General features: G+C 60.2%; 52 protein-coding genes, 1 tRNA gene and 2 pseudogenes (1 of these 55 running past the window's edge). 24 read left to right on the top strand and 31 right to left on the bottom strand.

Features of this window, described 5'->3' with window-relative positions; translation table 11 throughout:
* Positions 1–7, bottom strand: the 5' portion of a protein-coding gene (locus BLP23_RS11485) for a hypothetical protein (protein ID WP_092585022.1). Its footprint begins 197 nt before the window's first position; the window shows 7 of its 204 coding nt (coding positions 1–7); its start codon is at positions 5–7; the stop codon falls past the left edge of the window.
* Between the two features lie 81 nt (positions 8–88).
* On the opposite strand from BLP23_RS11485, the gene BLP23_RS11480 reads away from it, so the two are divergent.
* Positions 89–1,018, top strand: a complete 930-nt coding sequence (locus BLP23_RS11480) for a LysR substrate-binding domain-containing protein (protein ID WP_092585021.1) — start codon at positions 89–91, stop codon at positions 1,016–1,018.
* Here BLP23_RS11480 and BLP23_RS11475 read toward each other — a convergent pair.
* Positions 1,012–1,344 carry a hypothetical protein gene (locus BLP23_RS11475; RefSeq protein WP_022714113.1) on the bottom strand — a complete coding sequence of 111 codons (333 nt, stop codon included), beginning with the start codon at positions 1,342–1,344 and terminating at the stop codon, positions 1,012–1,014. The genes BLP23_RS11480 and BLP23_RS11475 overlap by 7 nt on opposite strands.
* A 355-nt stretch (positions 1,345–1,699) precedes the next feature.
* On the opposite strand from BLP23_RS11475, the gene BLP23_RS11470 reads away from it, so the two are divergent.
* Positions 1,700–2,938: a urate hydroxylase PuuD gene (locus tag BLP23_RS11470; RefSeq protein WP_092585020.1), complete on the top strand. Its 1,239-nt coding sequence runs from the start codon at positions 1,700–1,702 to the stop codon at positions 2,936–2,938.
* A complete protein-coding gene (gene guaD / locus BLP23_RS11465; protein WP_092585019.1) occupies positions 2,935–4,248 on the top strand; it encodes a guanine deaminase in 1,314 nt (437 codons plus the stop codon). The genes BLP23_RS11470 and guaD overlap by 4 nt, the downstream gene beginning before the upstream one ends.
* A gap of 284 nt (positions 4,249–4,532) precedes the next feature.
* On the opposite strand, the gene BLP23_RS11460 is transcribed toward guaD, so the two are convergent.
* The gene (locus BLP23_RS11460; protein WP_092585018.1) at positions 4,533–5,381 is read right to left on the bottom strand and encodes a LysR family transcriptional regulator; all 849 of its coding nucleotides are present in this window, start codon (positions 5,379–5,381) and stop codon (positions 4,533–4,535) included.
* A 96-nt stretch (positions 5,382–5,477) separates the two neighbouring features.
* On the opposite strand from BLP23_RS11460, the gene BLP23_RS11455 reads away from it, so the two are divergent.
* Both BLP23_RS11455 and BLP23_RS11450 read left to right on the top strand, forming a co-directional pair.
* Positions 5,478–6,443, top strand: coding sequence for a quinone oxidoreductase family protein (locus tag BLP23_RS11455; RefSeq protein WP_092585017.1), 966 nt, complete (start codon positions 5,478–5,480; stop codon positions 6,441–6,443).
* Positions 6,444–6,518: 75 nt separating this feature from the next.
* Entirely contained in the window at positions 6,519–7,661 is a 1,143-nt protein-coding gene (locus BLP23_RS11450; protein ID WP_092585016.1) for an alpha-hydroxy acid oxidase, read from the top strand.
* 88 nt (positions 7,662–7,749) lie between these two features.
* On the opposite strand, the gene BLP23_RS11445 is transcribed toward BLP23_RS11450, so the two are convergent.
* The 14 genes from BLP23_RS11445 to BLP23_RS11380 form a co-directional block, all read right to left on the bottom strand.
* On the bottom strand, positions 7,750–9,438 hold the full coding sequence (locus tag BLP23_RS11445) for an ABC transporter ATP-binding protein/permease (protein WP_092585015.1): 1,689 nt from the start codon (positions 9,436–9,438) through the stop codon (positions 7,750–7,752).
* A 518-nt stretch (positions 9,439–9,956) separates the two neighbouring features.
* A complete protein-coding gene (locus BLP23_RS11440; protein WP_092585014.1) occupies positions 9,957–10,697 on the bottom strand; it encodes a metallophosphoesterase family protein in 741 nt (246 codons plus the stop codon).
* A 3-nt stretch (positions 10,698–10,700) separates the two neighbouring features.
* Positions 10,701–11,057 carry a hydroxyisourate hydrolase gene (gene uraH, locus BLP23_RS11435; protein ID WP_022717068.1) on the bottom strand — a complete coding sequence of 119 codons (357 nt, stop codon included), beginning with the start codon at positions 11,055–11,057 and terminating at the stop codon, positions 10,701–10,703.
* The gene (locus tag BLP23_RS11430) at positions 11,054–11,554 is read right to left on the bottom strand and encodes an ureidoglycolate lyase (protein ID WP_074069131.1); all 501 of its coding nucleotides are present in this window, start codon (positions 11,552–11,554) and stop codon (positions 11,054–11,056) included. Before BLP23_RS11430 ends, uraH begins: the two co-directional genes overlap by 4 nt.
* Positions 11,555–11,557: 3 nt before the next feature.
* Positions 11,558–11,920, bottom strand: coding sequence for a HepT-like ribonuclease domain-containing protein (locus BLP23_RS11425; protein WP_092585013.1), 363 nt, complete (start codon positions 11,918–11,920; stop codon positions 11,558–11,560).
* On the bottom strand, positions 11,917–12,210 hold the full coding sequence (locus BLP23_RS11420; RefSeq protein ID WP_092585012.1) for a nucleotidyltransferase family protein: 294 nt from the start codon (positions 12,208–12,210) through the stop codon (positions 11,917–11,919). The genes BLP23_RS11425 and BLP23_RS11420 overlap by 4 nt, the downstream gene beginning before the upstream one ends.
* 57 nt (positions 12,211–12,267) lie before the next feature.
* The gene (gene alc, locus BLP23_RS11415; protein ID WP_092585011.1) at positions 12,268–13,290 is read right to left on the bottom strand and encodes an allantoicase; all 1,023 of its coding nucleotides are present in this window, start codon (positions 13,288–13,290) and stop codon (positions 12,268–12,270) included.
* Entirely contained in the window at positions 13,291–13,788 is a 498-nt protein-coding gene (gene uraD, locus BLP23_RS11410; RefSeq protein WP_092585010.1) for a 2-oxo-4-hydroxy-4-carboxy-5-ureidoimidazoline decarboxylase, read from the bottom strand.
* Positions 13,788–14,711: an allantoinase PuuE gene (gene puuE, locus BLP23_RS11405; protein WP_092585009.1), complete on the bottom strand. Its 924-nt coding sequence runs from the start codon at positions 14,709–14,711 to the stop codon at positions 13,788–13,790. The genes uraD and puuE overlap by 1 nt, the downstream gene beginning before the upstream one ends.
* Before the next feature lie 115 nt (positions 14,712–14,826).
* Entirely contained in the window at positions 14,827–15,129 is a 303-nt protein-coding gene (locus tag BLP23_RS11400; protein WP_092585008.1) for an AzlD family protein, read from the bottom strand.
* The gene (locus BLP23_RS11395) at positions 15,126–15,791 is read right to left on the bottom strand and encodes an AzlC family ABC transporter permease (RefSeq protein WP_092585552.1); all 666 of its coding nucleotides are present in this window, start codon (positions 15,789–15,791) and stop codon (positions 15,126–15,128) included. Before BLP23_RS11395 ends, BLP23_RS11400 begins: the two co-directional genes overlap by 4 nt.
* A gap of 106 nt (positions 15,792–15,897) precedes the next feature.
* On the bottom strand, positions 15,898–16,755 hold the full coding sequence (locus tag BLP23_RS11390) for an AraC family transcriptional regulator (RefSeq protein ID WP_092585007.1): 858 nt from the start codon (positions 16,753–16,755) through the stop codon (positions 15,898–15,900).
* 47 nt (positions 16,756–16,802) lie between these two features.
* On the bottom strand, positions 16,803–17,510 hold the full coding sequence (locus BLP23_RS11385; RefSeq protein ID WP_092585006.1) for a DUF1045 domain-containing protein: 708 nt from the start codon (positions 17,508–17,510) through the stop codon (positions 16,803–16,805).
* Between the two features lie 114 nt (positions 17,511–17,624).
* The gene (locus BLP23_RS11380) at positions 17,625–18,803 is read right to left on the bottom strand and encodes an NAD(P)/FAD-dependent oxidoreductase (protein WP_092585005.1); all 1,179 of its coding nucleotides are present in this window, start codon (positions 18,801–18,803) and stop codon (positions 17,625–17,627) included.
* Here BLP23_RS11380 and mnmD point away from each other — a divergent pair.
* Complete coding sequence (mnmD, locus tag BLP23_RS11375) at positions 18,802–19,518, top strand: tRNA (5-methylaminomethyl-2-thiouridine)(34)-methyltransferase MnmC2 (RefSeq protein ID WP_092585004.1); 717 nt, start codon at positions 18,802–18,804, stop codon at positions 19,516–19,518. The two genes, BLP23_RS11380 and mnmD, sit on opposite strands and share 2 nt — an antisense overlap.
* Here mnmD and BLP23_RS11370 read toward each other — a convergent pair.
* Positions 19,515–22,895, bottom strand: a complete 3,381-nt coding sequence (locus BLP23_RS11370) for a response regulator (RefSeq protein ID WP_092585003.1) — start codon at positions 22,893–22,895, stop codon at positions 19,515–19,517. The genes mnmD and BLP23_RS11370 overlap by 4 nt on opposite strands.
* Positions 22,896–23,144: 249 nt before the next feature.
* Here BLP23_RS11370 and BLP23_RS11365 point away from each other — a divergent pair, with 249 nt between their 5' ends.
* The 3 genes from BLP23_RS11365 to BLP23_RS11355 all read left to right on the top strand — a co-directional run bounded on the left by BLP23_RS11365 (position 23,145) and on the right by BLP23_RS11355 (position 27,611).
* On the top strand, positions 23,145–23,594 hold the full coding sequence (locus BLP23_RS11365) for a hypothetical protein (protein WP_092585002.1): 450 nt from the start codon (positions 23,145–23,147) through the stop codon (positions 23,592–23,594).
* Between the two features lie 333 nt (positions 23,595–23,927).
* Positions 23,928–25,583, top strand: a complete 1,656-nt coding sequence (locus BLP23_RS11360) for a DEAD/DEAH box helicase (RefSeq protein ID WP_092585001.1) — start codon at positions 23,928–23,930, stop codon at positions 25,581–25,583.
* Between the two features lie 252 nt (positions 25,584–25,835).
* A complete protein-coding gene (locus tag BLP23_RS11355; protein WP_092585000.1) occupies positions 25,836–27,611 on the top strand; it encodes a B12-binding domain-containing radical SAM protein in 1,776 nt (591 codons plus the stop codon).
* A 6-nt stretch (positions 27,612–27,617) separates the two neighbouring features.
* Here BLP23_RS11355 and BLP23_RS11350 read toward each other — a convergent pair whose 3' ends face one another.
* Entirely contained in the window at positions 27,618–28,508 is an 891-nt protein-coding gene (locus tag BLP23_RS11350; protein WP_092584999.1) for a DMT family transporter, read from the bottom strand.
* A 170-nt stretch (positions 28,509–28,678) separates the two neighbouring features.
* A complete protein-coding gene (gene iolG, locus BLP23_RS11345; protein ID WP_092584998.1) occupies positions 28,679–29,671 on the bottom strand; it encodes an inositol 2-dehydrogenase in 993 nt (330 codons plus the stop codon).
* A 153-nt stretch (positions 29,672–29,824) separates the two neighbouring features.
* Here iolG and BLP23_RS11340 point away from each other — a divergent pair, with 153 nt between their 5' ends.
* Positions 29,825–30,061, top strand: coding sequence for a hypothetical protein (locus tag BLP23_RS11340; protein ID WP_092584997.1), 237 nt, complete (start codon positions 29,825–29,827; stop codon positions 30,059–30,061).
* Here the strand turns inward: BLP23_RS11340 and BLP23_RS11335 are convergent, their stop codons facing one another.
* On the bottom strand, positions 30,062–30,547 hold the full coding sequence (locus BLP23_RS11335) for a hypothetical protein (RefSeq protein ID WP_092584996.1): 486 nt from the start codon (positions 30,545–30,547) through the stop codon (positions 30,062–30,064).
* A gap of 57 nt (positions 30,548–30,604) precedes the next feature.
* Positions 30,605–31,609, bottom strand: coding sequence for a LysR family transcriptional regulator (locus BLP23_RS11330; RefSeq protein ID WP_092584995.1), 1,005 nt, complete (start codon positions 31,607–31,609; stop codon positions 30,605–30,607).
* Positions 31,610–31,881: 272 nt separating this feature from the next.
* Here BLP23_RS11330 and chvE point away from each other — a divergent pair, with 272 nt between their 5' ends.
* The 9 genes from chvE (at position 31,882) to BLP23_RS11285 (ending at position 42,736) form a co-directional block, all read left to right on the top strand.
* Positions 31,882–32,946: a multiple monosaccharide ABC transporter substrate-binding protein gene (gene chvE / locus BLP23_RS11325; protein WP_092584994.1), complete on the top strand. Its 1,065-nt coding sequence runs from the start codon at positions 31,882–31,884 to the stop codon at positions 32,944–32,946.
* A 98-nt stretch (positions 32,947–33,044) separates the two neighbouring features.
* On the top strand, positions 33,045–34,583 hold the full coding sequence (mmsA, locus tag BLP23_RS11320; protein ID WP_092584993.1) for a multiple monosaccharide ABC transporter ATP-binding protein: 1,539 nt from the start codon (positions 33,045–33,047) through the stop codon (positions 34,581–34,583).
* Positions 34,580–35,788, top strand: a complete 1,209-nt coding sequence (mmsB, locus tag BLP23_RS11315; protein ID WP_022717091.1) for a multiple monosaccharide ABC transporter permease — start codon at positions 34,580–34,582, stop codon at positions 35,786–35,788. Before mmsA ends, mmsB begins: the two co-directional genes overlap by 4 nt.
* A 112-nt stretch (positions 35,789–35,900) precedes the next feature.
* Positions 35,901–36,896, top strand: coding sequence for an AraD1 family protein (araD1, locus tag BLP23_RS11310; RefSeq protein ID WP_167363877.1), 996 nt, complete (start codon positions 35,901–35,903; stop codon positions 36,894–36,896).
* A 71-nt stretch (positions 36,897–36,967) separates the two neighbouring features.
* Complete coding sequence (locus tag BLP23_RS11305) at positions 36,968–38,401, top strand: aldehyde dehydrogenase family protein (RefSeq protein ID WP_092584991.1); 1,434 nt, start codon at positions 36,968–36,970, stop codon at positions 38,399–38,401.
* Between the two features lie 59 nt (positions 38,402–38,460).
* Positions 38,461–40,200 carry an L-arabinonate dehydratase gene (gene araD, locus BLP23_RS11300; RefSeq protein ID WP_092584990.1) on the top strand — a complete coding sequence of 580 codons (1,740 nt, stop codon included), beginning with the start codon at positions 38,461–38,463 and terminating at the stop codon, positions 40,198–40,200.
* Positions 40,201–40,655: 455 nt separating this feature from the next.
* On the top strand, positions 40,656–40,898 hold the full coding sequence (locus tag BLP23_RS11295) for a hypothetical protein (protein WP_092584989.1): 243 nt from the start codon (positions 40,656–40,658) through the stop codon (positions 40,896–40,898).
* A gap of 45 nt (positions 40,899–40,943) precedes the next feature.
* Complete coding sequence (locus tag BLP23_RS11290; RefSeq protein ID WP_092584988.1) at positions 40,944–41,819, top strand: transglutaminase family protein; 876 nt, start codon at positions 40,944–40,946, stop codon at positions 41,817–41,819.
* An 89-nt stretch (positions 41,820–41,908) separates the two neighbouring features.
* A complete protein-coding gene (locus BLP23_RS11285; RefSeq protein WP_092584987.1) occupies positions 41,909–42,736 on the top strand; it encodes a transglutaminase-like domain-containing protein in 828 nt (275 codons plus the stop codon).
* Positions 42,737–42,748: 12 nt separating this feature from the next.
* Here the strand turns inward: BLP23_RS11285 and BLP23_RS11280 are convergent, their stop codons facing one another.
* The 5 genes from BLP23_RS11280 to BLP23_RS11255 all read right to left on the bottom strand — a co-directional run bounded on the left by BLP23_RS11280 (position 42,749) and on the right by BLP23_RS11255 (position 48,026).
* A complete protein-coding gene (locus BLP23_RS11280) occupies positions 42,749–43,012 on the bottom strand; it encodes a DUF1488 family protein (RefSeq protein ID WP_074069159.1) in 264 nt (87 codons plus the stop codon).
* 332 nt (positions 43,013–43,344) lie between these two features.
* Positions 43,345–44,163 carry a transglutaminase family protein gene (locus BLP23_RS11270; protein WP_092584985.1) on the bottom strand — a complete coding sequence of 273 codons (819 nt, stop codon included), beginning with the start codon at positions 44,161–44,163 and terminating at the stop codon, positions 43,345–43,347.
* A 12-nt stretch (positions 44,164–44,175) separates the two neighbouring features.
* Positions 44,176–45,120, bottom strand: coding sequence for an alpha-E domain-containing protein (locus tag BLP23_RS11265; protein WP_092584984.1), 945 nt, complete (start codon positions 45,118–45,120; stop codon positions 44,176–44,178).
* A complete protein-coding gene (locus tag BLP23_RS11260; RefSeq protein WP_092584983.1) occupies positions 45,120–46,529 on the bottom strand; it encodes a circularly permuted type 2 ATP-grasp protein in 1,410 nt (469 codons plus the stop codon). Before BLP23_RS11260 ends, BLP23_RS11265 begins: the two co-directional genes overlap by 1 nt.
* 273 nt (positions 46,530–46,802) lie before the next feature.
* Entirely contained in the window at positions 46,803–48,026 is a 1,224-nt protein-coding gene (locus BLP23_RS11255; RefSeq protein WP_092584982.1) for an ROK family transcriptional regulator, read from the bottom strand.
* 225 nt (positions 48,027–48,251) lie between these two features.
* Here BLP23_RS11255 and xylF point away from each other — a divergent pair, with 225 nt between their 5' ends.
* From xylF to BLP23_RS11235, 4 genes are all read left to right on the top strand, one after another.
* On the top strand, positions 48,252–49,292 hold the full coding sequence (xylF, locus tag BLP23_RS11250) for a D-xylose ABC transporter substrate-binding protein (RefSeq protein ID WP_092584981.1): 1,041 nt from the start codon (positions 48,252–48,254) through the stop codon (positions 49,290–49,292).
* Positions 49,293–49,555: 263 nt separating this feature from the next.
* Positions 49,556–50,869 carry a sugar ABC transporter permease gene (locus BLP23_RS11245; protein WP_022717107.1) on the top strand — a complete coding sequence of 438 codons (1,314 nt, stop codon included), beginning with the start codon at positions 49,556–49,558 and terminating at the stop codon, positions 50,867–50,869.
* A gap of 14 nt (positions 50,870–50,883) precedes the next feature.
* Complete coding sequence (locus BLP23_RS11240; RefSeq protein WP_092584980.1) at positions 50,884–51,666, top strand: ATP-binding cassette domain-containing protein; 783 nt, start codon at positions 50,884–50,886, stop codon at positions 51,664–51,666.
* A 133-nt stretch (positions 51,667–51,799) separates the two neighbouring features.
* Positions 51,800–51,876 (top strand) — tRNA-Arg (locus tag BLP23_RS11235).
* A 141-nt stretch (positions 51,877–52,017) separates the two neighbouring features.
* Here BLP23_RS11235 and BLP23_RS11230 read toward each other — a convergent pair.
* Positions 52,018–52,313 (bottom strand): annotated as a pseudogene (locus BLP23_RS11230) (helix-turn-helix domain-containing protein); the annotation flags it as partial.
* A 1,036-nt stretch (positions 52,314–53,349) separates the two neighbouring features.
* Between BLP23_RS11230 and BLP23_RS11225 the strand changes: the two are divergent.
* Positions 53,350–55,263, top strand: coding sequence for an adenylate/guanylate cyclase domain-containing protein (locus tag BLP23_RS11225; RefSeq protein WP_092584979.1), 1,914 nt, complete (start codon positions 53,350–53,352; stop codon positions 55,261–55,263).
* Here BLP23_RS11225 and BLP23_RS11220 read toward each other — a convergent pair.
* The 3 genes and pseudogenes from BLP23_RS11220 to BLP23_RS11210 all read right to left on the bottom strand — a co-directional run bounded on the left by BLP23_RS11220 (position 55,260) and on the right by BLP23_RS11210 (position 57,212).
* Positions 55,260–55,718, bottom strand: coding sequence for a YHS domain-containing (seleno)protein (locus BLP23_RS11220; RefSeq protein ID WP_092585551.1), 459 nt, complete (start codon positions 55,716–55,718; stop codon positions 55,260–55,262). The two genes, BLP23_RS11225 and BLP23_RS11220, sit on opposite strands and share 4 nt — an antisense overlap.
* A 346-nt stretch (positions 55,719–56,064) precedes the next feature.
* A pseudogene (locus tag BLP23_RS11215) lies at positions 56,065–56,406 on the bottom strand (IS481 family transposase); the annotation flags it as partial.
* Positions 56,407–56,768: 362 nt separating this feature from the next.
* On the bottom strand, positions 56,769–57,212 hold the full coding sequence (locus BLP23_RS11210) for a YybH family protein (protein ID WP_092584977.1): 444 nt from the start codon (positions 57,210–57,212) through the stop codon (positions 56,769–56,771).
* Positions 57,213–57,251 lie beyond the last annotated feature (39 nt).

Below are 57,251 nucleotides of genomic sequence, written 5' to 3'. Positions count from 1 at the left end.
ACTCCATAACGTCACCCTTGTTCAACTGATGGTATGGCTTGCAGATTGCCGCTAAAAATGCTGCAATTCCAATCGAACAACCGTCTATATGCATAAAGAGAACTTATCCATGAAGCTGTCGAAACAGTTCCCGCTGAATGCGCTGCGCGTCTTTGAAGCCGTGGCGCGGCTCGGCAGCTTTACGAAGGCGGGCGAAGAGCTCGGCATGACGCAGACGGCTGTGAGTTATCAGGTGAAACTGCTGGAGGAGAATATTGGCGAACCCCTGTTCCTGCGCCGCCCGCGCCAGATTAGCCTGACGGATACTGGCGAACGGCTGGCGCCGAGGGTGACGGAAGGATTTGCCATCCTGAGCGAAGCAGTCGCCTCCGTCAGCGCCGCAGCAGAAGAAATGCTGCTTATCCACTCGACTCCGACCTTTGCGGCGCAGTGGCTGGCGAGACATATAGGATCGTTTCACCTGAAATATCCGAGCACTGCGGTAAGATTGAAAACCTCAGACACGCTGATCGATTTTTCGCGCGAGCCCGCCGATCTCGCACTCCGCAGCGGCAAGGGCAACTGGCCGGGCCTGCGTTCCCATATGCTGATGAAGGTGACGTTTACGCCGATGCTGGCGCCCGCATTGGCCGAGTCGATCGGCGGCATCCATTCACCGGCCGACCTTTTGAAGCTGCGGCTGATCGATGCCGGAGACCCTTGGTGGCTACAGTGGTTCACCGAGGCCGGCGTACCAAACCCCGATCTTGCCGGTCGACCCCGCTCAAGGCTCGGCGCGCAGTCCTTTGAAGCAAGTGCCGCAATTGCCGGCCAAGGCGTTGCAATCCTGACGCCGGAATTTTATTCGGACGACCTCGCCGCCGGCCGGCTCTGCCAGCCCTTCGACCTCGTCTGCTACGACGGCGCCGACTACTGGCTCGCCTATCCGGAAAGCCGAAGAAATGTGCCGAAGATCCGGGCCTTCCGGAACTGGATCATCGGCGAGATGGACGCGCACTCTCTGAGCGGCGCTCAATAGCCCATTTCGGGCGCGTAGAAGCAGCGCGGCGTGTCCTCGTTCGGGAACAGGCAGAGGTGATATTCGCCATCGCCGGATTGCATCGCCTTCGTCATCGGCAGCATGAAGACATGTGCCCGCGTCACCAGCCGGTGGTCGCCGGGCAATAGCGTCACCCGATACCCTCTGGGCGTCACCTTGACGCTTTTCGAAGGGATCATCTGGCAATCGCCAGTATGGTTGTCGCCATTGCAACAGAAGGGTTCGTACGACCAACCCGCTGGCGCGTCGTGTGCACTCACACTCGACGCGAACGCAATCATCACACCTGCCAGAATGCTGCGCATGGGCATCTTCTCCGTCGATGAATGCGCCGCCTCAATGCGGTTTCCACCTCATCCTGGCGGCCCATAATGGTAATTGTAACCGAGTCGTGACATTTCAAGGATCACTAAATATTGCAGTGCAACATACTCAAAACCAGACGTGCTAACTTAAACCGTCCGCAACTTTCAATGACCTCGCGGTCACATAATCCATGCTGACGGAGACCGAATTGAGGCTTATCGTGCGGAAATACGTCGCGTCGGAAACAGTCGCCGGTACGTGCTCCTCGGCAAAGCAGACGGCTGACGTCTTTCCCCTTCCCTCCCGCAGCAACTTTCTGCAATGTGGCGAGTCGGAGGAAGACAGGGGAACTGAATGTATGAATATGCCATAGCGTGGGAATGGCTGGCTTTTGCGACACGCTGGTTTCACGTCATTACCGCGATCGCGTGGATCGGCTCGTCCTTCTATTTCATTGCGCTTGATCTCGGGCTGGTGAAGCGTCCGCATCTTCCACCGGGCGCCCATGGCGAGGAGTGGCAGGTGCATGGCGGCGGCTTCTATCACATCCAGAAGTATCTGGTGGCACCGGCGCAGATGCCGGAGCATCTGACCTGGTTCAAATACGAAAGCTACTTCACTTGGCTCTCCGGCTTTCTGATGCTCTGCATCGTCTATTATGGCGGAGCCGACCTCTTCCTCATCGACCGCCATGTGCTGGACATCAGCGCGCCTGTCGCGATCCTGATCTCGCTCGCCTCGCTGGCCGTCGGCTGGGTCGTCTACGACCTGCTCTGCAAGTCGCCGCTCGGCAAAAACACCTGGGGCCTGATGGCGGTGCTCTATGGCGTGATCGTCTTCATGGCCTGGGGCTACACGCAGCTCTTCACCGGCCGCGCCGCCTTCCTGCATCTCGGCGCCTTCACGGCAACGATCATGTCGGCCAACGTCTTTATGATCATCATCCCGAACCAGAAGATCGTCGTCGCCGACCTTATCGCTGGACGCACGCCTGATCCGAAATACGGCGCTGTCGCCAAGCAGCGCTCACTGCACAACAACTACCTGACGCTGCCAGTCATCTTCTTCATGCTGTCGAACCACTATCCGCTGGCCTTCGGCACCGCCTTCAACTGGGTGATTGCAGCGCTCGTCTTCCTGATGGGCGTCACCATCCGCCACTGGTTCAACACGACGCACGCACGCAAGGGGCGCCCGACCTGGACCTGGATCGCGACCGTCATCCTCTTCATCCTCATCATGTGGCTTTCGACGGTGCCTAAGGTGCTGACCGGTGGAAGCGAAACGGCTGCCGTCGCGCCGGCCTTCCGCCAGTTTGCGGGCGATCCCCACTTCCCTGCCGTCAAGGAGGTGATCGGCACGCGCTGTTCGATGTGCCATGCCGCCGAGCCAGTCTACGAGGGTCTCGCCCGGCCGCCGAACGGCGTCATCTTCGAAACCGACGCCGAAATCGCCGCCCATGCGCGTGAAATCTATATACAGGCGGGCCGCAGCCATGCCATGCCGCCCGGCAACGTGACGGAGATCACGTCGGACGAGCGGAAGCTGCTCGTTACCTGGTTCGAAAGCGCAGTCGAAGGCAAACAGCAATGATGACGAAACTCCTGCGCGGGCGCCTGCTCTCGTTCAAACGCGCGCCCCTCAGCGTCACTGATAAGGACAGCTACCGCTATGAGAGCGACGGCGGCCTGCTGATCGAGGCAGGCAAGATCGCGGCGATCGGCGCTTACTCCGACATCAGGAAGAAGGCTCCGGCAGATGCGGTGGAGATCGACCACCGCCCATACCTCATTATGCCGGGCTTCATCGACACGCATCTGCATTTTCCGCAGATGCAGGTGATCGCCTCCTACGCAGCCAACCTGCTCGAATGGCTGAACACATACACTTTCCCGGAAGAATGCCGCTTCGTCGAAACCGCGCATGCCGAAAAGATCGCGACGCATTTCTACGACGAACTGGCCCGCCACGGCACGACGACGGCTGCCGCCTATTGCTCCGTCCATAAGACCTCCGCCGATGCCTACTTCTCGGAGGCCATACGCCGCAACATGTGCATGGTCGGCGGCAAGGTAATGATGGACCGCAATGCCCCGCAGGGCCTGCTCGACACGCCTGAGATGGGCTATGACGAAACGCGGCAGGTGATTGCCGACTGGCACGGCAAGGGCCGAAACCACGTCGCCATCACCCCGCGCTTCGCCATCACTTCGACGCCGCAGCAGCTGGCGGCGGCCCAGGCTCTCACCCAGGAATTTCCGGACCTGCACATTCAGACGCATCTTTCGGAAAACCACGATGAGATCAGGTTCACCTGCGAACTGTACCCGGATGCGATCGACTACACCGATATCTACGCCCGCTACGGCCTGCTAGGCCCGAAGAGCCTCTTCGGCCACTGCATTCACCTCTCCGAGCGCGAGGCGGATGCCATGAGCGAAGCCGGTTCGGTTGCAGTCCATTGCCCGACCTCGAACCTCTTCCTCGGCTCCGGCCTCTTCCCCCTGAAGGCACTGGCGCGCCGCGAAAAATCCGTCAGGATCGGCGTTGCCACCGACATTGGCGGCGGCTCCAGCTATTCGATGCTGCGCACCATGGACGAAGCCTACAAGATACAGCAGCTCCTCGGCGAGCGCCTCAACCCGCTCGAAAGCTATTACTACATGACGCTCGGCAATGCCGAGGCGCTTTCGCTCGCCGATAGCATCGGCACCCTGGATGAAGGCACGGACGCCGATCTCGTCGTCCTGAACGGAGCGGCAACGCCAGCCATGGCGTTGAAGATGGACGTGGTGAAGACGCTGCCGGAAGAACTCTTCCTGCTGCTGACGATGGGCGACGACCGGGCGGTCGTGGAGACATACGTGGCGGGCGAGGCAGCAAAGAGCAACCTCACTCTCTGAAGCAGACGAACTGGAATTCTCGCGACGCTGATCGATTCTTATGAGGCGTTACACTATCCAATCCATCTGCCCGACCCATCGCCGCCATTCTATTCCGCACGCAACAACAGGGCTTTAGCCGCATGGACCTTGAACCGATGCTCGGCAGCCCAGGACGCGTGGCGGAAATTCTCAACCGCAGGCGATTCCTCTCGCTTGAACTGACCTGCCCGCTGCATGCGCATCTTGAGATCGGACCGGCACATTGATCCAGCCGATCCGTACCAACAACGCGGCATAGGATATCAATAAGACCAGCTTTTCTTCAAAGCTTCCATCACCGCGCGGATGATCGGGACATTCCTGATGTCGGAGTGAACGACGAGCCAGACTTCGCGTGTCAGCGGCTTGGGCTCCCGAATGGCCTTCACGAGTCCGTCCAAGCCGGCAAGGAGGAAATTCGGCAGGAGGGCGACACCGCCGCCGGCTCGCGCGGCGGAAAGCTGGAACTCGAGGGTCGTGGCCTTGATGAAGAGTTTTCGCCCGTTCGCCACCTCGAGCAGGCGAGTTGACTGCGGCGAGCTCGACATGGTTTCGTCATAGGCGATGAAGTTCCAGTCCTCCTCCGGCACAGAAGCCAGATAAGTTGGCGCCGCATAGAAGCCAAAAGCCACGTCGCCAAGCTTGGTGATGGTAAAGTCTCCCTGTTCCGGCTTCGTCATGCGGACCGCGATGTCCGCCTCCCGCCGGTCGAGCGAGGCGTATCGCGTCTCGCCGACAATGGTGATGCCGATGTCTGGATGGTTGCGCCGGAGCTCGACGAGCGGCCCGGCGAGCACCGCGGCCGCAAACGTCGGCGGTGCGCTCACCTTGACATCGCCGGCAAGCCTGCCGCCGGCAGCAAGGCTCACACGTTCAATCGCCCGCGCCTCCTCGTCCATGCGCTCGGCCATCGCCGCGACTCGTTGCCCCTCTGCCGTTAGCGATATGCGACGCCCGCGCCGATCGACGAGCTTCACGCCCATTTGCGCCTCCAGGCCGGCGACGCGGCGGGCGACCGTCGCATGCTCCACGGCGAGCGAGCGGGCAGCGCCGAGCAAAGTTCCAGTCTGCGCCAGGGCCGCGAAATAGCGAAGATTTTCCCAATCGAACATTGATCATTTTTTCCCATCAGTTGGCAGACAATAGGGAATTTCCGATCAACAAGCCATCGGCCATGATTGCTGCGACAGCAAATCGGAGCACAGACATTGGACAAGATCGTTACACTTCAGGCGCCGGGCGGCATCGAACAACTGCAGGTCCTGGAGCACACGCCGCAGCAGCCTGGCCCCAATGAGATCCGCATACGGCATGAAGCGATCGGCATGAATTTCGTCGACATCTACCATCGGAAAGGGATCTATCCCTTGCCAGCCTATCCCGCAGTCCTTGGCGTCGAGGGCGCGGGCATCGTAGAGGCTGTCGGTACCGGCACCGTCGACCTGAAACCGGGTGACCGCGTTGCCTATGCCGGAACGGTCGGCGCCTATGCCGCAACGCGCCTGCTCCCCGCCCAGCGCGCCATCCGCCTTCCGGACGATATTCCATCACGCCTCGCCGCAGCCTCGATGCTGAAGGGCATGACTGCCTACATGCTGCTGACGCAGACCTACAAAGTCGCCCCCGGCACGATCGTCCTCGTGCATGCGGCAGCCGGCGGGCTCGGCGCCATTTTGGTTCAATGGGCAAAGCATCTCGGCGCAACAGTGATCGGGACCGTCAGTTCTGCGCAAAAGGCAGTGCTTGCCCGCAAGCATGGCGCCGACCACCTGATCGTCGGGCGCGATGCGGATGTCGTGGGCGAAGTGAAGCGGCTGACTGGCGGCCGCGGCGTTGACGCAGCCTATGACGGCATCGGCGGCAGCATGCTGTCGAAGACCATCCAATGCCTGCGGCCATTCGGCGTCGCCGCAACGATCGGTCAGGCCGCCGGCCCGATACCGCCGGTCGCAGTCGAGGAACTGCGCCCCGGAAAATCTCTCGCCCATCCAAGCATCATCGCCTATGTCGCCGACCTCGATAGTTACAAAGCGGCGGCCAGAGCCGTGGTCGAGATTCTGCGTTCCGGCATCACAGCAACGATTGCCGGAGAATACACTTTGCCCGACGCCGCCAAGGCGCAGCAACTCCTCGAAGAAGGACGTGTTGCGGGCAGTCTTATTCTTGTTCCATAGGCTGCGAAAGAGATACCCAACAGTTTGGAAATCATGTTAAGGGCCACGGCACTATCCAGATGCGAAAGTCCGTCCATGGCCACTCCTCTCACCATCGCTGACCTCAAGCAACTCGCCCAGCGCCGCGTGCCGAAAATGTTCTTCGACTATGCGGATTCCGGCGCCTGGACGGAGTCGACCTATCAGGCGAATGAGAGCGATTACGCCAAGATCAAGCTGCGCCAGCGCGTACTCGTCGACATGACGAACCGCACGCTGGAAACGACGATGATCGGCCAGAAAGTCTCGATGCCGGTGGCGCTCGCGCCAACCGGCTTGACGGGCATGCAGCATGCCGACGGCGAGATGCTGGCTGCCCGCGCGGCCGAGGAATTCGGCGTCCCCTTCACTCTCTCGACCATGAGCATCTGCTCGATCGAGGATGTCGCCTCGGTGACGACGCGGCCGTTCTGGTTCCAGCTCTATGTGATGAAGGACAAGGACTTCGTCATGGACCTCATCAACCGCGCCAAGGCGGCCAAGTGCTCGGCGCTGGTGCTGACGGCCGACCTGCAGATCCTCGGCCAGCGGCATAAGGACCTGCGCAACGGCCTCTCCGCTCCGCCGAAATTCACGCCGAAGCATATCTGGCAAATGGCGACGCGCCCCTTCTGGTGCCTCGACATGCTGAAGACGAAGCACCGCACCTTCGGCAACATCGTGGGCCACGCCAAGAATGTTTCCGACCTCTCCTCGCTGTCTTCCTGGACGGCCGAGCAGTTCGATCCGCAGCTCTCCTGGGCCGACGTCGCCTGGATCAAGGAAAAGTGGGGCGGCCCGTTGATCATCAAGGGCATTCTCGACGTCGAGGACGCGAAGGCCGCAGCCGAGACGGGCGCCGACGCAATCGTCGTCTCCAACCATGGCGGCCGTCAGCTCGACGGCGCCCCTTCCTCGATCAGCATGCTCCCGCCGATCGTCGATGCCGTCGGACATAGAATCGAGATCCATCTCGACGGCGGCATCCGCTCCGGCCAGGACGTGCTGAAGGCGGTGGCGCTCGGCGCCAAGGGCACTTATATCGGCCGTCCCTTCCTCTACGGCCTCGGCGCCATGGGCAAAGAAGGCGTGACACTGGCGCTCGGCATCCTCCGCAAGGAGATGGACATCACCATGGCGCTCTGCGGCAAACGCGACATCAACGACGTCAACTCCTCCATCATCGCCGGGCGGCAGTAGCGCTTCTGACACATCAAGCGGGCTTTGGAAGGCATCGGTTCAATGCGGGATCTCGCAAGGAGTTGAACGGCCCAAATCCGCGCGAGCCCTAGGCGCGTTTTCGTTGGTCAATCCACGTCCAGGATCCGTCCGCATGACATTCAAGAACGGCATCATAAGCGGTGCGCGGAGCGTCCGCTTCCGCGAAGTTGATGCATGCGATTTTTTGTTCCGCGAGAAGCCTGAGAATCTCCGCCAAATGCTCCTGACCGAAGATGGTATCGGCTTTCTCCAGAAGGACATAGGACGGGGCCGCGACGAGGACGCCAGCGATTGCGACAAGCTGTTGTTCGCGCGGTGACAGTATAGCAGACCAGTCTTGCTCCTTATCAAGATCGCTGGGGGTCAGAGCGCGCGCCAGACCAAGCTTTCCGAGCAAAGCGACGATCCGGTCATCCGATTCCTCCGTCGCAAGTTCCGATGGCACCAGGAACCGGCGCAAAGTACCGGGAGCGGGATATGGGCGCTGCGCGAGGAACCGCATGCGCTCGCGTGGTGGCCGAATGATGCGTCCTTTCCCAGAGGTGCCAATTCCCACGGTGGCCCGGAACAATGCCGTGCCCGCGGCTTCGCCGTCTCCGGCAACGATCAATCGCGTGTCGGTCGGGACCACCATCGAAAGATTCTTCAGCAGAACCTCCTGCGTCGGCGACGTCAGCGTAACGCGTTCATAAGCAAGACGTCCTTCGGTCTCGACGATTTCAAGCTCGGTGACTGTCGGTTCACGAGCTTCCTCGATTGCTTCCAACAGGGAGCTGATGCGCGCCACGACGGTCGCAAAATTCGAGATCGACTTGAACTGTCTCACAATGAAGGAGAACGCGCCTACGAGCATCGCAAATGCCGCGGCCGATTGGGTGATCACGCCGAACTCCATATCGCCACGGATAAATGCTGGCGCGATGATGACGACCGGTATGATTTGTATCATCCAGTTGAAGCCGGTGGTGAAGAAGCCCACGTTGCGATTGACGGCGATTATGCGTTTGAAGTTCGCGGTGAGTTCGTCGAACTGCCTCAATAACGCATTTGCGTAGTGTTGCTCTCCCCCCTCGATAACAATCGATTCCGAGTTCTCCCGCACACGGATGAGACCGGACCGGAAGGCAGCTTCGCTGTCGAGCTGGTTATAGTTGAGATTGATCAAGGGGCGACCCAACACGACCGTCATGTACGATCCAATTGCCGAATAAAGTACAGCCGCGATGAAAAGGAGCGGGCTAATCAACCACAGCACGCTCGAAAAGGTCAAGATCGTCAACATACTGTTTAGGAGCAGTAGCACGAAGGAAAGCGTGGTATTCGTGAACGCCTTGATATCCTCGGCAATCCGCTGGTCAGGGTGCGAGAGCTTGCCTCGAATTCCGACCCGGTAGAATGTGCCGCCTGTCATGTAGAGACCGATCGCGCGACGCGTTAGGAATTCCCGCCAGAGCAAAGCCAGTCGTTCTTCCGCGAACCGCGCAACCACCGAGACAATCGTCGAAGCGGCGAATGCGCCAGTATAGAGGATTGCCTGGCGAATGAATTCAGCGGTTTGCCTTTCCGCGATCGCCGTCATAAAGTATCGGCCGACGAAACTGTTGACCACGTTCAGAGCGCTGATGCCACCAAAGAGAGTGAACAGTGCGAAGAGAAGGAACCTGGCTCGTCCGCCCACATCCGATGTCATAAAGATTTTGACCGCGTGGACGAACCTGGTCGCCGTCAACTTGAGCGGAATATGCTGCTGGCTCATGCTCGCCCCCCGCCGGTTTGTGCTTGAAGGAGTATAGCTTGAAAAGCGTTTCGCGGGGACGACGCGTGAAGGTCGGCAGTCTGTCGGCGAAGTCCTCTGCTGTTAAAGGTCACCGCTTTGGGCGCGCTTAAGATGTTGATCCTCTACAGCCCAAGAGGCGAGCTAAAACGCCGCGTATGATACTGTAAAATACGTTGGTGCGTCGAAGCGCTGCACCTATGCTGCGAGCGCGAAGAGAACATATGCAACATGTGCCTAAAGCCGAGGGCTTGCACTCGTCTTTCAACATGGAGCATGTGCAGATGGCGGGTTTGGAGAACGTTGGGAAAGCCGGCGACACGAGAAATATGAGCGGCTGATAGCCAAGGCCAAGCAGGCTCCCCTTATGACGACGGTCGTCGCGCATCCTTGCGACGAGACATCGCGCGCGGGGCGGAGCTTCGATCCCCACACCCACGTCCGGACTATGAGGTCGTGAAACAGGAGTCCTTCGGCGCTTCACAAAGACGACTAAACAACTATCGAATCCAGCCCGTTGCCAGCGCGGCCGCCCAGTCGGGGCGGCCGTTTGCTTTTGCAAGTCTCGACATCGCCATGTGATCGTAGGCGACGTTGCGGAAATAAGGTGTCCAGCCGGACGCGGATTTCTCCAGGATGGCGTAGCTTGCCATCGGATGGCCAGTCTCCACCTTGTGCGGATAGGGTTTGTCATCGTCATAAGCCGGGCCGCCGACGCTGCCGGGATTGACGATTAGGCGGCCGTCGCGAAGCTGGACAAGGCGCGAAATATGGCTATGGCCGCACAGGATCAGCGGCAAATCGATCCCCTCCGCTAGCGCCTCGATCTCTTCCAAGGGCTTCAGAAGCACATGGCCTTCCGGCGCGACTGATTCCAGCCAGTAGAGATTGTCATCCTTGGGCGTCGCGTGGCAGAGATAGGCTTCACCTTTGTAGATGAGGTTGCTCGGCAGAGATCGCAGCCAATCGAGGTGATGCGGTAGAAGCTGCTGATAAGCAGCTTTGTCGGAAGCATGCATGGATTCTGGCTTCTGCTCGATCAGGTAGCGGTCGTGGTTGCCGCGGACTGTCGGAAGGGCGAGCGAGAGAAGCAGATCGGCGGTCTTTCCTGCTTCCAGCGGACTACTGAAGCAATCGCCAAGATCGACGATATCCGAAATGCCCTGCGCGCGGATATCAGCAAGCACGGCCTCCAGAGCCAGATGATTGCCGTGGATATCGGCGATAGCTGCAAACCGCATCGGCTAGCTCCCGCGATAGGTGGAATAGCCGTAAGGCGAGATCAAAAGCGGCACGTGATAATGCGCGCCGGTGTCGGCGATGCCGAAGCGGATCGGTACCAGATCGAGAAAGGCCGGATGCGGCAGCGGCATGCCTAACGCGCGCAGATAATCGCCGGCATGGAACAGCAGTTCGTAGGTTCCTGCCTGGAAATTCTCGCCGGAGAGGATCGCGCCGCCGTCGACACGGCCGTCCGAATTGGTCTCGACCGTCTTGATGTGGTGGCGGATATCCCCGTCCAGGCGAAAAAGGTCGATCCTCAGCCTTTCAGCAGGCTTACCGGAGGCGGTGTCGAGAACATGGGTCGTCAGTCCGGTCATAGAGCTGGCTCGCTGATCGTGTATGAGGTTTCGAAGAAATGCTCTTGCAGATTGTCGCCTGGACCGTCCCTGTCAACAACGAGAAAGTCGCTTGATTGGCCGAGCACGAGCAGCGGGTGATGCCAGACGTTGCGCCGATAGTTCACGCCCTGGTCGCCGTGTGCGAGAAACACCTGCGGCCTGCCGGGCTTTCCGTCCTGATCTTCCGAAACCACGACCAGAAATGGCCGCCCGGACAGCGGCGAGAAACTCTGGCTGCCGAAAGGATGCCGCTCCATCATGCCGATCTCATAGGGAAAGGCGCGCGGCTGGCCGCGGAAGAGATTGATGATGACGCGTGCGCCCTCGCCTGCCGCCTCGGCCGTCGCCAGCGCATGGAAACGTTCCGTCGTGCCGCCGTTGATATACCGCATTGTTGCCGGATCGGCCTCGATAACGTCGCCGAACGGCGCGAAAGCAGTTTTGGTGAGAGGCTGAATGTCGAGAAGGTCTGTCAAAAGTCATTCACCCTGGGCGTGCCAGTGACGCAATCCATGCAGTTGATCGAGAAGATCGGGGATGGCTGTTTGCGCAGTATCCCAAACGGTGTCTAGGTTCATGCTCATATAGCCGTGCGCGATCCGGTTTCTCATTTCGCGCATCTTTTGCCAGGGCACGTTGGAAAATTCCGCCGCAAACTCGGGATAATCCTCCATGATTCGCGATGTTGCCGCGCCGATCATCAGGAGGTTCATTCCAACCGCGCGCTGTCTCACAAGATCCTTCAGAAATTCATCCTTGCTCATGTCCTTGACGAAATCGACGGTTTCGAATGCGACCTGCTGCATCTCGTCGAGATAGGTTCGAAGCCGATCGATACTCATACAGGCTTGGCTTCCTGCAGGACCCGGCTGCGGACACGTTCGGGAAAATCGCCTGGCGTCAAAACGTGGATTTCCGTCCCGGACATCAGCGCCTGCAACTCCTCCAGCAACCCGTCGAGATCGAATAGCGTCGCCCCCGGCAACGCATCGACGAGAATATCGAGATCGCTGTCTGGCCTGTCCTCGCCGCGGGCGACGGAACCGAAGATGCGCGGGTTCGCCGCGTTGAAACGCGTCGTGGCATCGCGCATCGCCTGCCTGTTCTTTTCCAGTACTTCCGATGGCTTCATCGAGGCATCACTCCTGATGCCTCGAATATAGGCGAGCGGCGATAAAGAAGAAAGAACTCACCCCTTCACCCCGAAGAGCCGCAGCCGCATGATGCCGCCATCCGGATGCATCGCGATGCGGACATGCGTCACCGGCCCGATATTGGCGATGGCATCCGCGCCATATTCGTGGATGTGGTCCATCTGCAGCTTGGTGCGCGTCAGGATCGGCTTCCAGTTTTCCGAAGCCGCAGTATCTGCTTCGCTCAGCGTATCGCCAAGCTCGGGCAGAAAAGCGCCGAGAAGCTCGCAGGTGTCGGGGAAATTGCCCTTGAAGAAAGCGGTATCGACAATGACGCGATTGATCGTGCCTGGGTGGCCGAGTCGGATCACAGCCCAGTCGTGACCCGGGCCGCGGCGGCGCTTGGTTTCCCAGCCGTCGCCCATATTGATACCGCGGCCGGGGCCGAGCATCTTGTCCGGGTGGCCATAATGGGCGTCCGACCAGGCAAGCGACTTCGCGCCATTGAAGATATAGCCGAGGTCAACCTCCTCGCTCGCACCGACCTTCGACCAGTCGAAATAAGCCGAGCCGTAGACGCGCAGGCGCGCGACGCCGCCATCGGGATAGATATGCAGGCGCAGATGCGTCCAGATCTTTTCCTTGCCAGCATTCTCGAAGAAATGATGCGCACTTGGCCCCAGAGGCGACTTCGCGAGGATTTCGGTCCACACCGTTGCATCGGTCGGGTCGCCGTCTTCGACGAAAGCGGCCTCGATCGAGCAATGCGGCGGATAGTTGCCGGTAAAATAGCTGGTGTCGACGTCGAACCCGAAAATACGGCCGGGCATGGCAAGCTTGACGATCGCCCAGTCATGGCCGGGGACGCGCTTGCGGCGGCTTTCCCAGCCGTCCATGTACTTGCCGTTGTCATCGTAAAGGTCCGGATCGAAGCTCGCCGGCACATCCTGCAGCATGCGCTCCAGTGGCGCAAAGAACTCGTCCGTCGCATAGAGACCCCTGGCGCCGAGGCGCGCGGAAGCAAGATTGATCGTGCCGTTCGCGAAGGACGGCAGGCTGGCATTGGTATTCTCGGTCATTCACTTCTCCGGAAGCATGGATGTCAGGCGCAAAAGCGCAATCTTTTCGACCTCAGCGCAGGCGGTCGCAAGTTCCTCGTCGCGGCCGTTGCCGATGCGTTTTTCGAAAGCCGCAAGAATATCGTCCTTGTTCAATCCCTTCACGGCAATGATGAAGGGAAAGCCAAATTTCTGGACATAGGCGGCGTTGAGTTCGGTGAAGCGGGCATGCTCTTCGCCGCTCAGCCGGTCAAGACCGGCACTTGCCTGCTCCTTCTTGCTGTCTTCCGTCAGTTCGCCGGCGACTGCCAGGCGTCCGGCAAGATCGGGATGGGCGCGAAGCACGCCAAGACGCTCCTCCTCGCTTGCCGCGCGAAAGATCGCGACGAGCGGAATGTGCACCTTATCCACAGTCAACTCATCACCAATGAAACCGTCGTCATAGGCGCGCTCGGCGATGAAGGGCGAATGTTCGAAGACACCGCCGAAACGCGACACGAATTCATCCCGCCGGATCATCAGGTCATGTCCTGTTTGTGGTGCTTGTGCCAATGCTCGGCAATCTCGATCCGGCGAGGGACCCACACGTTGTCGTGCTTCAGCACATACTCGATGAAACGCTTCAGGGCTGCAGCGCGGGCGGGCCGACCGACCAGGCGGCAATGCAGGCCGACCGACATCATCTTCGGGTTGCCAGCCTTGCCTTCTTCGTAGAGCGTATCGAAGGCATCCTTGAGATAGGTGAAGAATTGATCGCCGGAATTGAAGCCCTGCGGCGTCGCAAAGCGCATGTCGTTCGTTTCAAGCGTATACGGAATGATGAGGAACGGTTTGTCATCAACCCCCTTCACCCAGTAGGGCAGGTCATCGGCATAAGAGTCTGACGAATAAAGGAACCCGCCTTCCTCCTGAACCAGCCGGAGCGTATTGTCGGAGGGCTTTCCCTGATACATGCCGTAGGGGCGTTCGCCCGTGAGCTCGGTGTGGAGACGCACCGCTTCGAGAATGTGCTTGCGCTCGAGGTCTTCTGGAAAATCCTTGTACTCCAGCCAGCGGTAGCCATGGCTGGCTATCTCCCAGCCGGCTTCCTTCATCGCCGCGACGGCCTCCGGATTGCGGGCCATCGCAAGCGTCACCCCGTAGACGGTCGCCTGAACCTTGAGCTCGGTGAACATGCGCCAGAGCCGCCAGAATCCGGCGCGTGAACCATATTCGTAGATCGATTCCATGTTCAGGTTGCGCTGGCCCGGCCAGGGCGCCGCTCCCACGATTTCCGACAGTAGGTTCTCAGACGCCGGATCGCCATCGAGGATCGAGCTCTCGCCGCCCTCTTCGTAATTGATGACGAACTGCACGGCGAGGCGGGCCCCGTCCGGCCATTTCGGATCGGGGGTGTTGCGACCATAGCCGACGAGATTGCGCGGATAGGTATCGGAAGCCATCAAATCACCTTTTGAAAGTCAGGCGAAACGGTAGCACCCGGAGACGGAATGTCGAGACGGAAATGCGAAACTGACTTTCGCCGCTACGGCACAAGTCGCCGCCTCTGCAAGAGGATCAAATGCCTGTGGCCCGCAATAGCGCGACGCAGAAGACGCCGAGCGCCACGGAAACGAGCATCGGTAGACGGAGTGCCGCAATGGCGGTGACCGCGCATGCGATCGTTTCCGCAATACCGGTGGCAAAGGCGGTCGGGGCGACGACCGCCATCAGAACGGCAGGCGGAATGGATTCGATCGCCTTTCGGCGGCTTCCCTCCAAGGACACATGCCACATGAGCACAAGACCGCTCAGGCGGGTGAGCACCGTCACGGCTGCCATAGCGGCGATCGCAAGAAGGGTGGAGAGGTCGACTGTCATGGCGTCACCTCAACGCGCCGGCTGCCACTGGCGACTGCCGCAAGCAGACCGGCGACGGCGCCGGCTGCGATGTACCAGACGCCTGGCACGAAATATTGGGTCGCTACCGCGGCCGCACCGCTTGCGATAAGCACAGTGCCGGTTTCCGGTCCCTTCCAGAAGCCCATGACGAGCACTATGAAGACGGCCGGAAAGGCGAAATCCAGTCCGAGCGTCACGGGATCACCGAGGAATGCGCCGAGCGTCGCGCCCGCAAGGCTCGAAAGCACCCAGGCGAGATAGAAAGGCGCGGCAAGCCCAGCGAACCAAGCGGGCGTGAGCCGCGCGAGACCGGCGCGAAATTCCGCCATCGCCCAGATCTCGTCCGCAAGAAACAGGCTTGCGAAATAGCGCCCGCGTCCGCCAAAGGCCTGCATCTTGGTGCCGATCGAAGCACTCATCAGCACATGGCGGATATTGACGAGCAGGGCCGCAAAACCGACGCTCGTCCACGAGGCCGGGTGCGTCCAGATATCCATTGCCACGAACTGCGAGCCGCCGGCAAAGACCAGCGCGCTCATCAGCGCCGCCTCGACCGGGGAAAGCCCTTTCGTGACTGCGACCGCGCCGAAGACGAGGCCGATCGGTATGACGGCAGCGATGAGCGGCGAAATGGCTCGCATGCCGCCTACGAACTCCGCCCATTTTCCATTCTCGTTCACCACAGGATCTCCGATTTGACGCGGAGGTTTTAGAATGGAGATGAATGGTCGTCTTGAACGAAAGTGACTACCGCGCGCGGTATTGGCCGGGCGTCACGCCGGTGCGCGCCTTGAAATGCCGGCTGAAATGCGCCTGGTCGGCGAAACCGCATTCGAGCGCAATCTCCGCCGGCTGTCCGCCAGCCTGCAGCTTGCGCCGGGCAACGCGAATGCGGATGTCGGTGAGGAAGGCGTGCGGCGTGATATGGAATTCTTTTCGGAAGGCGCGTATCAGATGCGCACGGCTGAGGCCCGCCACGGCGGCGAGTTCTTCAAGTCCGACATCAAAGGCGTAGTTTTCCATCAGGTAGTCACGGGCGCGCTGCACGGCCGACCGCTCCTGCGTGTCGATCGGCACGATGATTGAACTGCCGTGATGCCGAAACATGGCCTCGAGCACAAGGAACATGCCCTGACTGGTCTCCAGCGCTCCAGCCCCCGATTCCAGCGCGCGGTGCGCATCATAAAAAGCCTCGGCAAGCCGGGGATCGTGAAGGATCTGCTTGCCGAAGGCCGGCATGCCGCTGAAGGTACGGCCGGTAACATCTTCCAGGATTTCCCGGAAGAGTGACGTATCCGGGTAGATCATCCGGTAGCGATAGCCGCCCTCGACAGGCACGCCGTCATGGATTTCGCCCGGATTGATCAGATAGAGATCGCCCGGTCCCGAGCTTTCGCGCGTGCCCCGGATCGTCGCGATCTGGCTGCCGCTTTCGATAGCGCCGATGCTGAAGGTCTCGTGGGCATGCGGCGCGAATTCATGCGTCAGGAACGTCGCGCTCAGGCATTCCATGCCGCCGAAACGGCTGTCACGCCAGAATCGCGTCGTCTCCGCTCCAGACAGCGGCATGGCCTCGGTTGCCTGTTCCTGGGAGATGTTGTCCATCGGCCGGATATAGCATCTTTGGGCAGCCCATTCTTGAACAAAAGTGATCAGGCGATCTTGCGCGCGCTGACCTTGCCCATCGGATGCAGCGAATGGACGCGGAACGGCCCGCCTGTGCCTTCCTCGATCATCAGTGCGATATTGGCGACGGTGACCGGCTCAGCGAGAACAGGCTCGAAGACGTTGCGCAGCGCCTGTTCGATGCGCGGCATGTCGACAAGATTGACAGGACCCGTCACAGGCATGTGGAAGCGGAACTCGTCCATCACATAGGGATTGCCCCAGCGATGCAGGTTGGCAAACTGCGCGGCCGAAAGCCCGTCCGGATCACTGCGCTCGATCTCGGCTTCGGAAAGCGGTGCACGGAAGCGGTCGAAATGCTGCACGACCGCCGAAGCGAGATAGTGCATGTGTTGGCAGGGGACCGACGGCAGGAGGCTGAAGTAATTGTGCAGGCGCGCAACCTCGATCCTTGGAATCCGGAACGGCTGGAAGCTGCCGGAAAAGCGCATCATATCGCGCAAAAGTTGTGTTTCCGAAACATCGGGGACAAGATGGAACGGCGCCTTCAGCACGCCATGAAAACCGTAGCGGCGCGGCACGGCAGTATGGAACGCGATCTCGTGGATGCCGATGCCGCGAATGGCTGGAGGTTCGACCATCTCGCCGGAAAAGACGTTGCGGCCGAGCCAATTGGCCGCCACCTGGCTGAGCGGATCGCTCGGCGTAGGCGTGAAGCAAATGGCATAGCGCATGCAATCTCCTCCATCAATGGAAGGGCGCGCGGACGATTCCGGCGCCGTCGATGTGCAAGCAGATAGGTGATTTGCATGACAGAATAACGAAAAGCACCAGCTTCTAATTCACGTTTAACGTGAAGCAGCCGTGATATGGCTCGAAAACGCGAAACTTTCCGGCAGGGCGAAAGGTGCGGAACGGCCGTCAGCCATATGTACGGCAGCTTCGGAAAGACGGTGGGCAAGGCCAAAGCTGACCTTGAAGCCACCGGTCAAGGCGACGAGCTTCGGATATACCGGATGCGGACCGATCATCGGATCGCGGCCGATCGCCTTTGGACGAAGGCCGGCCCAGCGCTCGACGACCGGCGCATCCCCAAGTACGGGGGCCATCTCGCGCGCAGTTTCGATCAGAGCGTCGAGTTGAGCGTCGGTCGTGTTGGGATTGTCAAAATGGTCCTCGCTGGTGCTGCCGATCGCAGCATGGCCGCCCTCATGAGCAATGATATAAAGGCCGTCGCGGAAGATGGTGGGAAAGGCGGGATCGATCTCGGCCCTCAACAGCGCCGCCTGCCCCTTGACTGGTTGGCCAAGCGGCCTTTCCAATCCGGGCGTGAACGGCTGTAGTAGCGGAAATGACTGGTGACCTGCCGCGACGATGCAGCGGCCAAAGGCAATTGTTGTCCCACCGACGTCGGCGATCCCGCGTTCCGGTTCGAGCCCGCCAACTGCAGTGTTCTCGACAATGCTCACACGCTTTGCCTGCCTCACAAAGGCGACAAGAGCGGCGACCAGCGTGCGGGGTGCGACGCGGGCAGCGAGCGTGTCGTGCACGAAGCCGCTCGCACCGGCGGCAGGGTCGATCCAGCCTGCAACCGGCGGAGCATCTGCGACATGCCAATGGAAGCTGCGGCCGTGCCGATGCCAGTGCGTTTCGGCATCGGCGGAATGAGTAAGCGCGATCTTGCGCAGATGCGGCTTCGGCAGCGGGATGATGCGGCCGGATCGGCGGTAGCCGGTGGAAAGGCCGGTGGCAGCTTCGATCGCAGAGATCTCCGTTTCGAGGGAAACCAGCGCATCGAACTGGAACTGCTTCTTGGCATTCCATTTGTCCGGCAAATGCGGCATCAGCGCCCCGAGTAGCCCACCGCTCGCACCCTGCCCCAATTCGCCTGCATCGACGAGGAGCGTGTCGATGCCAAGTCGCTCGGCATGAACCGCCGCCCACAGCCCCATGATGCCGCCGCCGGCAATCAGCAGGCTGACGGACGATTGACCGGAGGAGATGACCGCACTATCGGCTTTAGGCATGACAGAGATTGATCCCGATCAGATTGGCAGCACGAGCCAACCGCTCGAATGGCGCGACGGCGATATGCCCTATTCGCGGGCCTTTGGCGACCATTTTTATTGCCAGACGGACGGGCGGCTCGAATGCGGTCACGTCTTTCTGGCGGGCAACGGCCTGCCGAAACGGTGGACCGGCAAGGACAATTTCCGCATTGGAGAGTTGGGGTTCGGCACCGGGCTGAACTTCGCGGAAACATGGCGGCAATGGAAAGCGCATCGCCAAAGCGGCCAGCATCTGAACTTCATTTCCTTCGAGCTTTACCCGATGCGTCCGCAGGAGATCGGTCGCGCACTTTCGCACTGGCCGCAAATCGATGCCGAGCGGCAGGCGCTGACGGTGCTGTGGCCCGGCCAGCCGCAAGGCACCGTGACGCTTGCGTTAGACGAGCAGACGACCTTGAGCGTTGTCTGCAGCGCGGCAATCGATGGCGTTGCGGCCGCCGAACCCGGCTTTGATGCCTGGTATCTCGATGGTTTCGCGCCGTCGCGCAACGCCGATATGTGGTCGCAAGAGCTGATGCGGCTCATCTGCGAGAAGACCCTCTCTGGAGGAAGCTTCGCAACCTATGCCGCGGCAGGATTCGTCAGGCGCAATCTGATGGCCGCGGGATTTGCGGTCGAGCGGCGCAAGGGTTTCGCCGGCAAGCGCGAGATGCTCTGCGGCGTAAAAGCCTAGAGGCCTGAGCGGGCGGGCAACTGCGCGCTCCTGCCGAGCCAGAGCTGGATTTTCTCTTCCAGCAGTTCAGGGCTGATCGGCTTCGACATATAATCGTCCATGCCGGCGTCGAGACAGAGCTCGCGGTCGCTTTCGAGCGCATGCGCCGTCACGCCGATGATCGGCACGCGGTGGCCCTGCCCACGCTCTCGGACGCGGATCGCGCGGGTCGCGTCGTGGCCGTTCATCACCGGCATCGAGACGTCCATCATGATGATCCGCGGCGCATGGCTTTCCCAGGCGTTGACCGCCTCCTGGCCGTTGTTGACGACGAGGAAACTCAGGCCGGTGCCCTGCAGGATCTGCGTGAAGACGATCTGGTTCACCTCGTTGTCCTCGGCGACAAGCACATCGATGAAGGCAGTCTTGCGTTGTTCGGAGGGCGGCGCCGTAGAAGGCTCCGGTTCCCTCGTCTCGGTTTCTGCCTGCAGGCGGGCGATTTCGGCTGCAGACGCCTGCTTCACGCGGCTTGCGCGCACGACCTCGACGATGGTGTTGCGGAGAAGGTTGGCGCGGGCCGGTTTCATCAGATGCGCATGGCCGTTGAGGGCTGCAAACTCCTTCTCGGTGCCGGAGATGTCCATTGAGGTCAGAAATATGATCGGCATGCTCTCGAAGCGGGCGTCGGCCCTGAGCCTGCGGGCGACTTCCGCACCGTTTATTTCCGGCATGTGATAGTCGAGCACCAGGGCGTCGACCTGGACGCCGACCTGGTCTGCAGCCTCAAGGATGGCAATGCCGGTCCTGCCGTCTTCCGCAGCCACGCCGTCAAAACCCCAAAGCGACAGCTGCTCGGAAAGAATGCGGCGGTTCACCTCGTTGTCGTCGATGACGAGCACGCGTGCGCCACGTACATTAACGGGCAGCGGCTTGGGATCGAGGCGGGCGGCAGCGATGGCAAAGGGCAGATTGACGGTGAAGATCGAGCCCTTGCCCGGTTCGCTCTCGGCGTTGACGTAGCCACCAAAGAGATCGACCAGACCGGCAGTGATGGCAAGACCAAGGCCGGTACCCTCGTGGCGCCGCGTCGAAGAGGAATCGACCTGGGAGAATTTGTCGAAGACCGATTGCAATTTGTCTGGCGGGATGCCGATGCCGGTATCCTCGATCCTGATCTCGACCATGACCTCGCCGTCCGAGCCGGGCCTAAAACCGATATCGACGAAGACATGCCCCTTTTCGGTGAACTTGACGGCGTTGCCGACGAGGTTTGTGACGATCTGGCGAAACCGACCGGCATCGCCGATGATGGCGGCAGGCAGGTTCGGATCGGCGCGTACGAGAAGCTCGAGATCCTTTTCCGCCGCGGGCGAAGAAAGCAGCGTCGCGACATCCTCGACCGCCTCCACCGGATCGAAGGCCGCCTGGCGCAGCGTCATCTGTCCGGCATCGATCTTCGAGAAGTCCAGAATGTCGTTGATGATCGTCAAAAGCGCGTTGCCGGACTTGACGATGATGTCGATGAAAGTCTTTTGCCGGGCGTCAAGATCGGTCTTCGCCATGAGCTCGGCCATGCCGAGCACGCCGTTCATCGGGGTGCGGATTTCATGGCTCATATTGGCGAGAAATTCCGACTTGGCGCGATCGGCAGCTTCAGCTCGTGCCAGCAGCCTCTCAAGCTCTTCCTCGCGCTCTTTCATTTCGGTGACGTCGGTGAAGAGCGCAACCCAGTGGCCGCGCTCGCTGATCGTCGCCTCCATGTTCACCCATCGCTGTCCGGCTACATGGAAGACAGTGGCGATCGGCTGCTTCGCAGCGATGTTCGTACGCCAATAGTGCAACACCTCGGCGGCGGTGCCCTTGAAGTCGCCGCGATCGGCGCAGAAATTGAAGAGGTCGATCCAGCCGCGGCCCGCAACGAGGTATTCCGGCGGAATACGCAGGACTTGCGAAAGCGCATCGTTGGAGAGCTTGATGATACCGTCTTGTACGATCGTCAGGCCTTGCGGCATGGCCCGCGTCGCATCCCGCATCAATTCGCCGAGATGCTCCAGGGCAGCGCGCGTCTCATGGATTTCCTTCTCGCTCGCGCGAATGGCGCTCATATCGGAATAGGAAAGCAGAATGCGGTCGTTCGAGATGCGGCGGCTGTCGAAGACGATCGATTTGCCGCCCGACCAGTTGAGTTCGATCGGCTCCTGCTCCCCATCCGAACCGAAATGGCGCTGGCGCTCCGCCAGTATCTCTTCCGGGCTGTGCTCGTAGCCATAGCGCCCGAGTTCACAATTGCGGCGGATGACATCAATGAACGGCCGGCCGTCAAAACGATCGTCGGGCGGCAGATCACAGATCGTGTAGAATTCGTCGTTTATGTAGAGGATGTCGAGATTGTTATCGAGGATCAGCACGCCGACCGGCAGCGAACGCAGGATGTTTTCAATGTCGCGATGCAGGATTTCGGCATGCTTCTGCGCCTCGATCAGTTTTGCTTCACGCTCCTTGAGCGGAGAGATGTCCGAAAAAGAGCCGACGACATAGATCTTACCGTCCGGAGTCTGGACGCGATTGACGCGCGTCAAGATCGGATAAACTGTTCCGTCGGTGCGTGGTAGCTTACCTTCCACCTCAGTGAGCGAGCCGTCCTTGAGCGCCAGAGCGTTTTCCTCATAGATGCTGGCGCCACTCTCCTCGCCGAACATCTCAAACTCTGTGAGGCCAAGCACCTTCGACCGGACATGGCCGGTGAAGGTCTCGTAATACTGGTTGGCATAAACGAGGCGGTGCTGTTCATTCCGCGCGAAGGCGGCGACCGGCAGGTCTTCCATGATGGTCCGGAGGAGATCGAGCTCATTCACGCTCTCGTGCCATCCGGTTTCAGCGGGCGATGCTTTGTCTCCGTTTCGATAGGCCGAATTGACGATCAGCGGGCGGCCGTCGTCAGCGAAAATGCCGACCGGATGATCGATTTTTTCCAGCGTCGCACGGACGCGCTCGAAATCGGCGAGCAAAGTCTGATCCGGCCCCGAGAGAACCGGCCGGCGGGGCTGCGCGCGCGTCTCGAAGATACCGAGAACATAGGCCCGGTCTTCCGACGGCATGAAGCTCTCGATCCGGACCCGCTCATGCTCGGTTCCGGCAACATCGAAGCAGATGGCAGTTTCTTCGGTGCCGAAGACGAGTGCGCGGCGCTCCTTGTCTTCACGCTCCTCCTCTTCCGGACGGTCCAGAATTTCGCGGGTCCGGCGGCCGATGAAATCGGAAATTTCCCGGCCGAAGAAGCGGGCATAGGCTTCGTTGACGGCAACGTAACGAAGCTCGCTGTTCTTGACATAGGCAGGCGTATCCAGATCTGCGATCCGGCTGCACGCCAGTTCGAGAAGGTCCCCGCTCGATGTCAAAGATGTCGCCTCGCTATCAGGAGAAACGGTGTTCTGGCATCCACTATAGGTGTAAGCCGTTTAACAAGGTTTTAACCATGACACGTTCCGGAAATCTGAACCCGGGACAACGAAGTTCGGCCCAAGAGTATCAGGAACTATGCTATAATCTTCCACGTTGTAAGACTGAACTCGATCAGTTGGCCGCGTTTCGCCACGGTTTCTCCTGACGGCTTCAAGAAACAAGTTCGTCTATGAAAGGAGACGATCATGTCCGTACTTCACAAAAGCATGGCGGCGGGCTTGATGGCGTTGACTTTGACTGGCACCTCCCTCATTCCGGCAACTCCGGCGGACGCCGGTCACGATGACTTTTGGGGCGGTGTTGCGGCCGGAGCAATCGGCGGCATCCTCCTATCGCACGCTACGCGTCCCTACCCGGGCTATGGCTATTATTATCCCGGACCCTACTATGGAGCCAATTACGGAGCCTACTATGGAGCCGACTCCGGACCTTATTACGGAGCCTACTATAGACCGTACTACCGGCCCTACTACAGGCCGTATCCGGTCTATCGGAGCTACTACCGGCCTTACTATCGCTCCTACTATCGGCCTTACCCGGCCTATTACCGCAATTATGGATATTGCGGTGTGGAGCGCCGCTACGATCACCGAGCGGACGTATGGGTGAGAGTTCGGGTCTGCCCCGGCTATTAAGGAGTATGTGTGCGGCACGCCGCTGGTTCAGGCGGCGCTCCGCAGCACCTTTCTCTCGCTCGTCTCTTGACTTTCAACCTGAACTAGACCAAATGCAGGCCAGCTTTCACCTTCCGGCCGCCGCGTGAGCTGCCCCTGCGAAAAAAGACAAACGCAAGAAGAAGGATAAAAGCGCATTTCATAGGACGCCGCGATCCCAAGTGCGGCCAGAAGCGCTGGAAAGTTTTTCCAACACACAAGTTCCCACTTCACGCGGGGTTCTTGACGCCAGAATGATACCGGACCGCATGGTGTGATCCGGCACATCGTTTCGGCGCCCCGAAAGGTTATGACTTGACTAATTTTGAATCGCTTGGTGTCTCCAAGCCGATCGTCGCCACGCTTTTTCAGCTCGGCATTGAAACGCCAACGCCCATTCAGGCGCAGGCAATCCCTCTTCTCCTCGAAGGCCGCGATCTAATCGGCCTCGCCCAGACCGGCACAGGCAAGACGGCTGCCTTCGGCTTGCCGCTCATTGAAAAACTGCTGGCCGACGACAAGCGTCCCGACAATCGCACGACGCGTACGCTCATCCTCGCTCCGACCCGCGAGCTGGTGAACCAGATCGCCGAGAACCTCAAGAACTTCGTCCGCAAGTCGCCGCTGCGCATCAATGTCGTTGTCGGCGGCGTGTCCATCAACAAGCAGCAGCTGCAGCTCGAACGCGGTACCGACATTCTCGTCGCGACACCCGGCCGCCTCCTCGACCTCGTCAACCGCCGCGCCATCACGCTGACCACGGTGCGCTATCTCGTGCTCGACGAAGCCGACCAGATGCTCGATCTCGGCTTCGTGCATGATCTGCGCAAGATCGCCAAACTCGTTCCGAAGCGCCGTCAGACCATGCTCTTTTCGGCAACCATGCCGAAGGCGATCGCCGATCTTGCGGGCGAATACCTGACCGATCCGATCAAGGTCGAAGTGACGCCCCCCGGCAAGGCTGCGGATAAGGTTGAACAGTACGTCCACTTCGTCGGCGGCAAGAATGACAAGACGGAGCTGCTGAAAAAGTCGCTTTCCGAAAATCCGGATGGCCGCGCGATCGTGTTCCTGCGCACCAAGCACGGCGCCGAGAAGCTGATGAAGCATCTCGATCATGTCGGCTATTCGGTCGCTTCCATCCACGGCAACAAGAGCCAGGGCCAGCGCGAGCGCGCCCTGAAGGCATTCCGCGACGGCGGCATCAAGACTCTGATCGCAACCGACGTTGCCGCCCGCGGCATCGATATTCCGGCCGTCAGCCATGTGTTCAACTACGATCTGCCGGAAGTGCCGGACGCCTATGTGCACCGCATCGGTCGCACGGCTCGCGCCGGCCGCGACGGCATCGCAATCGCCTTCTGCGCGCCGGATGAAGCACGCCTGCTGCGCGATATCGAAAGGCTGATGGGCATCGAGATCATCATCGCCAGCGGCGAACCGCCGGCAGACATGCGCGCGGCTCCGCGCCGCGGCAACGGCAACGGCAACAACCGCAATCGCGGTGGCCAGGGCCGTGGTGGCGAGGGTCGCGGGGATGGCCGTCCGGGTGAACAGCGCTCCGGCAATCGCCAGGACCGCCGTCCGCGCCGCGAAGGCGAAGCAGGCGAGGTCCGCGCAAACAACGAGGAACGCCGCGAGCGCCGTCCGCGTCCCGAGCACCAGACTGCCCGCAACGAGGACTTCCGCGGCCAGCGCCGCGGTGAAGCGTCACCCCAGGGACCGGACAACGATCTCGTATCGACCTCGGATTTCCGACCGGCCAAGAAGCCGCAACAGCGCCCGCACGGCAGCGCCGATGCGAACCGCCATCATCCCGGCGGCGCCCGTAACGCGCACGGTCGCCCTGGCCGCAAGCATGGTGAGGACCGCGGCCAGCAGGTTCACGGTGAGCACCGTCAGGACGGCTCTGGCGGCATACGTCGCAAAGGCCCCCGCAATGGCGGCGGCCAGCGTCGCGAACAGGCTTGAATACAGAAGTGAAGGGGGCCGGGTATCTTCCGGCCTTTTTTTGCTTTAAGCCTAGGTGAACGGCTTACCCCGGCGATACGGTCTAAAAAGACTGCGCGCCGGCGACATGTGAAGACTATCGCAATCCGCATTGCTATTTTCCGGCATATCTGCCGACCTTAGCAATACCGTTTGCATGCCAGCGCCTCGCGACACTGGCCCTCATTGAGTGCATTCAACGACAGACTGCCTATTCAATAAGAGAGATAGACCTTGCGATCACCCGTAGCGTCCGGCAGCCGCCGCTTTCAGCTCATTCTGCTCAAGCCATCGCACTATGACGACGACGGCTATGTGATCCGCTGGTGGCGGGCCATGATCCCTTCGAACTCGCTGGCGGCTCTCTTTGGCATTGCAGCAGACTGCGCGGAGCGCGAAGTGCTCGGCCCCGGCGTCGGCATCGACATCAAGGTGATCGACGAAACCAATACCCGCGTGCATATTCCGGAACTGCTCGCGCTGCTGAAACAGCACGGTAATTTCGGCATGGTCGCGCTTGTCGGCGTTCAGTCGAACCAGTATCCGCGGGCGCTCGACATCGCCCGGCCGTTTCGCGCGGCGGGCATTCCCGTCTCGATGGGCGGCTTTCACGTTTCCGGTTGTCTTTCGATGCTCGACGGCAAGGCGGTCGAACTCGACGCCTGCCGGGAGATGGGAATTTCGATGTTCGCCGGCGAGGCAGAAGGCAGGCTCGACAAGGTCTTGCAGGACGCGGCCTATGGCGAGCTCGAGCCCGTCTACAATTTCATGAACGACCTTCCGGGCATCGGCGGCACGCCTGTGCCCTTCCTGCCCAAAAAGAATGTCGAACACACGCTCGGGCTAAGCAGCAGCTTCGATGCCGGCCGCGGTTGCCCCTACCAGTGCTCGTTCTGCACGATCATCAACGTGCAGGGCCGCAAATCCCGTTTCCGCTCCACCGACGATATCGAAAAGCTGGTGCGGATGAACTGGGCGCAGGGCATCCACAAATTTTTCATCACCGATGACAACTTCGCCCGCAACAAGCACTGGGAAGCGATCTTCGACCGGCTGATTGAACTCAAGGAAAGGCATGGCATCCCGCTCGGTCTAATGATCCAGGTCGATACGCTTTGTCACAAGATCCCGAACTTCATCGAAAAGGCAAAACGCGCCGGCGTCACGCGGGTCTTCATCGGCCTGGAGAACGTCAATCCGGACAACCTGACGGCCGCCAAGAAGAACCAGAACAAGATCACCGAATACCGGAAGATGCTGCTGGCCTGGAAGGCGCAGGGCATCATGACGCTCGCCGGCTACATCCTCGGCTTTCCTTCCGACACGCCGGAAACCATTCGCCGCGACATCAAGATCATTCAGCAAGAGCTGCCACTCGATGTCATCGAGTTCTTCGTCCTGACGCCGCTGCCGGGCTCGGAGGATCACCAGACGCTCTGGCGCAAGGGCATCCCGATGGACGCCGACCTCAATACCTATGACGTCGAACATGTCTGCACGGCGCACGAGAAGATGAGCAGACAGGAATGGGAGAGCATCTATCACGAGGCCTGGTCGCTTTACTATTCGCCGGAGCATGTGAAGACATTGCTGCGCCGGGCCGTTGCGAGCGGCTTGCCGCTTGCAAGCCTCGTCAAGGTGCTGGTGTCCTTTGCAACAACGGTGCCGCTCGAAAAGGTGCATCCTCTGCAAAGCGGTCTGCTGCGGCTGAAGCACCCCTCGGAACGGCGGCCCGGACTGCCTCAGCAGCATCCCCTCCTCTTCTGGCCGCAATTTGTGTGGGAAACCGTTGCCAAGCACGTCTCGTTGGCGGGCTCCATCCTGCGCATGAGCGCAACTGCGTTCCTCATCAAAAGAAATCCGGCATCAAAAGACTACATGGACCAGGCGCTGACGCCGGTTGATGACGGCGAGGAAGAGAAGCTCGATCTGTTCACCAAGACAACCGGCGGTACCGCGGCGGTCACGCATGTGCGGAAAATCGCGCAGTTGACCCATGCCAACCATTAGGCTTGTTTAAGCCTCCGCCATCCGGACGCTTTTCCGGTTCGTCAGATAGACGCCGGTGACGACCACGATCGTTCCGATGATCAGCGGCACGGTCAGCGGTTCGCCGAAAGCGATGAAAGCCTCGATGGCGACCGTCGGTGGCATCAGGTAGATCAGCGATGCGGCCCGTGAGACCTGGCCCCGGCGGATCAGATAAAGAAGCAGCCCGATCCCGCCCATCGACAGACCGAAAACCGACCAGATCAGCGCGCCGAAAGCCTCCGGCGTTGCGTCGAAATGCAGGCGCTCGAAGGCGAGCGCGAGCGGCAGGGTGACGATAAGCGCCCCCACATATTGCATCGTCGCGATCGTCTTGAGATCACCGGTCTGCAAGTGTTTCTTCTGGTAGATCGTGCCGTATGTGACGGAGACCATGGCGATTAGGTTGACGGCGAGCGGCACCGCCGCGTGAACGAGGCTCGCGGAAGCTGGATCAAAAAGTTTCGGGGAAACGGCGATCGCTATGCCGAAGAAGCCGAGGAGGAGTCCGAACTTCTGGCTGGGCTGCAGGCGTTCGCCGATCAGGAAGGGCGCCACCATCGCCGTCAGCAACGGCTGCAGCGCGGCGATGATACCGGAAATGCCAGCCGCAACGCCATTGGCAATCGCCCACCACAGGCCGGCAAGATAGAATCCGTGCAGAAAGAAACCGGAATAGATCGCGCGCAGAACCGTCGCGCGATCCGGCCATTTCGCCTTCAGCACCCGGCAGAGACCGAAAAACGCGAGCGCCGAAAGCGCATAACGGATGCCAAGGAAGGTGAAGGGCTCCGAATGCCGTGCCGCATATTTCGCGACGACCCAGCCGGTGGACCAAAGCAGGACAAAAATGGCGGGAGCGAAACGATCAAGGGTCATGGGGAGCTCGGGGCAAAGCGATATCGGGCGCTGATAGCCTCCAAGCGCTTTCGCGTCAAAGGCGAAGAATTGATCCTTATTTCAAGTTTCGCTGATGAGTGGCGCATAAACCGAAATGACCGGGCGTCTGCCCGGCCATCTCATGCGCGGCTTGCGGCCGGGAGTTGCCGTCAGCCGATCTTGATGAGCTTGCCTTCCTTGACGGACTGGACCGCCGCATCGGCGAGCGCAAGAGCGGCAAGGCCGTCGGCGCCGGAGGGCGAAATAGTTGCGTCCTTCTCGACCGCGGCGATGAAGCTTGCGATCTCGTTGGCGTAGGCTTCCGTATAACGGGTCATGAAGAAGTCGTGCAGCGGCGGGCGCGTGTAGCCGTCACCGTTGGCAACTTCGATCGAGACCGGGCGCTGATTCTCGGCTGCAACCATGCCCTTCGAACCGTGCACCTCGATGCGCTGGTCGTAGCCGTAGGTGGCGCGACGCGAGTTGGAGATGATCGCCTGCTTGCCGGACTTCGTCTGCAGGATGACCGAAACGCTGTCGTAGTCGCCGGCCTCGCCGATCGCCTTGTCGACGAGGACAGCGGCCGTTGCAGTTACCGAGACCGGCTCCTCGCCAAGCAGGAAGCGGGCCATGTCGAAGTCGTGGATCGTCATGTCGCGGAAGATGCCGCCAGAACGCTTGATGTAGTCGACCGGCGGGGCCCCCGGATCCCGCGAGGTAATTGTCACCATCTCGACATCGCCGATTCGGCCGTCGTCGATTGTCTTGCGCACGGCCATGAAATGCGGGTCGAAGCGGCGATTGAAACCGACCATCAGCTTCGCCTTAGTCTCATCGACAACCTTGATACAGGCCTTGACGCGGGCAACGTCGAGATCGATCGGCTTTTCGCAGAAGATCGCCTTGCCGGCCCGCGCGAAGCGCTCGATCAGATCCGCGTGCGTATCGGTCGGCGTGCAGATTACGACGGCGTCGATATCCTTGGCGGCCTCGATCGCCTCGATCGTACGGAGCTCGCAGCCATAAGCGGAAGCGATCGCTTCAGCCGCCTGCGGAAGCGCATCGGCGACGGCGACGAGCTTCGCATTCGCGTCGCCGCGCACGGCTTTCGCGTGAACCTTGCCGATACGGCCGGCGCCGAGAAGACCAAATCTGACTGTCATGAGAACCTCCCTGAAATTCGGAACAAATAAACCGAATTGTGACAATTGTGGAATTTTCATTCCATCTTCTATTCGAGCAGTCAAGCCCGTTGCCCTTTCACATTCTCGAAATCCATCCTAAAGACAAGTGATCGAAATATGACCGGGGGACACATGCAGCTGATCGATCCAAACCATCCGGCCTACCGCCGCGTCTGGGTGCGGGCGCTGATCGTGGGCCTGTGCCTGGGCTGGGCGGCGCTGGAGTTCATGACTGGCGACCCGTTCTGGGGCGTGCTGTCGGCCGGCGCCGGCGTCTATGCTTTTTACATGCTTTTCTGGACTTTCAAGCCGCAGCCACCCGCCGAAGCCGCCGAGGCTCCCAAACCGGAAGAGACGGACCCCGAATAATCAGCGGCCGCGACGCCGCACGGCATCATCGATCAGCAGGTTCGCGAGCATCATGCGCTTCGTTGCATTCTCCCGGAATGCAGGCGCGACGCGATCGGGATGGTTCGACTTGGCAAAGGCACGGCGCTTTTCGTTCAGCGTCTGCAGCGTATCGGCGGCTGTGATGGAGAGTTCCGCAGCGATTTCGGCAGGCGCAGTGCGCCCAAGATGTTCCGGAATGACGGGTTCCGGCTCAGGCTCCGCAACGGGCTGCGGCTGGATTTCCTCGTCTGCCGCGGCGATAGGCGTCTCCAGTTCCAGAATATCGAGATAGGCTTGGCCCGCCCGTTGCGACGCCGCCGAGACGCCTTCCATGACGTCGAAGGCGAGACCGGTGCTGAACCCATGGACGCGATGCGCGACGGACGCATCTGCCTCGTCTTCGCTCTCTTCCTCTGCTTTCAGCCGCTCCAGAACTGATTGAAAAACCGATTGACCGAACAACATGCCCCTTCCCTTCGAAGTGGCGCATTGAACACCGCCAGCATGGCGCCGGGCTTGCGCTCAGCCTCCCTGCTTCCGGCTTTCCTCGAGGATGAGGTCGTAGAGAAGCCGCGCGCTGGGAGGCAGGGCGCGCTCGCGTGCGGTGATCAGGCTGTAGGGCTTTACGTCGATCTTGAAATCGGTCGGCAGCACGCGCACGTCGGATGCCTTCGCATCCTGGCCGGCGAGAAACTGGGCAACATCCAGCGCCACGGGTGCGATCGCGTCCGTCTCGCAGATGATCGCACAGGTGAGCAACAAGGAAGACGTATTGACGATATTTTCCGGCAGCGGCACGCCCGCCGCCAGAAAGATATCCTCCAGCGTCCGCCGAAGCAGCGTTCCCGGCGGCTGGAAGACCCATCCGTAACCATGGAGATCGGCGAGGCTGCTCGCATTTTTCTTGAGGAGCGGATGGTCCCTGCGCACGATCAGACATGCTTTTTCGATACCGATCTCGCGTACTTCGAAGAGTCGCGGATTAACGTCGTCGGGAATGCGGCCGATGATGAAATCGTGCCTGGCGGCGAGCAATTCCCGCGCGAGAACGTTGCTGGTCTCCACTTCAATGTTGATCTCGATGCCCGGAAACGCCTTGCGAACCTTGTCGATGGCCGGAACAACCAGGCTCATGGCAGGCGCTGTGACCGCGCCGATGAAGACGGAACCGCCCTTGCCGCTCTTCAATTCGCTGATCTCGCGGCCGGCCTCGCGCAGTTCCAGGAGAATTTTTCGTGCACGCTTGGCGAGTGCCTGTCCGAAAGTCGTGAGCACGACACCGCGGGCGATCCGTTCGTAAAGCGGCGTCTTCACGATCGATTCCATCTCAGCGAGCATTCTGGAGGCGGCAGGCTGGGAAATATTCAAGATCTCCGCCGCCGCGGAAATCTGCCCGCTATCTTCGATTGCGACGATCATGCGCAGGTGATTCAGCTTCAAGCCCGCACGCAGAAAGGCATCATCGCCAAAATTGTCGCTGTGGATATCGATTCGATCCTCGGAAATCGGCCTGGAAACAATCGCCATGGTTGCGGCCTCCCATCCGCCTTCCATCAAAAGTAATACTTTTTAACGATATACCAAAATTGTTATGCACTTTACCACTTATTCTATTTGACAGTTATAAGATTCCATACGAGTTTGCGGCCGTGTGCTGGTTGGCACTCAACACGTGTGAGATCGTGGAGGAGACCTACTTCGTTTCTCACCATCTGAAGTAACTATCCAATCTACGGAACCTGCCACAGTTTCGTGGCGGGCGAATTTTCGTCCGCCGTCTATTAACAAGGGAGAGAGAAATGAAATCCATTATCTCATTGATGGCTGCGGCCGCCTTCGGCGTCGCTTCGTTCGTTATGCCGGCACTGGCGCAGGACAAGGGGACCGTCGGCATCGCAATGCCCACGAAGTCTTCCGCTCGCTGGATCGACGACGGCAACAACATCGTCAAGCAGCTTGAGGCAGCGGGCTACAGCACCGACCTGCAGTATGCAGACGACGACATTCCGAACCAGTTGTCTCAGATCGAGAACATGGTCACCAAGGGCGTCAAGGTTCTCGTCATCGCCGCCATCGACGGCACGACGCTTTCCGACGTTCTCCAGAAGGCTCATGACGCCGGCATCAAGGTCATCGCCTACGACCGCCTGATCCGCGACTCGGCCAACGTCGACTACTATGCAACGTTCGACAACTTCCAGGTTGGCGTTCTGCAGGCAACCTCCATTGTTGACGCCCTCGGCCTCAAGGATGGCAAGGGTCCGTTCAACATCGAACTCTTCGGTGGTTCGCCGGACGACAACAACGCCTTCTTCTTCTACGACGGCGCAATGTCTGTCCTGCAGCCTTACATCGACAGCGGCAAGCTCGTCGTGAAGTCTGGCCAGACCGGCATGGACAAGGTCGGCACGCTGCGTTGGGACGCGGCAACGGCCCAGGCCCGCATGGACAACCTGCTCTCGGCCAACTACACCGACGCCAAGGTCGACGCCGTCCTGTCTCCGTATGACGGCCTCTCCATCGGCATCATCTCGTCGCTGAAGGGCGTCGGCTACGGCACCCCGGATCAGCCGCTCCCGGTCGTTTCCGGCCAGGACGCTGAAGTTCCGTCCGTGAAGTCGATCATTGCTGGCGAACAGCACTCGACAGTGTTCAAGGACACGCGCGAGCTCGCCAAGGTCACCGTTGCAATGGTTGACGCTGTCATGTCCGGCAAGGAGCCGGAAGTCAACGACACGAAGACCTACGACAACGGCGTCAAGGTTGTTCCGTCCTACCTGCTGAAGCCGGTAGCGGTCGACAAGACCAACTACGAGAAGGTTCTCGTCGAAGGCGGTTACTACACGGCTGACCAGCTGAAATAACTGTACCAAGTTGGCCGGAATCCGCTGGTTGCGGGTTCCGGTCTTCACTTTTATGATCGTCGCGCCGTATTTCCGGCTGCTGGCGTTGGATTCTGACTATGGACAATACAATCCTCGAAATGCGGAACATCACCAAGACGTTCCCGGGCGTAAAAGCGCTTGAGAATGTGAACCTCAAGGTTCGTCAGGGTGAAATTCACGCATTGGTGGGCGAGAACGGGGCCGGAAAATCGACCCTCATGAAAGTTCTCTCCGGCGTTTACCCGGTCGGCACTTACGATGGCGAGATCGTCTACGAAGGCGAAGTCCGCAACTTCAAGGTCCTGAAGGACTCCGAAGAAATCGGCATCGTCATCATCCATCAGGAGCTGGCGCTCGTGCCGCTTCTGTCGATCGGCGAGAATATCTTCCTCGGCAACGAGAATGCCAAGAGCGGCATCATCAGCTGGCAGGAAACGTTCAACCGCACGCGGCAGCTGCTCGCAAAAGTCGGCCTGCGCGAATCCCCGGACACGCTTGTCACCGACATCGGCGTCGGCAAGCAGCAACTCGTCGAGATCGCCAAGGCGCTGTCGAAGAGCGTGAAGCTCCTGATCCTCGACGAACCGACGGCATCGCTCAACGAAAGCGACTCAGATGCGCTGCTGAACCTGCTGATCGAGTTCCGCAATCAGGGCCTCACATCGATCATCATCACCCACAAGCTGAATGAAGTGCGCAAGGTTGCCGACCAGATCACGGTTCTGCGCGACGGCATGACGGTCAAGACGATGGACTGTCACACCGAAGAAATCAGCGAAGATATCATCATCAAGAACATGGTGGGCCGCGAGCTTGCCGATCGTTATCCGCCGCGCTCCGTGCCGATCGGCGAAACGATCCTCGAAGTCAAGAACTGGAACGCCTATCATCAGCACCACCGCGACCGGCAGGTGCTGCACAATGTCAACATCAGCGTCCGCAAGGGCGAAGTCGTCGGGATCGCCGGCCTGATGGGTGCCGGCCGCACTGAATTCGCCATGAGCGTCTTCGGAAAGTCCTACGGCCACAAGGTCAGCGGCGAAGTGCTGATGTATGGCAAGCAGGTCGATGTCAGTACCGTCCGCAAAGCGATCGACGCCGGTCTCGCCTATGTGACCGAGGACCGCAAGCATCTCGGCCTCGTGCTCGGCGAGAACATCGTCCACAACACCACGCTCGCCAATCTTGCCGGGGTGTCGAACGCGACGATCATCGACAGCATCAGAGAATCCAAGGTCGCATCCGACTACCGCTCGAAGCTGCGCATCCGCAGTTCCAGTATCTTCCAGGAAGCGGTCAATCTTTCGGGCGGCAACCAGCAGAAGGTCGTGCTGTCCAAGTGGCTGTTCTCCGATCCCGATGTCTTGATCCTCGACGAGCCCACCCGCGGTATCGATGTCGGTGCAAAATACGAAATCTATACTATCATCAACCAGCTCGCCGCCGACGGCAAAGGCGTTCTGATGATCTCATCGGAAATGCCGGAACTGCTTGGCACGTGCGACCGCATCTATGTCATGAATGAAGGACGTATCGTTGCGGAACTGCCAAAGGGAGAGGCGAGCCAAGAAACCATCATGCGCGCTATCATGCGCTCAGGGGAGAAGAAACAATGACTCCGGTCAACCCTCCAGCCGCCGAAGAAAGCAACGTCGTTTCCGTTGCTGACTATATCCGTGGCAATATCCGTGAATACGGCATGCTCATTGCGCTCGTCGCGATCATGGTTTTCTTTCAATTCTACACCGGCGGCATTCTCTTCAAGCCGGTCAACCTGACGAACCTCGTTCTCCAGAACTCGTTCATCGTCATCATGGCGCTCGGGATGCTGCTCGTCATTGTGGCCGGCCATATCGACCTGTCCGTCGGCTCGATTGTCGCCTTCGTCGGCGCCCTCGCCGCGATGATGATGGTCACGTGGCAGATGAATTTCGTCGTGGCGGGCATTCTCTGCCTGATCATCGGCGGCATCATCGGCGCCGCACAAGGCTACTGGATCGCCTATCACCGCATCCCGTCCTTCATCGTCACGCTTGCCGGCATGCTGGTCTTCCGCGGCCTGACGCTCTTCGTACTCGGGGGCAAGAACATCGGCCCGTTCCCGAAGGATTTCCAGATCATCAGCACCGGCTTCCTGCCGGGCAGCATGATCGACATCGCCGGAACGCCGGTGCAGTCCACGTCGCTGATCCTGACACTCATTATTCCAGTCGTGCTGTTTTACCTTGCCTGGCGCCGCCGCAAGGTGAATGAGAGCCACGGCATCGATGTCGAGCCGATGGGCTTCTTTATCGCCCAGAACGCCGTCGTTTCCCTGGCGATCCTCTTCCTCGGCTATCAGCTTTCGACTTACAGAGGCCTGCCGAACGTTCTCGTCGTCATGCTCGTGCTGATCGCAGCCTATGCATTTGTCACGCGCCGCACGACGATCGGCCGCCGCATCTATGCGATGGGCGGCAACGAAAAGGCCACCAAGCTCTCCGGTATCAACACCGAGCGCCTGAGCTTCTACACCTTCGTCAACATGGGCGTCCTTGCCGGGCTCGCAGGCATGATCGTGGCGGCTCGCCTGAACTCGGCAACGCCGAAGGCAGGCGTGGGCTTCGAGCTCGACGTCATCGCGGCGTGCTTCATCGGCGGCGCTTCGGCCTCCGGCGGTGTCGGCAAGATAACCGGTGCCGTCATCGGCGCGTTCATCATGGGCGTCATGAACAACGGCATGTCGATCGTCGGCCTCGGTATCGACTTCCAGCAGATGGTGAAGGGCCTCGTGCTTTTGGCCGCCGTCTTCTTCGACGTTTATAACAAGAATAAGGGCTAAGCGCTCCGGCGCCAGTCCAGGCATTTGCAGTCATGAGAAAGACCAGTTCCGACTCCCTCGGGAGCCGGAGAGGCGGAGCTTGTCCGCACCCCAGCTAAAGAGGATGAAAGCCGTGCTTATTTCGCAGATCAAGGGTTCGAACGGAGAGATCATCGTCGCCGTGCGTGAGCCGGGCGGTGCAGCGAAAGCCGTGAAGAATGCAGGCAGCGTTTACGCGCTGGCAATGGAAGCTGCAGACGCCGGCAAGTCGCTCGTTTCCATCATCGAGGCGCGTGGCTATGGCGATGCCGTCGATCTGGAAAAGGCCTATGCCGAAGGTAAATTCCTTCCGCCGATCACCCATCCGGATGCTGCTCACCTGCATCTGACGGGTACGGGCCTCACGCACCTTGGCTCGGCAGCGACGCGTGATTCCATGCACAAGAAGACCACCGAGGCCGCGGAAGAAACGCTCACGGACTCGATGAAGATGTTCAAGATGGGCATCGAGAACGGCAAGCCGAAGGCTGGAGAAAAGGGCGTCCAGCCCGAATGGTTCTACAAGGGCAACGGCTACGGCGCTGCAGCACCCGGCGCTCCCCTCGTCTCCCCTTCCTTCGCGCTTGACGGCGGCGAAGAGCCGGAAATGGCCGGCATCTACGTAATTGCCAAGGACGGTACCCCGTTCCGCATCGGCTTTGCGCTCTCCAACGAATTTTCCGACCATGTCACCGAGCGGATCAACTACCTCTATCTCGCCCACTCCAAGCTGCGTCCAGCAAGCTTTGGTCCGGAAATCCGCATCGGCGTTGCCCCGGAAGACATTCGCGGTACCTCGCGCATCAAGCGCGGCGACAAGGTGGTCTTCGAAAAGCCGTTCCTCTCCGGTGAGGCGAACATGTCGCACACCTTCGCGAACCTGGAATATCATCACTTCAAGTATGGCCTCTTCCGCGTCCCGGGCGACGTTCACGTCCACATGTTCGGCACGGCGACGCTCTCCTTCGCAGATGGCGTCAAGACGGAAGAAGGCGATGTTTTCGAAATCGAGGTTGCCGAATTCGGCCTGCCGCTGCGCAATCCGCTGAAGGTGGCCGCAGAGGAAAATATCGCTGTGAAGCAGCTTTGAATTTTGCGCTGGGCTGGCCGCGATCTGCGGCCAGACCACTCTGTAAAGGGTAAAGGAGGCTCGTTCAGCCCATGACCATTTATCAAAACCTGATCGCCGGCGAATGGACCGGCGCCGATGCCGTCGAAAACATCAATCCGTCGGATACGAAGGAGGTCGTCGGCCTCTACGCCAGCGGCTCCGCCGCCGACACCAGGAACGCGATCGCCGCCGCCAAGGCCGCCTTCCCGGCCTGGTCGCGTTCCGGCATCTGGGAACGCCACGTCATCCTGAAGAAGGCCGGCGACGAGATCATGGCGCGCAAGGACGAACTCGGCGCACTGCTTGCCCGCGAAGAAGGCAAGACACTGCCCGAAGCCATCGGCGAGACGATCCGCGCCTCGCAGATCTTTGAATTCTTCGCAGGCGAGGCGTTGCGCCTGGCCGGCGAAGTCGTACCCTCCGTGCGTCCGAACATCGGCGTCGAGATCACCCGCGAGCCGCTTGGCGTCATCGGCATCATCACGCCCTGGAACTTCCCGATCGCGATCCCCGCCTGGAAGATCGCCCCGGCGCTCTGCTACGGCAACACCATCGTCTTCAAGCCGGCCGAACTCGTGCCTGGCTGCTCCTGGGCGATCGTCGACATCCTCAACCGTGCAGGCCTGCCGAAGGGCGTGCTGAACCTCGTCATGGGCAAGGGCTCGATCGTCGGCCAGACGATGCTCGACAGCCCCGACCTTGCCGGCATCACCTTTACCGGCTCCGTCGGCACCGGCAAGCGCGTCGCGGTTTCCTCGATCGAGCATAATCGCAAGATTCAGCTCGAAATGGGCGGCAAGAACCCGATGGTCGTCCTCGATGACGCCGATCTTTCCGTCGCCGTCGAAGCAGCGGCCAACTCGGCCTTCTTTTCGACCGGCCAGCGCTGCACGGCATCGTCTCGCCTGATCGTGACGGAAGGCATCCACGACAGGTTCGTGGCGGCTATGACCGAGAAGCTGAAGACCCTGAACGTCGATCACGCTTTGAAGACCGGCACGCATATCGGCCCGGTCGTCGACGAGCGGCAGCTCAAGACCGACACCGATTACATCGAGATCGGCAAAAAGGAAGGCGCCAAGCTTGCCTTTGGCGGCGAACTGATTTCGCGTGACACACCCGGTTTCTACCTGCAGCCGACGCTGTTTACCGAAGCGACCAACCAGATGCGCATTTCCCGCGAGGAAATCTTCGGACCTGTGGCATCGGTCATCCGCGTCAAGGATTACGACGAGGCGCTGGCTGTCGCCAACGACACGCCGTTCGGCCTGTCGTCGGGCATCGCGACCACCAGTCTCAAGCATGCGACGCACTTCAAGCGCAATGCCGAAGCCGGCATGGTCATGGTCAACCTGCCGACCGCCGGCGTCGACTTCCATGTTCCCTTCGGCGGACGAAAGGGCTCGTCCTACGGCTCGCGCGAGCAGGGCAAATACGCCGCCGAATTCTTCACAACCGTCAAGACCGCCTACACCTTGGCGTAACGACATCATCGGCTTTCGGGTCGCTCGAGGCGACCTGGAAGCCGTGAAGGACAGAGACTATGAAAAAGAAAGCTGAATGGCCGCGTAAGCTGCGGTCGCAGGAATGGTACGGCGGCACGAGCCGAGACGTCATCTATCACCGCGGCTGGCTGAAGAACCAAGGGTATCCGCACGACCTGTTCGACGGACGGCCGGTTATCGGCATCCTCAACACCTGGTCGGATCTGACGCCGTGCAACGGTCATTTGCGAGAGCTCGCCGAGAAGGTGAAGGCGGGCGTATGGGAGGCAGGCGGCTTCCCGGTCGAGGTGCCGGTGTTCTCGGCATCCGAAAACACCTTTCGTCCGACCGCAATGATGTATCGCAACCTTGCCGCGCTCGCGGTGGAGGAGGCGATCCGCGGCCAACCCATCGATGGTTGCGTGCTGATGGTCGGATGCGACAAGACCACACCGTCGCTTCTCATGGGCGCAGCTTCCTGCGACTTGCCCTCGATCGTCGTCACGGGCGGGCCGATGCTGAACGGCTATTTCCGCGGTGAACGCGTCGGCTCAGGCACGCATCTGTGGAAGTTTTCCGAAATGGTGAAGGCTGGCGAGATGACGCAGGCCGAGTTCCTCGAGGCGGAGGCCTCGATGAGCCGTTCGTCGGGGACCTGCAACACCATGGGTACCGCCTCCACCATGGCTTCCATGGCCGAGGCGCTGGGCATGGCGCTTTCCGGCAACGCCGCGATCCCGGCGGTCGATTCCCGCCGCAAGGTCATGGCGCAGCTCACCGGCCGGCGTATCGTTCAGATGGTTAAGGACGATCTGAAGCCCTCTGACATCATGACGAAGGAGGCCTTCGAGAACGCCATCCGCACCAATGCGGCCATCGGCGGATCGACCAACGCCGTCATCCACCTGCTCGCCATGGCCGGCCGGGTCGGCGTCGATCTTTCGCTGGACGATTGGGACCGATGCGGACGCGAGGTGCCGACCATCGTCAACCTGATGCCGTCTGGCAAGTATCTTATGGAGGAGTTCTTCTATGCCGGCGGCCTGCCGGTGGTGCTGAAGCGCCTCGGCGAGGCGGGCCTCCTGCACAAGGACGCGCTGACGGTATCCGGCGAAACCATGTGGGATGAGGTCAAGGACGTCGTCAACTGGAACGAAGATGTGATCCTGCCTGCCGAAAAGGCGCTGACCTCTTCGGGCGGCATCGTCGTGCTGCGCGGCAATCTGGCGCCGAAGGGCGCGGTGCTGAAGCCTTCGGCCGCCTCCCCGCACCTGATGGTGCACCGAGGCAGGGCGGTCGTGTTCGAGGACATCGACGACTACAAGGCCAAGATCAACGACGACAGCCTCGACATCGACGAAACCTGCGTCATGGTCATGAAGAACTGTGGACCAAAGGGCTATCCGGGCATGGCCGAGGTCGGCAACATGGGCCTGCCGCCCAAGGTGCTCAAGAAGGGCATCACCGACATGGTGCGCATCTCCGACGCCCGCATGTCCGGAACGGCCTACGGCACCGTCGTGCTGCACACCTCCCCGGAAGCGGCGGTCGGCGGGCCGCTCGCGGTGGTGAAAAACGGCGACATGATCGAGATGGACGTGCCGAACCGTCGTCTGCATCTCGACATTTCCGAGGAAGAGATGGCCCGGCGGCTCGCCGAATGGCAGCCGAACCATGATCTGCCGACGTCTGGCTATGCGTGGCTGCACCAGCAGCATGTCGAAGGGGCTGATACCGGGGCCGACCTCGACTTCCTCAAGGGATGTCGCGGAAACGCGGTCGGCAAGGACAGCCATTAGCTGGCGCATCCACGAATGCAAATCGATGAGCAGGCGGGGTCAAGCCCCGCCTTTTTCATTGGTCGGTTGGAAAAGGGCTCACAAGCTGATCAGCGCCGTGTCGCCGACTGCCATGACGGCGCCAATCCATGCGCGCACGCACCATCCAGCTCGAGGTTTTCGCTGAAATCTGGCCGAGCGCCGCACCGGCTGGGTCAAGCCGCAAATGCCGATCGAGGCCGGCTATGGCCAGCTTACATCAACACGGTCTTACAAGCCATAACGGTGCCGATCTGGATTTCCCGCTCGGCCCGCGCAGCTAGAAGATCCAATCGACCAAGCAGCCCTGAGGCCAAACAGCCACCAGCCTCCACCAGCATCAAAGGCGGGGCGAAAACTCCGCCTATTTCTTGCGAACCGGCACTTCTTTCGGAACGTTCTCGTCTCGCCGCCGTTACCGCGGTAGGGAGGGAACCATGCCTGAAGTGCAAAAATTGATTGTGCTCAGTGCCTTCAACAAGGACGAGCACGGTACCCTGATTCCGGCATTCGAGCCCCGGCAGATGAAGAGGGAAGAAACCGCCGTCTATATCGCCCAGACGCTCGCCAAGGATTATGATGGGGTGGTCGTCTGGTGCAGCGAGAAAAACCATGCCATCGGCGAACAAGGCCCGTCGGTGATCCTGTTCCGGTCCGGTCTTGTGCCGGAATTAGAGTAGCCACAGGCTTTTATCGTATCAAAGCTCCGGGGCGGGCGAGGCAGGATGACCGTTTACTCCGTCAGGCACATTACGCATTATTCCTACAAACGGCCTGTTGCCTTTGGCCAGCACCGCGTGCTTTTCCGCCCGCGGGACAGCTTCGACCAGCGCCTTCTGGATGCAACGATGACGATCGATCCGGAGCCGGCAGAAATCCGCTGGATACACGACGTCTTCGGGAACTGTATTGCGCTCGTGGATATAGACCGGCCGGCGGATCAGTTGCGGTTCGAGACCAATATTCGCCTCGACCACACGCCGCAGGTGCCGCTCGATCTCGAAATCGATCGAAAGGCGTTGACCTATCCTTTTTCCTACGACGACGAGGAAATGACGGACCTTTCCTGCACGATCACGCGCCACTACGAGGATCCGGGTGGTGCGGTCGCACACTGGGCGCATCAGTTCGTCGGAACAAGCTCGTCGGGCCAGACAGGCCACGTCCTGATGACCCTCTGCTATGCGATCCACGAGAGTTTCGTCTATGCCCGCCGCTCTGAACATGGAACGCAGCCGCCGATCCAGACGCTGATGATGCGGCAGGGAACTTGCCGCGACTTTGCCCTGCTGATGATGGAAGCGGCGCGTTCGCTTGGCCTCGCCGCCCGTTTCGTAACCGGCTATATCTACGTGCCGGATCGCGACGGCTCAACGACGCTCGGCGGCGGCTCGACGCATGCCTGGTGCCAGGTTTATCTTCCGGGCGCCGGCTGGGTGGAATTCGATCCCACGAACGGCATCGTCGGCAATCACGATCTGATCCGCGTCGGCGTTGCGCGCGATCCTCGACAGGCGGTTCCGCTCTGGGGCAGCTATGACGGAGCGGCGGACGATTTCGACGACCTGGTTGTGCAGGTCAATGTCACCACCGAACAGTAAAATATGGGAAGGGCCGCTTCCCTGTGGAACTGAAAGGTTCTCCTGGCGTTCTTTGATGGCCTGCGGGCTTGCTGAACGAAGGAGCTTCCATGAAGATTCGCGCTGGTTTCACGATCGGCTATGAATGTGTGCAGCCAACGCCAATGCTTCTCGTCCTCAACGTCCATCCTTCGCGGCGTCCCGACCTCCTGACGGATCAGGTGCTGTCGTTCAGCCAGCCGATCGTGGCATGGAACTACACGGATAGTTTTGGGAATTCCTGCACGCGCATCGTCGCACCAGCTGGACTGACCACGATTTCGACCGCGTTCGAGATCTATGACAGCGGCCAGCCGGATACAGTGCCGCTCGATGCGCCGCAACACGAGATAAAGGACCTGCCAGACGAAGTGCTCGTTTTCCTTCTCGGCAGCCGTTACTGCGATACGGACCGGTTGAGCGATTTCGCCTGGGCAACGTTCTCGAACACTAAACCCGGTTGGCCGCGGGTACAGGCCATTGCCGATTTCGTGCACGGCCATATCGAATTCGACTATCTGAAAGCCGATCTACTGCGTACCGCGCATGGTGGCTATTGCGACAAGACCGGCGTCTGCCGCGACTTCGCGCATCTTGCCGTAACGCTCTGCCGCTGCCTGAATATACCAGCGCGCTATTGCACAGGATATCTCGGCGATATCGGCGTGCCGCCCGATCCTGCGCCAATGGATTTCAGTGCCTGGTTCGAAGTCTATCTGGGCGGCCATTGGCATACGGTCGATGCCCGGCACAACGTTCCGCGCATCGGCCGCATACTGATGGGAACCGGCCGCGATGCGACGGATGTGGCCATCTCGACCGCTTTCGGCCCGGCTGTATTGAAGCAGTTCGATGTCGTGACAGAAGAGGTGTCCGGCGATAACGGGGCCATCACCTGAACATTTTCACGATCAGCGGAAATCCCGAGCGGTGAGCGTCAGATTATTTCCGCGCCGATTTGCATAGGCTCTGGCGGCTGCTTCCTGGATCGTAGAGCGCGCGGCGTCAAAGGCATTGAGACAGGCAAGCTCCGAAGCGTTCGCCGCAGCGGATTGTCCAAGCGCGGCTGCTTCGACGAGAAACCTGATTTCGAACATGCCGTCGTAGCCGGTAAAGCGTACAGCCTTCCTCGTTTCGTCGAAAGTACGGCTTCGGTTGGGAAAGATGAGCGTCATTCGGCTAGTCCTCCAAATGAGCGCGGTCAGCGCGAAGAGCTGCAGCGATCAGATCGCATTCAAAAGTGTGAGCGCGCAGTTGCTGATTGAAATCGACGAGCTGTTCTGTCGCCAGCGAGCATGGTTCTCCCCGCAGTAAAACACCCGCAATATGGGCTTCCTGCGCCGCGATGTGCTTTCTGTCGTCCGCCACGCGCCGGCGGGAAAGCTCGAGATCTTTCGAAGAATAAGCCATAGCTTATTATAGCACGGCTTTAAGCCGAAATCTAAGTAACGCCAAAATGAAAATCTTTCGATCTTCTCTTTGCGAATAGTTTAAGCCACGCTTGCCATCAGCTTTGGCTTTGCATCTGGCCCTGATCTTCGACCTTGACCAAGACCGAGAGTTTCTCGCCCGGCGTGCCGATGCGCATGCCGGAAACCGGGGCTGCGTCGCGGTAGCATAGGCCGGAAGCGACGCGGACGTAGCGGGCGTCGGGGCAGATGTCGTTTGCCGGATCGAAGCCGACCCAGCCGAGGCCAGGAATGTGCGCTTCGCCCCAAGCGTGCGTCGCGGCCTGCTCGGCCTTCCCCTCCATCATCAGGTAGCCGGAGACATAGCGCGTGGGCACCTGCAGTGCGCGAGCCGCCGAAACGAAGATGTGGGCATGATCCTGGCAAACGCCGCTCTTCTTCTCCATTGCCTGTTCGGCGGTCGTGTCCGTGTTGCTGGTTCCCGGCTTGTAGTCGACCGCTTCGTGAATGGCCCCCATCAGCGCGTGCATCAGCGCGAGCTCATTGTCCCCGTTTACGGTCCGTATGAGTTCCCTGATGAGCCTGCCGGGCTTGGTGCGCGGCGTGTCGCGCAGGAACAGCCAAAGCGGGCAAAAGCCTGTATGCGGGCCTGTCACTCCATGACGATCTTCGGTTTCCACTTCACCCTCGGCGACGATGCGCGTCACCTGCTGTTCGCCTTGCAGCGAGACGAGGTTCACATGGTTGCCGAACTGGTCGTCATACTCCACCTCGGGCTTGGCGCCTTCGACATGTAACGACCAGTTCAAAACGTTCTGACCAAAGGCTGAGGGTGGTGTCAGGCGCAGCCGCTGCAGCGAGAACTGCGACGGCTCGTCGTAGTGGTATTCGGTGACATGGCTAATCTTCAGTCTCATCTCATGCCCCGCTTATACGTAGAACCGATAGCCGTCGGAAATTTCCATGCCCAGCTGGTTGTTGCGATTGACGAAATCCTCAAGGAATTCGTGCAGCCCCTGGTCCATGACGTCTTTGATCTGCCTCGTTTGCAATGAGGTCCGGATGGCGTCGGCGGTATCGTGGGCCGACAGGCGTTCACCGCCGTAACTTCTCGATATGTAGCCGAGGTTGCTGACGATCTTTTCGTAGCAGTAGGCTAGCGACCGCGGCATCTGGCCATTCAAGATCAGGAAGTCGGCGATATTGGCCGCCTTATACTCCTCATCATAGGCCCAGCTATAGGAACGGTGCGCTGAAACCGAACGCAGGATCGATTCCCACTGCACATTGTCGATCGAGGACCCCACCTGCGAGATGGATGGCAGCAGCACGTAGTACTTCACGTCGAGAATGCGGCTCGTATTGTCCGCCCGCTCGATGAAGGTGCCGATGCGCGCGAAGTTATAGAGCTCGTTTCTTAGCATCGAGCCATGAAAAGCCCCGCGGATAAGGCCCGCGCGCCGCTTGATGACATCGATGACCTCGGGCATTTCGGCCGCCTTGAGGCGCTTGGAAAGCAGGGCCTTGAGCTCGATCCAGCATTCGTTGGTCGCCTCCCAGGTCTCGCGCGTCAGAGCCGTGCGAACCATGCGGGCGTTATTGCGGCCGGAATCGATGCACGACATCACGCTCGAAGGGTTCGAATGATCGCGCAGCAGATAGTCGATCGCATCGACCCTGGTGAGTTTGGCATGCCCTTCGTCGTAGGCTTCGCGGACACCCGCACTCTGCAGCACGCCATCCCAGTCGTCGTCACCTGTGCCGCTTCGGGTCAGCGACATGCGCAGGCCGGCATCGATAAGACGCGCGATATTCTCGGCGCGCTCGATGTAACGGAACATCCAGTAGAGTCCGTTTGCAGTTCTTCCGAGCATCAATCCTCCAATACCCAAGTGTCTTTGGTACCGCCGCCCTGGCTCGAATTGACGACCAGCGAGCCCTGCTTCAGCGCAACGCGGGTCAAGCCGCCCGGAATGATCTGCACCTTGTCGGAAACCAGCACATAGGGCCGCAGGTCCACATGGCGCGGTGCGATGCCCTTGTTGACGAGGATCGGGACCGTGGAAAGCGAGAGCGTCGGCTGGGCGATGTAGTTGTTCGGCCGGGCCTTCAGCTTTTCGGCAAAATCGGCCCGCTCCTTCTTCGAGGCCGTCGGGCCGACCAGCATGCCGTAGCCGCCGGAGCCATGCACCTCTTTCACGACGAGTTCTTCGAGGTGTTCCAGCACATATTTCAGGCTGTCGGCCTCCGAGCAGCGCCAGGTCGGCACGTTTTCGAGAAGCGCCTTCCGGCCGGTATAGAACTCGACGATCTCCGGCATGTAGGAATAGATCGCCTTGTCGTCGCAGATGCCGGTGCCTGGCGCATTGGCGATGGTGATGTTGCCGGAGCGGTAGACATCCATGATGCCCGGAATGCCGAGGGCGGAATCGGAACGGAATGTCAGCGGATCAAGGAAGTCGTCATCGACACGGCGATAAAGCACGTCGATCGCCTCATAGCCGCGGGTCGTGCGCATCTTCACCTTGCCGTCGATGACGCGCAGATCCGCCCCCTCGACCAGTTCCACGCCCATCATGTCGGCGAGGAACGAATGCTCGTAATAGGCGGAATTGTAGATGCCGGGAGTCAGCACGGCGACGCGCGGCTTGCCCTTGCAACCGGGAGGGGCGAGCGAGGTAAGCGATTGGCGCAGCAGATACGGGTAGTCCTCGACGCGCTGGACCTTGTTCTCATGGAAGAGTTCCGGAAACATCTGCATCATGGTTTCCCGGTTTTCCAGCATATAGCTGACGCCGGACGGCGTGCGCGCATTGTCTTCCAGCACGTAGAACTGATCCTCGCCGGTGCGCACGATGTCGGTGCCGACGATATGCGTGTAGACGCCGCCGGGCGGGCGGAAGCCGATCATCTCGGAAAGAAACGTATCGTTCTTCTCGATCAGCTCACGCGGAATGCGGCCGGCGCGGATAATTTCCTGCTTGTGGTAGATGTCGTCAAGGAAGGCATTCAGCGCAATCACGCGCTGCTCGATGCCCTGAGCGAGCTTCCGCCATTCGCGGCCGGAAATGATGCGCGGGATGATGTCGAAGGGAATGAGCTTCTCGGAGGAATCCGCATGTCCGTAAACTGCGAAGGTGATACCGGTTTTCCGGAAGATGTTTTCCGCGTCGCGAGATTTGGCAATCAGATGCGCCCGGTCCTGGGCATTGTACCACTCGAAATATTTCTCATATGGCTGACGGGGATTTTCATCCCCGGTGATCATTTCATCAAATGCCAAAGGTGTGGCTCCCCTTCTTTTTGTTCATTTGAATACAATGCAAAAGGCAATGCAAGAACCATGCACAGTTCGAAGAGCAGATTCCTAAAATCGCCCTCGGCGCCAAAAACAGCCGAAAAACCGGGCATTTAGGCGGCTGCATCGCGAGGGCCCGGACGGCCGGTCGAGCGAGCACGACCAAAAACTGGGCATGTGATTATTTTCCGCCCTCCCCTTCGAGGCAAATCGCGCCAGTGGATTTTGCGTGGAGCGCGCCCCGCAAGGGCCAATGGCTCAGCCGTGCCCCGGTCCGCCTGCATTGACGATATCTTCGTCGATCACGGCAAGCGCCCGGTTCAGATGTCCTTCGAAGACGAGGTTCTGCTCGTCAGCGACCACGCGCAATTCCGGCATTCCTTCCATGCGCACTGTATGCGATTGCCCAAGGCCCTCCTCAATCCCCTGCCGCAGCAGATCGTAGTAGCGCGTGCCCGGGCCTGTGATTGCGACCGGCATTCGCTCCGTCAGGCTCAGCACGCGCGACAGCCCGTTGCCGAGCGCAAGGCCCGCCTGACGGAAGGCGAAGGCCGGCATGCGATGCCCCTGGCGGGCCTGCGCGGCGATCTTGTCGAGTTCGGCGACCGGGACGAATTTTGCCGGGATCGTATCGAGCGGCACCTCGAACGCCGTTCGAAGGATCGCATAGAATCCGGCATGCGCCTCAATGCATCCCTTGGCGCCGCAACGACAGAGACCGCCATTGGCCATGTGCAGCATATGCCCGAAATTCGGCGCCGATATCTCGTGGCCGCCATGCGGCGTGCGTCTGACAATGCCGAGGCCGATGCTGTGGCCGAGCGAGAGTGCGGCGAGCGAGCGGAAATCCTCGCCCTTTACATTCTCCTCGCGCGCGCCGAGCGCGGCGGCGACGAGCAGTGTTTCATTGTCCAGGATAATCTTCGCCTGCCATTCCGGACGCAGTGCTGATTCGAAATCGATCTGTTCGCTGCCGAAGATCGGCGACCAGACGAGCACGGGCTCGAGCGAATTGACCAGCCCTTTGCTGCTGATTGAGATCAGCAAGACTTTGTTGCGGCTGATCCGGGAACGCTCCAGAATACGTGACAGACCCGCCTTGACCGCAGCCGCAAAGCGCGCCGCCCCGGCAGGGTCATGCGAACGTTCCTCACTGAAGCGATCGATCAGCTTGCCGGCATAATCCACCAGCGAATACTGCACGGCATCCGACGAGATGATGACCACGATCAGATAGCCGCAGTCCCGTCGCTGCCGGAAAAGCACGCGTGGCCGTCCTCTTCCGCTTGCCGCCTGGTGCTCCGATTTCTCGATGATCTGCGCCTTTTCGAGATCGGCGGTGATCGCAGAAACCGTTGCGGAGGAGAGGCGCGTGTAGTCGGAAATCTCGGTATGCGCCACCGCGCCGTGGCGGCGGAGAGCGGATAGCACCAGCACGCTATTCCTCTGCCGGACCAGCTCCGTGCTCGATTTGGTCAGCATGAATGCCGCCCTCTCCCCGTATTCCGCCCCGCTTTCACACCGAATCTCCAGCCGCTTTTTCGCAAGGGAATTTAGCCGATAGTCCGGTGTTGACAGTTGAAAAAATCTCTGACACTAAATTTCTCGACTGTCGAGAAAATAATTCATGGATTTCTGGACAGCGATCCGCGGCGGCCGGAAGAATCATTCGGGCTGGGTCGACCGCAATTCATTCGGGAGGACAAAATGAAGTCTATTTTGAAGCTGATGGCCGGCACGGCCATCCTCATTTCCGTGCACACGGCGGCTATGGCTGCTGATCTCGTCGTCGGCGTTTCCTGGTCGAATTTCCAGGAAGAGCGCTGGAAGACCGACGAAGCCGCCATCAAGAAAGCCCTCGAAGCCAAGGGCGCAAAATACATCTCTGCCGACGCCCAGTCGTCTGCCGCAAAGCAGCTGACGGACGTTGAATCGCTGATCTCGCAGGGCGCGAACGCCCTCATCGTGCTTGCGCAGGACTCCGATGCCATCGCCCCGGCCATCGAAAAGGCCGCCGCCGAAGGCATCCCGGTGGTCGGCTACGACCGCCTGATCGAAAATCCGGCAGCCTTCTACATCACCTTCGATAACAAGGAAGTCGGCCGCATGCAGGCAAAGGGCGTCTTCGACGCAAAGCCTGAAGGCAATTATGTCTTCATCAAGGGTTCCTCGTCCGACCAGAACGCAGACTTCCTGTTCTCGGGCCAGATGGAAGTGCTGAAGGCCGCAGTCGACGCCGGCAAGATCAAGAATGTCGGCGAAGCCTATACCGACGGCTGGAAGCCGGAAAACGCGCAGCGCAATATGGAACAGTTCCTGACTGCCAACGATAACAAGGTCGACGCCGTTGTTGCTTCGAACGACGGCACGGCCGGTGGCGCAATCGCCGCTCTCGACGCACAGGGTCTCGCCGGATCAGTCCCGGTCTCCGGCCAGGACGCCGACAAGGCAGCACTCAACCGCGTCGCCCTCGGCACCCAGACGGTCTCGGTCTGGAAGGACTCGCGCGAGCTCGGCAAGCGCGCTGCTGAAATCGCCCTCGATCTCGCCGCCGGCAAGACCATGGACAAAATCGAAGGCGTTGAGACCTTCAACGGCGGCCCGAAGGGCGTCGCCATGCAGTCCGTCTTCCTAAAGCCGCTGCCGATCACCAAGGACAACCTCAACGTCGTCATCGACGCCGGCTGGATCAGCAAGGCGGAAGCCTGCCAGGGCGTCAAAGCCGGTTCGGTCGCTGCCTGCAACTAAATCGCTACCGCCAGGTTGAAAACACTGCCGGCGCCGCAACGGCAAACCGTTGCGGCGCCGGATGCGGATCGAAACCCGGCGCCAGCCCAGGTAGCGACCGCTGATCGAGCGCCATTACCCATCCCGACCCGATGCCGTCATGGCTGCTCAGCCGGATCTGCAGAGATCGGTGATGGTGATAGTTTAAGAACTGGGCATAAGTGGCGGCGGTTGACTAAGAAGAGGCCCGCAGCCTGCCCAAACGATGGGGGAACGGCAAACCCATGGCCGAAACGGTACATTCCACGACTTCCAACGGGCCGCGCAACGCGGAAGCCAATCCTGTGGCGCGCTTCTTCCGCGCGACGGAGATCGACACCCGCCTTCTCGGCATGGTCGGCGCGCTGCTGATCATCTGGATCGGCTTCCAGATCATGACGGGCGGCCTCTTCCTGACGCCGCGCAACCTCTGGAACCTCTCGGTCCAGACCTCGTCCGTCGCCGTCATGGCGACCGGCATGGTGCTGGTGATCGTCACCCGCAACATCGACCTTTCCGTCGGCTCTATGCTCGGCTTCTGCGGTATGGTGATGGGCGTCTTGCAGGCGCAGGTGCTGCCGCAATATCTCGGCTTCAACAGTCCCGCAACCTGGATCATCACGCTTGCTGCCGGCCTCATCGTCGGCGGATCGATCGGCATGCTCCAGGGCATGATCATCGCCTTCCTGAACGTGCCGTCCTTCATCGTCACCCTCGGCGGGCTTCTGGTCTGGCGCGGTGCCACCTGGTTCGTCACCAGCGGCCAGACCGTCGCGCCGATGGATATCAATTTCCGCATCATGGGCGGCGGCACGGACGGCTCGATCGGCGCCACGTGGAGCTGGATCGTCGGCGTCATCGCCTGCCTCGCTATCATTGCCAGCATCATCAATTCCCGCCGCCAGCGCCGGCGCTTCGGCTTCCCGCGGCGCCCGCTTTGGGCCGAATACTTTCTCTCGGCCCTCGGCTGCGTGCTCGTGCTCGGTGCCATTGCCGTCGCCAACAATTATTACTGGCCGACAAACATCGCCAAGAGATATGCGGAGGCAAACAGCATTCCCTGGCCGGAGTCCGGCCTCGATATTCCCTACGGCATTGCCGTGCCGGTTCTGATCGCCGTCATCGTCGGCGCGATCATGACCTTCGTTGCGACGCGCCTGCGCTTCGGCCGCTACGTCTTTGCCATCGGCGGCAACCCGGAGGCAGCCGAGCTCGCCGGCATCAAGACCCGCTGGGTCACAGTACGCATCTTCGCGCTCATGGGCCTGCTCTGCGCCATCGCGGGGGCGATCTCGACCGCCCGCCTCAATGCCGCGACGAACGCGCAGGGCGAGCTGGACGAACTCTATACCATCGCCGCTGCCGTCATCGGCGGCACGTCGCTTGCGGGCGGCACTGGCACCATCGCCGGCGCCATGCTCGGCGCGCTCGTCATGCAGTCGCTGCAGTCCGGGATGGTACTGCTCGGAATCGACAGTCCGCTCCAGAGAATCGTTGTCGGTGTAGTCCTAGTCGTCGCCGTTTGGCTCGACACGGTTTATCGCGCCCGCGCCAAGTAAGAGGAGTCCAAACCATGACATACCAAAGCACTCCCCTTGTGGAATTGAAAAACATCTCCATCTCCTTCGGCGGCATCCACGCCGTCGACAACGCCTCGGTAGACCTCTACCCCGGCGAAGTCGTCGCCCTCCTCGGTCATAACGGCGCCGGCAAGTCGACGCTGATCAAGATTCTTTCCGGTGCCTACAAGCGCGACGGCGGCGACATCCTGATCAACGGGGAACCCGCCGACATCCGCAACCCGCGCGATGCGAAAAAATATGGCATCGAGACGATCTACCAGACGCTCGCCGTTGCCGATAACGTCGATGCCGCTGCAAACCTTTATCTCGGCCGCGAGATCCGAACGAAGTGGGGCACGCTTGACGACGTCGCCATGGAGGCCTCGGCCCGCGAGGTGATGGGGCGCCTCAACCCGAACTTCAAGCGCTTCAAGGAGCCGGTAAAGGCGCTTTCGGGAGGCCAGCGGCAGTCGGTGGCGATCGCCCGCGCGATCCTCTTCAACGCCCGCATACTGATCATGGACGAGCCGACGGCAGCCCTTGGTCCCCAGGAAACGGCGCAGGTCGGCGAGCTCATCAAACAGCTGAAGAAGGAAGGCATCGGCATCTTCCTCATCAGCCACGACATCCATGATGTCTTCGACCTCGCCGACCGCGTCTCGGTCATGAAGAATGGCCAGGTCGTCGGCCACGCCCGCACCGAGGACGTCACCAAGGACGAAGTGCTCGGCATGATCATCCTTGGCAAGGTGCCGCCAAAGGCGATCCCCGGCCCCGGCGCCATGCAGGTCTGAACGGATAGACCCGTGAACACCAAAGCCCGCCGCTCGCAAGAACGGCGGACTTTTCAATTTTGGAGATTGAAGCGCATGGCAACCTAGGCTAAGAACCTGCCATCGGACAGGCGATTCAAACCGCCTCAGGCATGCACCCGTAGCTCAGCTGGATAGAGTGTTGGATTCCGATTCCAAAGGTCACAGGTTCGAATCCTGTCGGGTGCGCCAATTTTCCCATGTCCATACCGGAGACATAGGTAACAAAACGTACCTAAGACATGGGTGACAACCTCGTGCCGAACGGGTTGTCGATGGTTTGCAAAGTTCTCTGCTCCAGATCGATATATCCCAGATCATAATGCATGAAGCTTGCTTCACCAAAAGCTCCCTGATCTTCCTGGCACCCCAATGCGGCTTGCTCTTCTTGCACGAGACGATCATCGCCTCAACCGGCTCAGGCAGCTGGTTGGCATACCGCACCGGCCGTCGAGACCGATCCGTCAGCGCCTCCAGGCCGTCGTCCTTATAGCGATTGAAGATTTTGTAGCCGGTCTTGCGCGAGATGCCGAATGCACGGCACACATCGCTCATGCCTCTTCGCCCTCTAGCAGCCGGGCGACAAATCGTAGACGTTCCTCCATCACCGAAGTCTCTTTCCACGGCATCAACACCTCCCGCCAAAAAACGAAAAGTGTTACCCATGTCTCCGGTACGAAACGTCACCTATCTCTCAGGTCGGGCACCAGTGTCCATTCCGAACTCGTATGGCGAAGAAAGGACCTTCCGATTCTTGAGAACTCCTGTTTCGCCCGAAACTGGTCGATCGGTCGTCTAGAGCGATCCGAAGGAAATTCGCCGAAATTGGACACTAATCTGGTCAATGAGCGTTCGGATTTACAATCCAAACCGAACGTCCCGGACGTGAGACTGTGGTTATCCAGCCATCCATTTGCACCTGGGAGCCGAACAAAGCGGACAATAATCAAGCACGATCATGCCCGATTGGTGGTTTAAGAGCCGCCGGGCTCATTGCGATCGCGCGCGCCCAGGCATCTTCGGGCAGCAGGCCCGCATGCGCTCGGGAACTGGATCGCTAACGAAGTACGGGAATTCACGAGTGCCAACTTTTTACATTGGACGTCGAATGCGGGTCCTATTGGCGCTAAGCAGACCTGTGCTGCAAGCACACTTTGTAGAAATCAATAGGCGTAACAAGGGCCTAGCGGTGCCCAGTTTCATCCTCTCCGGCGCGCCAATCGGGATGTACATTCCATAGTCGTGTAGCGCGACGTCCGGTTTTGACCCAATTCCAGACCTTCCGGTGCATGCACAGCAAAGGGCCTTGCGGCGATACAATGCCTCCGACTTCTGCTACGGTGCATTCCTCGGGCGTAAGTGGTCTTAAGGAACGCCGTCGTGGATCGCAAGCTTGCTGCCGTTCTTGCTGCCGACGTGGTGGGCTACTCCGGGCTGATGGAGCGTGACGGCCAAGCAGGCGGCCGACGCGCGCATGTGGGCCGGCGTCCATTTTCGCTCCGATGTGGTTGCGGGCCAAAAGATCGGTGAGGGTGTGGCCGAGCAGGTCATAGCGTTCGCGGTTCCACCGCCCCAGCGGTGGGCGCAACGCTCGCCTCCGATTGGGGGCTCCTTAGCCCAGAGCTATCGGAAAAAAGTGGCCGAAGCGCACGGGGGAGAGTCGGATTGTCAACCGAGCATGTAGAGCGGCGACTTACGGCCATTCTAGCGGCCGACATCTCCGGCTACAGCCGGCTGATGGGCAACGACGAGGAAGGTACGCTCGCCCAGCTGAAGGCGCATCGGCGTGCTCTGGTCGACCGAAAGATCAACGAACACCGCGGGCGGATTGTCAAGACCACCGGCGATGGGATGCTGGTCGAGTTCGCGAGTGTGGTCGAGGCCGTGCGCTGCGCCGTCGAGATCCAGCGCGGCATGGCGGAGCGCAATGTCGCGGTGCCGGCAGGACAACGTATCGAGTTCCGCGTCGGCATCAACGTCGGCGACATCATCATCGAGGATGACGACATTTTCGGGGATGGCGTCAACGTGGCGGCGCGCCTGGAGGGGCTCGCGGAGCCCGGCGGCATCTGCGTATCGGGCCGCGTGCAGGAAGACGCGCAAGGCAAGCTCGACATTGCCTTTGAGGATATCGGCGAACAGAAGCTCAAGAACATCGCTCGGCCGGTGCGCGCCTTTCGCGTGCGGCTCGACGCCACGGCCGCTCCGGCCACCGCCGGCTGGCGCCGGGGATTGTTCGCCGCTCTGGCTCTGATGATTTTGCTTACTGCAGGCGCGCTGTGGGCCGGTCTTGGCTCTGAGTGGAAATTTCTCAGCATTCTGCGCTCCGGCGATCAATTCACAAAAAGTGCTGAAGTCGGCACAAAACCCGCGATCGCCATTCTCCCGTTCCTGAACCAGAGCGACGATTCGGCTCGTGAGTATTTCGCGGATGGATTGACGCAGGATATCATCAACGCACTGGGTCGGTTCTCCGCGCTGACCGTGATGTCGTGGAACGCTGTCTTCCCCTACAAGGGAAAGCCCGCAAGCCCGGAGGAGATCGGCCGCGGTCTCGCCGTCGGCTATCTGGTCGAAGGCAGCGTCCGCCAGACCGGCGATCGCGTGCGGGTCATCGCGCAACTCGTCGACACAAGGCAGGGTCGGGTGATTTGGTCTGCACGCTTCGAGGAGGCGCTGGCGGACGTGTTCGCGCTGCAGGACAACATTGTCACTCGCATCGTCAGAGCCCTGGCGATTCGCGTGACGCAGATCGAACAAAATCGGGTGTTCGCAAAGCCAACCGAAAATCTCGCAGCCTATGATTACGTGCTGCGCGCCAGGCCGGCATTGCAGCGCCCGACGCACGCAAACAATGTGGAGGCGCGCGCCATGCTCAGACGCGCCATCGAGCTTGACCCGAACTACGCTGCTGCCTACGCGGCACTTGCCGAAACCTATCACCTTGCCAGCTCGATGGGCTGGGCGGAATCGCCAACCGCCTTCCTGAGCCGTGCCGAGGAACTGGCAATCAAGGCGCTGAGCCTTGATGATTCCGACGTGCGCGCGCGCATCACTCTCGGCCACATCCACCTCTTTCGTCAGAGATACAACCAGGCAGAGGTTGAGATCGAGCGCGCCATTGCGATCAATCCGAACGATGCTCACGGCCTCGCCGGGCGCGGCACCATCCTGTTGTGGCTGGGACAGACGGATGGGGCGATCGAGGCCTTGGAGCAGGCGCAGCATATCGACCCCGATCTCAATGCGATCGATCGCTTTGCGCTGAGCCTGGCCTATTATCTGAAACGGCGTTACGACGCGGCGATCGAACAGGCGGAACTTAATCTTCGAACAAACGCAGGCGCGAACTTCAGCCGTATTCTACTGGCGGCCGCCTATGCACAACACAACCGAGCGGAGGACGCTGCGCGTGTCGTGACGATGATACGCCGCATCGACCCAACCTTCGACCCGCAGGAGTTCGGAACCAAGTTTCTAAACTCTGGCGATCTCGAACATCTGCGCGACGGATTCCGCAAGGCCCGCCTCTACCCCGTTACAGGCGACCTGCCACCGGCCGAGAGAATGAACCGCTAATGTCGTGGAAGTAGCGCGCGGTTCTGGTTGGCCTTCGCGATGTTCGCAGCAAGGTCCTCCTGGAAGAGCGTGGGTCCCATCGGGGCCGGCTTGCCGAAAATATAAAGCTTGCCGTCGCTGATCAGCCAGTTCTCCGGGTTGGCTTCGTCGAGCTCGCCCATGGCCAGCGCCATTGCACAATAATTTCCGAACTGCGGCGCGTAGCGAACAGGATCGGCCTTGAAAAGCTCGCGATGCTCGGCGCTCGCGAAGAGGTAGCGGTGCTCGTCCCATTCGTACTCGATCTCCGGCAGCCCTTGCGTGGGGCTTCCGGTGGTGAAATAGGCGACCGGGTCATAACCCTTGATCGCCAGCGGAACCGCTTCCGTGGCAAAAGAGGGCATCGAGGTCGCAAACAGGGCGGCTGCGACCGCCAGAACGAGGCGAATGGCATTTCGCCGAGAGACATTGTGCATGGCGAATTCCCTGATTTGCCCTTCCCGGGCCGCAAACAGCCCCGCGGCAAACGAAGCCGTCTGCGTCATTCCGTTCAGGCACTGATTATCGCTCTTGTAGCGCTCCGCCGCAACACGCTTCGGAGATTTTTCGGGATTCGAGTGTGGTGGGGCTGGCGCCCATTGCAGGGGCGCCGGGCTCCATTCTTCGCCTGCTTTTTGGCGCGCAAGGCGGGCCTTCCACTCCGAGCGACGATCTCAGAGATCAATAGGCGCAGCAATGACATAGCGGTGCCCAGTTTCATCCTGTCCGGCGCGCCAAATTTCAACTGTCCGACCCGGAGACATAGGCAACAAAACGTACCTATCACATGGGTGACGACCTCGTGCCGAACGGGTTGTCGATGGTTTGCAAGGTTCTCTGCTCCAGGTCGATATATCCCAGATCATAATGCATGAAGCTGACGAGCCAAATGCCGTCGTCGACTTCCTTGAGCCCCAGTTTCTGGCCGGCCAGCACGGTCGATATGTTGATCTTCTTGCGATAGATGCAGATGCGGCCGCAATTGGTCACCAGCGCATCCCGATCATGGAAGGGGTAGTCGATTTCCGGCAAGCCTCGATAGAGGCGTGACGAAGCGACGTAGAGATCTGCCGGCACCTTCATGTTGAGCGCCTCGTGCGGCCGCTCCTGATTGAATTCGCTGACGGAAATACTTTATCCAGTCCTTCAGTATCCGCTTTCCGCCTGCCTGCCCCTGAGGGTGCGTGGATTCTGAATCCTGTGCAGTCGTTTTGCGAGCGCAATCGACCAGGGCGAGATGTGATCCGACTCGACTTCTCAATCGGAGACTCGTCGGCGCCTCCGGCAGAGATCGCTGGTTCTTGAAGTGGCGGACCGCAACTCAGCCGAGCGTGAAGCCGTCGCGATGATCGGTGCACCTCTCAATGATAGCGAAAAGAGACGTCGCAAAGAGGCGCTGAGATTGGGATCAGAGCCTAGACCTCATCGAACAAAGTAAAACTCCACCGTTGGCGCCCTGGGGACATCGATACCCTGAGGCCAGCCGTTCAAGGTTTGAGATCGAGCAGAGCGCGACCGCTTCCATCCATGGCGAATGGCACGGATGCATGTTGGTGGGACACCATCCAGCGGCCATCGCGCTTCACCAAGCCAAGGGTTTGACGAAACCAAAGATCGACCTCGGTGCCGTCAGTCTTAGTTCCCGTCATGCGCGTCAGACCACTCCAGAAAGCAACGTCTCCGCCGACCGTTAGCTTGGCAGCGCAAACATCGCCACCGATCGGACCTTCCCAGGTATTGAACCACGCCTGCAGGCCTGCCTCGTCCTTGCCGTGATAGACGAGCGGCGGTGCTAGCGAAAACTCGACCGAATCCTCGGTTTCGTAGGAAAGTGCGCCCTTGGCATCTTTTTCGCCGAGCGCGGAAGCGCGCATCGTCAGCATGGCGATAATCGCCTCTTCTTCGATATTGACTTTGGTTTCGTTGCTCATTGACCGTTCTCCTGTGCTGTTCAAGCAGAGGACGAACGG

The sequence above is a fragment of the Rhizobium mongolense subsp. loessense genome, from assembly GCF_900099775.1.
Classification (GTDB): domain Bacteria; phylum Pseudomonadota; class Alphaproteobacteria; order Rhizobiales; family Rhizobiaceae; genus Rhizobium; species Rhizobium loessense.
The sequence above is the reverse complement of the archived record's forward strand: the minus strand, read 5'-3'. Positions and strand labels throughout refer to the sequence as shown.

Excerpts from the sequence above, each read along its gene's own strand:
- BLP23_RS11445 (WP_092585015.1), bottom strand. The coding sequence starts at position 9,438 with ATGAGCCAGCAGCATATTCCGCTCAAGTTGACGGCGACCAGGTTCGTC.
- BLP23_RS11475 (WP_022714113.1), bottom strand. The coding sequence starts at position 1,344 with ATGCGCAGCATTCTGGCAGGTGTGATGATTGCGTTCGCGTCGAGTGTG.
- iolG (WP_092584998.1), bottom strand. The coding sequence starts at position 29,671 with ATGACAGTCAGATTTGGTCTTCTCGGCGCCGGCCGTATCGGCAAGGTT.
- BLP23_RS11420 (WP_092585012.1), bottom strand. The coding sequence starts at position 12,210 with ATGAAGCCATCGGAAGTACTGGAAAAGAACAGGCAGGCGATGCGCGAT.
- uraD (WP_092585010.1), bottom strand. The coding sequence starts at position 13,788 with ATGATCCGGCGGGATGAATTCGTGTCGCGTTTCGGCGGTGTCTTCGAA.
- BLP23_RS11470 (WP_092585020.1), top strand. The coding sequence starts at position 1,700 with ATGTATGAATATGCCATAGCGTGGGAATGGCTGGCTTTTGCGACACGC.
- xylF (WP_092584981.1), top strand. The coding sequence starts at position 48,252 with ATGAAGTCTATTTTGAAGCTGATGGCCGGCACGGCCATCCTCATTTCC.
- BLP23_RS11390 (WP_092585007.1), bottom strand. The coding sequence starts at position 16,755 with ATGGACAACATCTCCCAGGAACAGGCAACCGAGGCCATGCCGCTGTCT.
- BLP23_RS11240 (WP_092584980.1), top strand. The coding sequence starts at position 50,884 with ATGACATACCAAAGCACTCCCCTTGTGGAATTGAAAAACATCTCCATC.
- BLP23_RS11340 (WP_092584997.1), top strand. The coding sequence starts at position 29,825 with ATGCAGCTGATCGATCCAAACCATCCGGCCTACCGCCGCGTCTGGGTG.
- BLP23_RS11450 (WP_092585016.1), top strand. The coding sequence starts at position 6,519 with ATGGCCACTCCTCTCACCATCGCTGACCTCAAGCAACTCGCCCAGCGC.
- BLP23_RS11440 (WP_092585014.1), bottom strand. The coding sequence starts at position 10,697 with ATGCGGTTTGCAGCTATCGCCGATATCCACGGCAATCATCTGGCTCTG.
- BLP23_RS11380 (WP_092585005.1), bottom strand. The coding sequence starts at position 18,803 with ATGCCTAAAGCCGATAGTGCGGTCATCTCCTCCGGTCAATCGTCCGTC.
- guaD (WP_092585019.1), top strand. The coding sequence starts at position 2,935 with ATGATGACGAAACTCCTGCGCGGGCGCCTGCTCTCGTTCAAACGCGCG.
- uraH (WP_022717068.1), bottom strand. The coding sequence starts at position 11,057 with ATGACCGGACTGACGACCCATGTTCTCGACACCGCCTCCGGTAAGCCT.
- BLP23_RS11335 (WP_092584996.1), bottom strand. The coding sequence starts at position 30,547 with ATGTTGTTCGGTCAATCGGTTTTTCAATCAGTTCTGGAGCGGCTGAAA.
- BLP23_RS11480 (WP_092585021.1), top strand. The coding sequence starts at position 89 with ATGCATAAAGAGAACTTATCCATGAAGCTGTCGAAACAGTTCCCGCTG.
- BLP23_RS11220 (WP_092585551.1), bottom strand. The coding sequence starts at position 55,718 with ATGCACAATGTCTCTCGGCGAAATGCCATTCGCCTCGTTCTGGCGGTC.
- BLP23_RS11290 (WP_092584988.1), top strand. The coding sequence starts at position 40,944 with ATGACCGTTTACTCCGTCAGGCACATTACGCATTATTCCTACAAACGG.
- alc (WP_092585011.1), bottom strand. The coding sequence starts at position 13,290 with ATGACCGAGAATACCAATGCCAGCCTGCCGTCCTTCGCGAACGGCACG.
- BLP23_RS11245 (WP_022717107.1), top strand. The coding sequence starts at position 49,556 with ATGGCCGAAACGGTACATTCCACGACTTCCAACGGGCCGCGCAACGCG.
- BLP23_RS11255 (WP_092584982.1), bottom strand. The coding sequence starts at position 48,026 with ATGCTGACCAAATCGAGCACGGAGCTGGTCCGGCAGAGGAATAGCGTG.
- araD (WP_092584990.1), top strand. The coding sequence starts at position 38,461 with ATGAAAAAGAAAGCTGAATGGCCGCGTAAGCTGCGGTCGCAGGAATGG.
- BLP23_RS11210 (WP_092584977.1), bottom strand. The coding sequence starts at position 57,212 with ATGAGCAACGAAACCAAAGTCAATATCGAAGAAGAGGCGATTATCGCC.
- BLP23_RS11385 (WP_092585006.1), bottom strand. The coding sequence starts at position 17,510 with ATGCGCTATGCCATTTGCTTCACGCCTACGCCGAGCGATCCGCTCAGC.
- puuE (WP_092585009.1), bottom strand. The coding sequence starts at position 14,711 with ATGGCTTCCGATACCTATCCGCGCAATCTCGTCGGCTATGGTCGCAAC.
- mnmD (WP_092585004.1), top strand. The coding sequence starts at position 18,802 with ATGACAGAGATTGATCCCGATCAGATTGGCAGCACGAGCCAACCGCTC.
- BLP23_RS11460 (WP_092585018.1), bottom strand. The coding sequence starts at position 5,381 with ATGTTCGATTGGGAAAATCTTCGCTATTTCGCGGCCCTGGCGCAGACT.
- BLP23_RS11350 (WP_092584999.1), bottom strand. The coding sequence starts at position 28,508 with ATGACCCTTGATCGTTTCGCTCCCGCCATTTTTGTCCTGCTTTGGTCC.
- BLP23_RS11330 (WP_092584995.1), bottom strand. The coding sequence starts at position 31,609 with ATGGCGATTGTTTCCAGGCCGATTTCCGAGGATCGAATCGATATCCAC.
- BLP23_RS11270 (WP_092584985.1), bottom strand. The coding sequence starts at position 44,163 with ATGAGACTGAAGATTAGCCATGTCACCGAATACCACTACGACGAGCCG.
- BLP23_RS11365 (WP_092585002.1), top strand. The coding sequence starts at position 23,145 with ATGTCCGTACTTCACAAAAGCATGGCGGCGGGCTTGATGGCGTTGACT.
- BLP23_RS11265 (WP_092584984.1), bottom strand. The coding sequence starts at position 45,120 with ATGCTCGGAAGAACTGCAAACGGACTCTACTGGATGTTCCGTTACATC.
- BLP23_RS11280 (WP_074069159.1), bottom strand. The coding sequence starts at position 43,012 with ATGACGCTCATCTTTCCCAACCGAAGCCGTACTTTCGACGAAACGAGG.
- mmsA (WP_092584993.1), top strand. The coding sequence starts at position 33,045 with ATGGACAATACAATCCTCGAAATGCGGAACATCACCAAGACGTTCCCG.
- BLP23_RS11400 (WP_092585008.1), bottom strand. The coding sequence starts at position 15,129 with ATGACAGTCGACCTCTCCACCCTTCTTGCGATCGCCGCTATGGCAGCC.
- BLP23_RS11295 (WP_092584989.1), top strand. The coding sequence starts at position 40,656 with ATGCCTGAAGTGCAAAAATTGATTGTGCTCAGTGCCTTCAACAAGGAC.
- BLP23_RS11305 (WP_092584991.1), top strand. The coding sequence starts at position 36,968 with ATGACCATTTATCAAAACCTGATCGCCGGCGAATGGACCGGCGCCGAT.
- BLP23_RS11395 (WP_092585552.1), bottom strand. The coding sequence starts at position 15,791 with ATGCGAGCCATTTCGCCGCTCATCGCTGCCGTCATACCGATCGGCCTC.
- BLP23_RS11425 (WP_092585013.1), bottom strand. The coding sequence starts at position 11,920 with ATGAGTATCGATCGGCTTCGAACCTATCTCGACGAGATGCAGCAGGTC.
- mmsB (WP_022717091.1), top strand. The coding sequence starts at position 34,580 with ATGACTCCGGTCAACCCTCCAGCCGCCGAAGAAAGCAACGTCGTTTCC.
- BLP23_RS11285 (WP_092584987.1), top strand. The coding sequence starts at position 41,909 with ATGAAGATTCGCGCTGGTTTCACGATCGGCTATGAATGTGTGCAGCCA.
- chvE (WP_092584994.1), top strand. The coding sequence starts at position 31,882 with ATGAAATCCATTATCTCATTGATGGCTGCGGCCGCCTTCGGCGTCGCT.